58 protein-coding genes, 1 other RNA gene and 2 pseudogenes (1 of these 61 running past the window's edge) are annotated in these 57,671 nt (G+C 34.8%); 47 read left to right on the plus strand and 14 right to left on the minus strand.

Annotated elements, in window-relative coordinates; genetic code table 11:
• The 6 genes from D2K60_RS05040 to D2K60_RS05065 form a co-directional block, all read left to right on the plus strand.
• Positions 1 to 1,965: the 3' portion of a siphovirus ReqiPepy6 Gp37-like family protein gene (locus D2K60_RS05040; RefSeq protein WP_117168881.1), read on the plus strand. It extends 1,626 nt beyond the left edge of the window; only the last 1,965 of its 3,591 coding nucleotides appear in the window; its start codon lies off the left edge, out of view; its stop codon occupies positions 1,963 to 1,965.
• Between the two features lie 4 nt (positions 1,966 to 1,969).
• Positions 1,970 to 2,173 carry a hypothetical protein gene (locus D2K60_RS05045; RefSeq protein ID WP_162880705.1) on the plus strand — a complete coding sequence of 68 codons (204 nt, stop codon included), beginning with the start codon at positions 1,970 to 1,972 and terminating at the stop codon, positions 2,171 to 2,173.
• A 66-nt stretch (positions 2,174 to 2,239) separates the two neighbouring features.
• Complete coding sequence (locus tag D2K60_RS05050) at positions 2,240 to 2,524, plus strand: YjcQ family protein (protein WP_117168883.1); 285 nt, start codon at positions 2,240 to 2,242, stop codon at positions 2,522 to 2,524.
• Positions 2,525 to 2,580: 56 nt separating this feature from the next.
• Positions 2,581 to 2,883 carry a hypothetical protein gene (locus tag D2K60_RS05055; protein WP_117168884.1) on the plus strand — a complete coding sequence of 101 codons (303 nt, stop codon included), beginning with the start codon at positions 2,581 to 2,583 and terminating at the stop codon, positions 2,881 to 2,883.
• A gap of 99 nt (positions 2,884 to 2,982) precedes the next feature.
• Positions 2,983 to 3,252 carry a holin gene (locus D2K60_RS05060; RefSeq protein ID WP_117168885.1) on the plus strand — a complete coding sequence of 90 codons (270 nt, stop codon included), beginning with the start codon at positions 2,983 to 2,985 and terminating at the stop codon, positions 3,250 to 3,252.
• Positions 3,253 to 3,289: 37 nt separating this feature from the next.
• Positions 3,290 to 4,114: a M15 family metallopeptidase gene (locus tag D2K60_RS05065; protein WP_117168886.1), complete on the plus strand. Its 825-nt coding sequence runs from the start codon at positions 3,290 to 3,292 to the stop codon at positions 4,112 to 4,114.
• 70 nt (positions 4,115 to 4,184) lie between these two features.
• Here D2K60_RS05065 and D2K60_RS05070 read toward each other — a convergent pair whose 3' ends face one another.
• Positions 4,185 to 4,808, minus strand: a complete 624-nt coding sequence (locus D2K60_RS05070; RefSeq protein ID WP_117168887.1) for a hypothetical protein — start codon at positions 4,806 to 4,808, stop codon at positions 4,185 to 4,187.
• An 86-nt stretch (positions 4,809 to 4,894) separates the two neighbouring features.
• Here D2K60_RS05070 and D2K60_RS05075 point away from each other — a divergent pair, with 86 nt between their 5' ends.
• Positions 4,895 to 5,104 (plus strand): hypothetical protein, encoded by a 210-nt coding sequence (locus tag D2K60_RS05075; protein ID WP_117168888.1) that lies wholly within the window; start codon positions 4,895 to 4,897, stop codon positions 5,102 to 5,104.
• Between the two features lie 125 nt (positions 5,105 to 5,229).
• Here the strand turns inward: D2K60_RS05075 and D2K60_RS05080 are convergent, their stop codons facing one another.
• Positions 5,230 to 5,439, minus strand: coding sequence for a hypothetical protein (locus D2K60_RS05080; RefSeq protein WP_117168889.1), 210 nt, complete (start codon positions 5,437 to 5,439; stop codon positions 5,230 to 5,232).
• A 152-nt stretch (positions 5,440 to 5,591) separates the two neighbouring features.
• On the opposite strand from D2K60_RS05080, the gene D2K60_RS05085 reads away from it, so the two are divergent.
• The 3 genes from D2K60_RS05085 to D2K60_RS05095 all read left to right on the plus strand — a co-directional run bounded on the left by D2K60_RS05085 (position 5,592) and on the right by D2K60_RS05095 (position 8,418).
• Entirely contained in the window at positions 5,592 to 5,792 is a 201-nt protein-coding gene (locus D2K60_RS05085) for a hypothetical protein (protein WP_117168890.1), read from the plus strand.
• A gap of 118 nt (positions 5,793 to 5,910) precedes the next feature.
• The gene (locus D2K60_RS05090) at positions 5,911 to 6,954 is read left to right on the plus strand and encodes a nucleoid-associated protein (RefSeq protein WP_117168891.1); all 1,044 of its coding nucleotides are present in this window, start codon (positions 5,911 to 5,913) and stop codon (positions 6,952 to 6,954) included.
• A gap of 24 nt (positions 6,955 to 6,978) precedes the next feature.
• Positions 6,979 to 8,418 carry a hypothetical protein gene (locus D2K60_RS05095; protein ID WP_117168892.1) on the plus strand — a complete coding sequence of 480 codons (1,440 nt, stop codon included), beginning with the start codon at positions 6,979 to 6,981 and terminating at the stop codon, positions 8,416 to 8,418.
• Between the two features lie 63 nt (positions 8,419 to 8,481).
• Here the strand turns inward: D2K60_RS05095 and D2K60_RS05100 are convergent, their stop codons facing one another.
• On the minus strand, positions 8,482 to 8,823 hold the full coding sequence (locus tag D2K60_RS05100; RefSeq protein ID WP_117168893.1) for a YolD-like family protein: 342 nt from the start codon (positions 8,821 to 8,823) through the stop codon (positions 8,482 to 8,484).
• 483 nt (positions 8,824 to 9,306) lie between these two features.
• Between D2K60_RS05100 and D2K60_RS05105 the strand changes: the two genes are divergently transcribed.
• The 18 genes and pseudogenes from D2K60_RS05105 to eno all read left to right on the plus strand — a co-directional run bounded on the left by D2K60_RS05105 (position 9,307) and on the right by eno (position 27,940).
• Positions 9,307 to 11,679 (plus strand): S8 family peptidase, encoded by a 2,373-nt coding sequence (locus tag D2K60_RS05105; RefSeq protein ID WP_117168894.1) that lies wholly within the window; start codon positions 9,307 to 9,309, stop codon positions 11,677 to 11,679.
• A 199-nt stretch (positions 11,680 to 11,878) separates the two neighbouring features.
• On the plus strand, positions 11,879 to 12,046 hold the full coding sequence (locus D2K60_RS20595) for a hypothetical protein (protein WP_162880706.1): 168 nt from the start codon (positions 11,879 to 11,881) through the stop codon (positions 12,044 to 12,046).
• Between the two features lie 250 nt (positions 12,047 to 12,296).
• Positions 12,297 to 12,615, plus strand: a pseudogene (locus D2K60_RS05110) (NAD(P)H-dependent oxidoreductase); the annotation flags it as partial.
• 118 nt (positions 12,616 to 12,733) lie between these two features.
• Positions 12,734 to 13,243, plus strand: a complete 510-nt coding sequence (locus D2K60_RS05115) for a YehS family protein (protein WP_117168895.1) — start codon at positions 12,734 to 12,736, stop codon at positions 13,241 to 13,243.
• A 70-nt stretch (positions 13,244 to 13,313) separates the two neighbouring features.
• The gene (gene sspO, locus D2K60_RS05120) at positions 13,314 to 13,463 is read left to right on the plus strand and encodes a small acid-soluble spore protein O (RefSeq protein ID WP_117168896.1); all 150 of its coding nucleotides are present in this window, start codon (positions 13,314 to 13,316) and stop codon (positions 13,461 to 13,463) included.
• A gap of 153 nt (positions 13,464 to 13,616) precedes the next feature.
• Positions 13,617 to 14,306: a response regulator transcription factor gene (locus D2K60_RS05125; RefSeq protein ID WP_117168897.1), complete on the plus strand. Its 690-nt coding sequence runs from the start codon at positions 13,617 to 13,619 to the stop codon at positions 14,304 to 14,306.
• 1 nt (position 14,307) lies between these two features.
• Positions 14,308 to 15,312, plus strand: coding sequence for a sensor histidine kinase (locus D2K60_RS05130; RefSeq protein ID WP_117168898.1), 1,005 nt, complete (start codon positions 14,308 to 14,310; stop codon positions 15,310 to 15,312).
• Positions 15,313 to 15,419: 107 nt separating this feature from the next.
• Complete coding sequence (locus tag D2K60_RS05135) at positions 15,420 to 16,103, plus strand: ABC transporter ATP-binding protein (RefSeq protein WP_117168899.1); 684 nt, start codon at positions 15,420 to 15,422, stop codon at positions 16,101 to 16,103.
• Complete coding sequence (locus D2K60_RS05140) at positions 16,100 to 18,685, plus strand: ABC transporter permease (RefSeq protein WP_117168900.1); 2,586 nt, start codon at positions 16,100 to 16,102, stop codon at positions 18,683 to 18,685. The genes D2K60_RS05135 and D2K60_RS05140 overlap by 4 nt, the downstream gene beginning before the upstream one ends.
• Before the next feature lie 223 nt (positions 18,686 to 18,908).
• Complete coding sequence (locus D2K60_RS20600; RefSeq protein WP_162880707.1) at positions 18,909 to 19,073, plus strand: hypothetical protein; 165 nt, start codon at positions 18,909 to 18,911, stop codon at positions 19,071 to 19,073.
• A gap of 132 nt (positions 19,074 to 19,205) precedes the next feature.
• Positions 19,206 to 19,394 (plus strand): hypothetical protein, encoded by a 189-nt coding sequence (locus tag D2K60_RS05145; RefSeq protein ID WP_117168901.1) that lies wholly within the window; start codon positions 19,206 to 19,208, stop codon positions 19,392 to 19,394.
• A gap of 146 nt (positions 19,395 to 19,540) precedes the next feature.
• Positions 19,541 to 20,497: an L-lactate dehydrogenase gene (locus D2K60_RS05150; RefSeq protein ID WP_117168902.1), complete on the plus strand. Its 957-nt coding sequence runs from the start codon at positions 19,541 to 19,543 to the stop codon at positions 20,495 to 20,497.
• A gap of 348 nt (positions 20,498 to 20,845) precedes the next feature.
• A complete protein-coding gene (locus D2K60_RS05155; RefSeq protein WP_117168903.1) occupies positions 20,846 to 21,874 on the plus strand; it encodes a sugar-binding transcriptional regulator in 1,029 nt (342 codons plus the stop codon).
• Between the two features lie 30 nt (positions 21,875 to 21,904).
• The gene (gap, locus tag D2K60_RS05160) at positions 21,905 to 22,906 is read left to right on the plus strand and encodes a type I glyceraldehyde-3-phosphate dehydrogenase (RefSeq protein WP_117168904.1); all 1,002 of its coding nucleotides are present in this window, start codon (positions 21,905 to 21,907) and stop codon (positions 22,904 to 22,906) included.
• A gap of 187 nt (positions 22,907 to 23,093) precedes the next feature.
• Positions 23,094 to 24,284 (plus strand): phosphoglycerate kinase, encoded by a 1,191-nt coding sequence (locus D2K60_RS05165; protein ID WP_117168905.1) that lies wholly within the window; start codon positions 23,094 to 23,096, stop codon positions 24,282 to 24,284.
• 42 nt (positions 24,285 to 24,326) lie between these two features.
• Positions 24,327 to 25,085: a triose-phosphate isomerase gene (gene tpiA / locus D2K60_RS05170; RefSeq protein WP_117168906.1), complete on the plus strand. Its 759-nt coding sequence runs from the start codon at positions 24,327 to 24,329 to the stop codon at positions 25,083 to 25,085.
• Positions 25,082 to 26,620, plus strand: a complete 1,539-nt coding sequence (gene gpmI, locus D2K60_RS05175) for a 2,3-bisphosphoglycerate-independent phosphoglycerate mutase (RefSeq protein ID WP_117168907.1) — start codon at positions 25,082 to 25,084, stop codon at positions 26,618 to 26,620. Before tpiA ends, gpmI begins: the two co-directional genes overlap by 4 nt.
• Before the next feature lie 27 nt (positions 26,621 to 26,647).
• Positions 26,648 to 27,940, plus strand: coding sequence for a phosphopyruvate hydratase (gene eno, locus D2K60_RS05180; protein WP_117168908.1), 1,293 nt, complete (start codon positions 26,648 to 26,650; stop codon positions 27,938 to 27,940).
• Between the two features lie 970 nt (positions 27,941 to 28,910).
• Here eno and ptsP read toward each other — a convergent pair.
• From ptsP to D2K60_RS05205, 5 genes are all read right to left on the minus strand, one after another.
• The gene (gene ptsP / locus D2K60_RS05185; RefSeq protein ID WP_117168909.1) at positions 28,911 to 30,626 is read right to left on the minus strand and encodes a phosphoenolpyruvate--protein phosphotransferase; all 1,716 of its coding nucleotides are present in this window, start codon (positions 30,624 to 30,626) and stop codon (positions 28,911 to 28,913) included.
• Positions 30,627 to 30,632: 6 nt separating this feature from the next.
• On the minus strand, positions 30,633 to 30,902 hold the full coding sequence (locus D2K60_RS05190) for a phosphocarrier protein HPr (protein WP_117168910.1): 270 nt from the start codon (positions 30,900 to 30,902) through the stop codon (positions 30,633 to 30,635).
• A 219-nt stretch (positions 30,903 to 31,121) separates the two neighbouring features.
• Complete coding sequence (gene pfkB / locus D2K60_RS05195) at positions 31,122 to 32,033, minus strand: 1-phosphofructokinase (RefSeq protein WP_117168911.1); 912 nt, start codon at positions 32,031 to 32,033, stop codon at positions 31,122 to 31,124.
• Positions 32,033 to 32,779, minus strand: a complete 747-nt coding sequence (locus D2K60_RS05200; protein ID WP_117168912.1) for a DeoR/GlpR family DNA-binding transcription regulator — start codon at positions 32,777 to 32,779, stop codon at positions 32,033 to 32,035. The genes pfkB and D2K60_RS05200 overlap by 1 nt, the downstream gene beginning before the upstream one ends.
• A 111-nt stretch (positions 32,780 to 32,890) precedes the next feature.
• A complete protein-coding gene (locus D2K60_RS05205) occupies positions 32,891 to 33,811 on the minus strand; it encodes an alpha/beta hydrolase (RefSeq protein WP_117168913.1) in 921 nt (306 codons plus the stop codon).
• 167 nt (positions 33,812 to 33,978) lie between these two features.
• Here D2K60_RS05205 and secG point away from each other — a divergent pair, with 167 nt between their 5' ends.
• From secG to rnr, 3 genes are all read left to right on the plus strand, one after another.
• Positions 33,979 to 34,209, plus strand: a complete 231-nt coding sequence (gene secG, locus D2K60_RS05210) for a preprotein translocase subunit SecG (RefSeq protein ID WP_117168914.1) — start codon at positions 33,979 to 33,981, stop codon at positions 34,207 to 34,209.
• A gap of 164 nt (positions 34,210 to 34,373) precedes the next feature.
• Positions 34,374 to 35,117, plus strand: a complete 744-nt coding sequence (locus D2K60_RS05215) for an alpha/beta hydrolase (protein ID WP_117168915.1) — start codon at positions 34,374 to 34,376, stop codon at positions 35,115 to 35,117.
• Between the two features lie 44 nt (positions 35,118 to 35,161).
• Positions 35,162 to 37,462 carry a ribonuclease R gene (gene rnr, locus D2K60_RS05220; protein WP_117168916.1) on the plus strand — a complete coding sequence of 767 codons (2,301 nt, stop codon included), beginning with the start codon at positions 35,162 to 35,164 and terminating at the stop codon, positions 37,460 to 37,462.
• Positions 37,463 to 37,515: 53 nt separating this feature from the next.
• Here the strand turns inward: rnr and D2K60_RS05225 are convergent, their stop codons facing one another.
• Entirely contained in the window at positions 37,516 to 38,391 is an 876-nt protein-coding gene (locus D2K60_RS05225) for a GNAT family protein (RefSeq protein ID WP_117168917.1), read from the minus strand.
• Positions 38,392 to 38,527: 136 nt separating this feature from the next.
• Here D2K60_RS05225 and smpB point away from each other — a divergent pair, with 136 nt between their 5' ends.
• The 3 genes from smpB (at position 38,528) to D2K60_RS05240 (ending at position 40,752) form a co-directional block, all read left to right on the plus strand.
• Positions 38,528 to 38,995 (plus strand): SsrA-binding protein SmpB, encoded by a 468-nt coding sequence (gene smpB / locus D2K60_RS05230; RefSeq protein WP_117168918.1) that lies wholly within the window; start codon positions 38,528 to 38,530, stop codon positions 38,993 to 38,995.
• Between the two features lie 128 nt (positions 38,996 to 39,123).
• Positions 39,124 to 39,484: a transfer-messenger RNA gene (gene ssrA / locus D2K60_RS05235) on the plus strand.
• A 416-nt stretch (positions 39,485 to 39,900) separates the two neighbouring features.
• Positions 39,901 to 40,752 (plus strand): aldo/keto reductase, encoded by an 852-nt coding sequence (locus tag D2K60_RS05240; protein ID WP_117168919.1) that lies wholly within the window; start codon positions 39,901 to 39,903, stop codon positions 40,750 to 40,752.
• Positions 40,753 to 40,904: 152 nt separating this feature from the next.
• Here the strand turns inward: D2K60_RS05240 and D2K60_RS20605 are convergent, their stop codons facing one another.
• On the minus strand, positions 40,905 to 41,066 hold the full coding sequence (locus tag D2K60_RS20605; protein WP_162880647.1) for a hypothetical protein: 162 nt from the start codon (positions 41,064 to 41,066) through the stop codon (positions 40,905 to 40,907).
• 188 nt (positions 41,067 to 41,254) lie between these two features.
• Here D2K60_RS20605 and D2K60_RS05250 point away from each other — a divergent pair, with 188 nt between their 5' ends.
• The 11 genes from D2K60_RS05250 to isdG all read left to right on the plus strand — a co-directional run bounded on the left by D2K60_RS05250 (position 41,255) and on the right by isdG (position 51,963).
• The gene (locus D2K60_RS05250) at positions 41,255 to 41,506 is read left to right on the plus strand and encodes a sensor histidine kinase (RefSeq protein WP_338048355.1); all 252 of its coding nucleotides are present in this window, start codon (positions 41,255 to 41,257) and stop codon (positions 41,504 to 41,506) included.
• A gap of 404 nt (positions 41,507 to 41,910) precedes the next feature.
• Positions 41,911 to 42,600: an NEAT domain-containing protein gene (locus D2K60_RS05255; RefSeq protein ID WP_117168922.1), complete on the plus strand. Its 690-nt coding sequence runs from the start codon at positions 41,911 to 41,913 to the stop codon at positions 42,598 to 42,600.
• Positions 42,601 to 42,613: 13 nt separating this feature from the next.
• On the plus strand, positions 42,614 to 45,289 hold the full coding sequence (locus D2K60_RS05260; protein ID WP_117168923.1) for an NEAT domain-containing protein: 2,676 nt from the start codon (positions 42,614 to 42,616) through the stop codon (positions 45,287 to 45,289).
• Between the two features lie 104 nt (positions 45,290 to 45,393).
• On the plus strand, positions 45,394 to 46,344 hold the full coding sequence (isdE, locus tag D2K60_RS05265) for a heme ABC transporter substrate-binding protein IsdE (RefSeq protein ID WP_240335244.1): 951 nt from the start codon (positions 45,394 to 45,396) through the stop codon (positions 46,342 to 46,344).
• 27 nt (positions 46,345 to 46,371) lie between these two features.
• Entirely contained in the window at positions 46,372 to 47,355 is a 984-nt protein-coding gene (locus D2K60_RS05270; RefSeq protein ID WP_117168924.1) for a FecCD family ABC transporter permease, read from the plus strand.
• Positions 47,345 to 48,115: an ABC transporter ATP-binding protein gene (locus tag D2K60_RS05275; protein WP_117168925.1), complete on the plus strand. Its 771-nt coding sequence runs from the start codon at positions 47,345 to 47,347 to the stop codon at positions 48,113 to 48,115. The genes D2K60_RS05270 and D2K60_RS05275 overlap by 11 nt, the downstream gene beginning before the upstream one ends.
• Positions 48,116 to 48,137: 22 nt before the next feature.
• Positions 48,138 to 48,911: a class B sortase gene (gene srtB / locus D2K60_RS05280; RefSeq protein WP_117168926.1), complete on the plus strand. Its 774-nt coding sequence runs from the start codon at positions 48,138 to 48,140 to the stop codon at positions 48,909 to 48,911.
• Positions 48,908 to 49,852, plus strand: coding sequence for an ABC transporter substrate-binding protein (locus D2K60_RS05285; RefSeq protein ID WP_117168927.1), 945 nt, complete (start codon positions 48,908 to 48,910; stop codon positions 49,850 to 49,852). Before srtB ends, D2K60_RS05285 begins: the two co-directional genes overlap by 4 nt.
• 5 nt (positions 49,853 to 49,857) lie before the next feature.
• Positions 49,858 to 50,853, plus strand: coding sequence for a FecCD family ABC transporter permease (locus tag D2K60_RS05290; protein ID WP_117168928.1), 996 nt, complete (start codon positions 49,858 to 49,860; stop codon positions 50,851 to 50,853).
• Positions 50,854 to 51,627 (plus strand): ABC transporter ATP-binding protein, encoded by a 774-nt coding sequence (locus D2K60_RS05295; protein WP_117168929.1) that lies wholly within the window; start codon positions 50,854 to 50,856, stop codon positions 51,625 to 51,627.
• 15 nt (positions 51,628 to 51,642) lie between these two features.
• A complete protein-coding gene (gene isdG / locus D2K60_RS05300; protein WP_117168930.1) occupies positions 51,643 to 51,963 on the plus strand; it encodes a heme oxygenase in 321 nt (106 codons plus the stop codon).
• Between the two features lie 106 nt (positions 51,964 to 52,069).
• Here isdG and D2K60_RS05305 read toward each other — a convergent pair.
• From D2K60_RS05305 to D2K60_RS05315, 3 genes and pseudogenes are all read right to left on the minus strand, one after another.
• A pseudogene (locus D2K60_RS05305) lies at positions 52,070 to 53,519 on the minus strand (aldehyde dehydrogenase family protein).
• Between the two features lie 110 nt (positions 53,520 to 53,629).
• Positions 53,630 to 54,133: a peroxiredoxin family protein gene (locus D2K60_RS05310; protein ID WP_117168931.1), complete on the minus strand. Its 504-nt coding sequence runs from the start codon at positions 54,131 to 54,133 to the stop codon at positions 53,630 to 53,632.
• Positions 54,134 to 54,203: 70 nt separating this feature from the next.
• On the minus strand, positions 54,204 to 54,875 hold the full coding sequence (locus D2K60_RS05315) for a haloacid dehalogenase type II (RefSeq protein WP_117168932.1): 672 nt from the start codon (positions 54,873 to 54,875) through the stop codon (positions 54,204 to 54,206).
• A gap of 418 nt (positions 54,876 to 55,293) precedes the next feature.
• Here D2K60_RS05315 and D2K60_RS05320 point away from each other — a divergent pair, with 418 nt between their 5' ends.
• Positions 55,294 to 56,754 (plus strand): SulP family inorganic anion transporter, encoded by a 1,461-nt coding sequence (locus tag D2K60_RS05320; RefSeq protein WP_117168933.1) that lies wholly within the window; start codon positions 55,294 to 55,296, stop codon positions 56,752 to 56,754.
• Between the two features lie 29 nt (positions 56,755 to 56,783).
• Positions 56,784 to 57,209, plus strand: a complete 426-nt coding sequence (locus D2K60_RS05325; RefSeq protein WP_338048348.1) for a universal stress protein — start codon at positions 56,784 to 56,786, stop codon at positions 57,207 to 57,209.
• 116 nt (positions 57,210 to 57,325) lie between these two features.
• Here the strand turns inward: D2K60_RS05325 and D2K60_RS05330 are convergent, their stop codons facing one another.
• Positions 57,326 to 57,508, minus strand: a complete 183-nt coding sequence (locus tag D2K60_RS05330) for a helix-turn-helix domain-containing protein (RefSeq protein ID WP_117168935.1) — start codon at positions 57,506 to 57,508, stop codon at positions 57,326 to 57,328.
• Positions 57,509 to 57,671 lie beyond the last annotated feature (163 nt).

A 57,671-nucleotide genomic window follows, 5' to 3' on the forward strand; every position in this document is an offset into this window, starting at 1 on the left:
TTTTCATATAATAGATCCACAGCTGTCGAATCTACCGAACCTACTGATTACACATGGTCATTAATTAAGGGCGAAAAAGGAGATCAAGGCGATCAAGGACCACAAGGTGTAGAAGGTCCAGAAGGAGCAGATGGACAACCAACTTATACGTGGATTAGATATGCAGAGGATTCTAGTGGTACTAATATGAGTAATTTCTCAGATGGAATGACACATATAGGTATTGCAGCAAACAAGACAACAGCCACTGAATCAACCGAACCTACAGATTATAATTGGGCGCTTATTAAGGGAGATAAAGGAACGGACGGCCTATCCGCCTATACTCATATCGCTTATGCCAATAGCTCTACTGGTAATGGATTCTCAATCGATCCAACTAGTAAACAATATATTGGTATGTACACTAGTAATTCTGAGACGCAGAGTACAGATCCTTCTCTCTATAAATGGTCACTAATCAAGGGTGCTGATGGTAGCCAAGGTGTACAAGGTCCTTCAGGTGAGAATGGTCAGACACCATATTTCCATACAGCTTATGCCACTAATTCTACTGGTACTAGCGGGTTCAGTACAACAGTTTCTGCAGGTAAAACGTATATCGGCACATACACGGATTTTACGTCCGCAGATTCTACAGACCCAAGTAAATATAAATGGGTATTAATTAAAGGTGACAAGGGAGATGTTGGTTCCACTGGACCACAAGGACCTAATATCGTTGATAGCAATACATCCTACGGTAGTGGTTATGACCCAACAACAAAAGAAACGCCATCTGGAGCACAAAACAAAGCGAATGCAGCACAATCGAATGCAGAAGAGTATTCTAGGGCACGATTTGATCCATCAAAGGATCTCGTAGCCAATTGGCGTTATTCCAATACCGTGGAAATCGACGGCGGTAGTGTACGTGCACAGACACTAACCACAAATCACATAAGCACAGCATCCCTATCAGCAATACGGGCAGTGTTCAAATCGAGTATAGATAGCAACAATTACACGACAGTAGAAAATAACATGATACATTCTGAAGGGATTTATTATAGTGCGTGGGCAAAGAAAAACCAGAAAGGTGTATTTCATATAGATGATGGTCGTATCACAATGAAATCGGGTGAAACCAATCTTTCGGTATATGGTCAAACTGAGATAAGCAAGTTTGGTGTTGCTGTTGAGCATTATATGAATAGTGGTAGTACGAAGAGTGGCGGTACATTCATAGGCACGGGGGCAATTGGATTTGATGATTGGTATGATGGAGATGGTGTTACTGGTTCCATTTATAGTAGTGGAAATGACTTATCTTTAGATGCTAAAGGTGATGTAGTCGTGCATTCTACTGTATTTAGAAATAATAGTGGAGATTATAGAATTGAGGCTAGAAGTGGTTATGTTGCTTTAGCAAGTCAGAACCACTACGTATATCTACAAACAGGAAACACAGAAGTAAGGGTTACAGATTGGATGAGTGGTTCTAACTATAAAGATATACGTGCAAAAAATTATGTTAGTGGTAATAATGATACCTTATTTCAATCAGGAAAGAGTGCAATGCTAGAATCACTTACAAATCAAGTGTATGCACGTAGTAATGATGAGTTACGTGTGGTAGCACCAGGAACTTATAGTAGTTATAAACCAGTTCGTGCTAGTTCACACCCTACTTCATCATCAAGAGAATACAAGGACAATATTACTGGTTTTTCTCTTTATGATGCACATATGTTAATAGATAACACAGAAATATACAGATACCATATTAAAACAAACGTAGATGCTGGCATCTACGACAAACCAAAAATCGGTATGATGAATGAAGAAGTACCACAAGAATTACGTGATGAAGATGGTGTTGATACTTATTCAATCACTTCTGTTTTATGGAAGATCACACAGGAGCATCGTGCCGAAATAAAAGAATTAAAACAATTAGTTAATGATCTAGTAGAAGCTATATGAGTATATGCAGAGAGGAATTGAAAAAATGAATGAAGAAATACAAATTGACTTAAAAGACGTTATCGACAGCCTAACTAGAAATGTAGGGGAATTATCTAGAGAGAATGCTCTTTTACAAGCAGAAAATCTCGCATTACGAAAATTGATGAAGCAACCAACTGAAAAAGATAAGAGTACCGATCCAATGAAAGAAGTTAGCGCCGAATAGGCGTATTTTTTATGCAGGAATTTCCTTCCTTTTGTCGAATTAGGAATAAGAGGAGGCGGTAATCAAATGAGTAACAAAAAAATGAGATTAGCTGTCTTGAAAGAACTTGAAAAAGGAAACAAAAACTTTTCGCATGAGGATTTAGAGATTAGTGCTGATGAATTTGTAAAGATATTTGAAAGCTTGGAAAGCGAAGGATTAATAAGGGAAGTCGACTATTATATGGGCCCAAGCGTTGATGTTAATTCAGTCAAACTAACCATAAAAGGTGAAGAATACTTGACTGACAATTCAGCACTTATGAAGACGTATAAGGGACTAAAAGAAATAAGAGATTGGTTTAAAGTTTAGCATCTCAAGTGAGGTGCTTTTTATTTACCAAAAAATAAAAGAACAGAGGGGGGAGAATGACAGTGGAACTAGGTACCTTAATATCAATCGGATCTGCTCTTATAGCAATATTAAGTGTTATTATCGCTTATCTTACTTATCAATCAAAGAAAACAAATTTAACAAAAAGCGATACGAAAGAAAACGCTGAGGTTAAAGCGGGATTAGATTATATCCGAAAAGGTGTAGATGATATAAGAATTGATTTAAAAGCAAATGAAAAGCAAATTAACCATTTATCTGAGCGAGTAACTAGGGTAGAAGAATCGAGCAAACAAGCACATAAGAGAATTGACAAAATCAGTCCAGAGAAGGGCTGATTTTTTATTTGTGTGTGAAATTTCAGTTTGTCTAATAGTTTGTGAATCCAATCAGTCAAGCTACTTTTACAATACATATATTGAAAGGAGGTGAAGGAGTTGGAACAGGTATTAATTTTCGCTACAGTATTATTGCCAATCGTAACAGCGCTAGTTGAATTGGTTAAAAAAACAGTCAACTTACCAAAAAACATTGTACCTGCAGTAAGTTTCGTTGTAGGTATTGCAATTGGTGCAGTAGCTTATCCGTTTAGTGATCTTGATCTAATCATGCGCCTATGGGCAGGTGGTTTTGCAGGGCTAGCAGGAACAGGATTGTTTGAATTAGCAGTAAACAAAAGAGAAGGAAACACGAAGGATGCCGAATAGGTGTCCTTTTTAATTTAATTAAAGGGAGAGATTTATAATGAAAGTATCATTACAAACTTTGTTAGATCGATCGATTAAAAATATTGGTGATTCACACGCAGTTGTTACAGCTGCAGCACTAGAATTAATTAAACTTGCTTACAGAGAGGGTATTTATGTACAGATTTCAGAGGGATATCGCAGTAACGATAGTCAGACAGATTTATACAATCAAGGGCGTACAACTAGCGGTAACATCATAACTAATGCTAAAGCAGGTCAATCTAAGCATAATTACGGGTTGGCTGTTGATTATTTTCTTGTAAGCGATGATGGCGAAGATGCTATTTGGGATGTAAACTCTAAATGGAAACGTGCAGCTGCAATCGCCAAATCATTAGGTTTTGCGTGGGGTGGAGATTGGACAAGTTTCAGAGACTATCCGCATCTTGAAATGACTGGTGGTTTATCGTTATCACAATTACAAGCAGGAAAGAAACCGAACCTTAAATCTAAATCAAGTAATACTCCTGATAGCAATAAAAAAGCTAATTTAAAAGTTGATGGAGTACCAGGCAAGAATACGATTAAATCATTACAATTAGAGTTAGGCACGACAGCAGATAGCTATATTAGCGATCAAGTGCACAATCAAGCTACAGATGCATTTGTTAGTGGTATTAAGTTTGGTGCTGGTAAAAAAGGCAGCCTAGTTGTAAAAGCGTTGCAAGAGTTAATCGGAGCAAAACAAGATGGGTTGTTAGGACCTAATACAGTTGGTAAGCTACAAAAGTATTTAGGCACCACTTACGATAAAGTTATCAGCGATCCATCGGCTATGATTAAAGAATTACAACGTAGATTAAATAAAGGTAAACTATAATAAAATAAGTCCCCAAAATTGGGGACTTAAAATAAAAGATATAACTCTAGCAATCTATTATTTTATTAAATTAAAAACATTGTTTTTTAACAACGCCTAAACTAAATAATTCAACCCAATGTTTTACATACTCACCTGGAACTGCTCTTTTGGTTACGTTCATAGCCCTTTTAATAGCCTTTGCTCTTCCATAACCTAAATTCCTTTGGTGTTTATACGCATTTATAACAGTTTTTGCTACAACTTTAGTGCCACCCATTATTTTGACGGCCTTTTTAATTTTCAATATCTTACTCCAAGGTAGAGCGTTCATTGCAATTGCTTTTGCAATCCCCCATACACATCCACCAACACTTGCCATTTGTATAAGGTTTTTATTAGTAACGTCCTTTAATTCTAAGTATTCTCCATTAGCAACAAATTCCTGATTTGCAAAAGTCTCACCTTTATTATCATTTAACCAAATCACACTTTCATTAATACCATTTTCAGCGATCTCTTCAGGAAGATCTTCAATTAAAGTTAATATATCTAGACTTGCATCAATATCCTGAAGTTCGTTTTCTAAAATTTCTTCCTGCTCATTACTTTGAACAACACCACTTTTTGCTTCTGCTACTGATGGTCCGACAGATGCTACAATTAAAGTTGCGCAAATAAGACCTGTAAAAAATTTTAAAACTTTTTTCTTCAAAACGATTCCTCCTATGAAATTTATTTAGTATAATAAGTATATTACCATATAATTCTCAAAAATTGTATATTTAAGGAGATGTTTTTTTGGAAAATTTAACATTTAATATAGTAGTTTTTATAATCGCAATTCTGCTTATTGCATTTATTGCTTCACAAAAAAAATTACAGAGAAAAAGAGAATCAATAGTAATTATAATAGGGGTAACAGCAATGGTACTTGTTAGTAATCCTCTTATTTGGATTCCTATTTGGCTTGTTTTAGTTATATACTTACTAGTTAAAAAAACTACTTGAACAATTGTGATAAAAATAAAAGCCCTCACGCTTTGTGGGGGCTTAATTTATTAGTTTTTTATAATCGGCAAGTATATATGAAATTATATCATTCTAACTCATTCCATATAATTTTGATTTAATAATCATTCCAATTCCTTCAACGATTTTTCTCTTTCAATTATAAGCCTTTTTAATTCCTCTAAATCTTCTTGTTCTGCGTGATTTCTAATGAATGATCTTGCAGATCTTTTATAATTATCTATTGTGGTTTTTTTACGATTCTTTTGTTCCCAATTTCTTGATGCCTTCAATTGTGATGTAGATGTTCCTTTATTATCGTTTTGATCGCTCATTTTCTAATCGCTCCTTTTCTTTTAATAATTTTCTTTTTGTATTTAATAAGACTCTTTGGCTACACAAATATGAACATTACGTGTCAATATATGTATAAAACGATATTTTTCACCAAATTCATGCTAATCTTGAAAAAAGTGAGGTGATAATAATGAGATATGAATTACTAAGCACAGAATTTGACGAAGAAGTAGGCAAACGAATTATTAAAGTACATGACATCGAAGATGATTTTACATATATTTATTACGAAGATGAAGTTAAAGAGTTAGACATTCCTGGATTAAAAAGTTTTATTCAAGAAAAATTAGAAACAATTAACACTGGTGTTTATGATGTTCCGATGCCCTAAAGAAAAAAGCCTTACCAATTCGGGTAGGGCTTTTTTTGTCGAAAAAATGAAAAAATGCAGGTAAATAGTCTTGCAATATTGAATATGTTATATATAAGTAATTAGAGGAGGATTTTTTATGCCAACAGTAACAGATATGAGAATAAGGAGAATGGCTATTAATGTAATAGACTTAGATGCTCCTAATGCACAGTATTCCAAAGAACTATTCCCGCTAGGTGAAGGCAGTGAGGTTATAGATAGCTTCTTTAGAACTCATTATTCCGATACTAGACACGGAAAATATACAAAGGCTTGCCACTTTTTTGATAAAGATGCAACTGTTAAGACTAAAATTGAAAGGTTTGCTGAGACAGATACCAATGATGCTTTCTTACAGTTATCTAAGGAATTAACAATTAATTTATTTAAACTTATGGACGATTCATCTTCAACCAGTAGTGGAACATTTTTTGTGTTTGAAGTAAAGGTGGGTGATGATGAAGAATGCATTTTTCTTATAAAGTTAGATCCTAAACAGGGTGTTCAAATCGATACGACTACTCTAACTGTAAAAGTATTAGAAAACATGTTGCCCGATTCGAATGAACGGGTACATAAGTGTGCAATCATAAGGTATAATAAGAGTGAGAACTTAGAAGCTGATTTGTTTGTTATGGATAAGCAACAGAAAGAAGGAGAACCAGCTAGATTTTTCATTAATAAATTTTTGCAGGCAGAGGAAATTCTTAATGATAAGATCATGACTAGACACTTAATAATTGAAGCAAAGAATAAAATAGCAGAGGCCTTTCCCGAGGTAGATATTAACAAAATACATCAATCTATTGATAGAGAGTTTTCAAATGGTTCGCATATAGAAATGAATGTAGCTATAAAAAATATTATAAGTGATTATGTGCCAATTGAACAAGAAGATAGGGAATTATACATAAATAGTATGTCAAAAGATTTTGTGGAAAATTATTTAATAAAGTATCCAGACCATCAAACAGCATTTAAAATAGAGAGAAAAGACAATATCATAGTCTTCAAAAGTGATAAAAATCAATTGTATTTTAGATATAATAAAGGTATTAAAGCTAAAGTAGATGTAAATGTTGATGAAAAAGGAGATACGTTAATTAAAATTGATAAAGCTTTGAATTTCGAAAGGATCTAAAGTAAAAAAGGGGGATTGCCTTAAATGTCTATCGTAAAAATATTAGATGCTTATGAAGAATTTCAAGCAATCCTTTTTGAAGTGGGTAATGAAGGACAGGTTAATGATTCATTAACTGACGTTAATATTGAAATGAAAAAAGATATTAGCTTAGAACTTTTAAGAAAATTAAGCGGTTTAGTTAAAAATTTCGAGGTTTTGTGCAATCCATTCCCTGATGATTGCGATGTAATTATTGATGATTTAATAAATGGAGAACGAGAGATTAATGATATTGAAAGCATTTCAATTCTTCTTGAAAAAAATTTTTTTGTTGATGATATAGGTGAATTAGATTATTATTTCTTTGATTTCAGATCAGCTCTTAAATCCATTGAGACAATAGGTAAAAGTAAAAATGGTAATAAAATCAACATAGGAATACCTTCTAATGAATTTATTGAAACTGATACTTTAGTTTTTATTTCGTTGAATAAAGAAACCAATTTGTCAAAAATAAAGAAGATTTCTATAGATTCGATTATTGATGAAAATATTAATTTTTACTTATCTAATAACAAAAAATCTAATCATAGTTATTATTTTAATCCTTATTCATTTCTAATTAAAGAAGTAAGCTATGACGAAACCCCTTTTGTAAAGTCAGTAAAGATGTATTTTTACAATACGATGCTTGATTCTCTCTCCGACAAAAAAGAAGATAGTTTGTTTATATTAAGAGGAGAAAAAAGTATATCAATATTAATTGATAATGATTTCCAAACTGACAATTATCAAGACTTTATTAAAATATTTAGTTTCTTAGTATCAGTTCAGAAATATACGGAAAAGTATATTATTATAAAAAAGGTATTCTCATTGTATATATTGAATAAAGAGGATATAACGGCTTTAGATCAAAAATTACCTGACATAAGAAAGACTATAAATCATTATTACGATCATTATATTGAAGATAACATTAAAGATTTTTTTAGGACAAAAGACCAGCTTTTAAAAGAGGCAATGAATGTTTCAAAAGTTATATATGAGCAAACTGATAAAATAAATACTTCCATAGTTGCATCGCTACTTTCCATAATTATAATTTTTGTAACAACATTGTATAGAACTATGGCTGATATAACTTTAACCTACTTTGCATCAATTTTAATAATTTTTGTTGTTTTTTCTTTAGTGTACTATTACCTAATGAGTAATTCCTCTGAAAAAAGATACAAACTAACGAAAAAACAATTTGAACATTTTATAAATGAAGTTGCCTTGATACAAGGGAAAGAAATAAAAAAATTGAAGTTTACTTATTTAGATGCTCCTTACGAAGAATTAAAATCCACATTAAAAAAATTATTATATTTTTTAATAATAATTAACGTATTAATAATTGTAAGTTTTATTATTTTCTTATTTAATAAAGTTGATATGTTGATGTTACTTGTTAAAATTATTTACTGGCTTTATTAAAAATGAAAAACACTTTAATATTCCGTCATTAGCCTAAAAAGCCTTACCAATGTGGTATGGCTTTTACTGTAAGGAAATATCAACTATATCCTGAATGTTTAAGAACTCTAAACCGTCCGCAACATCAACTTCAATTCGATTACGATCAAGTAGCTTGATAATAAAACCTTCTATTGTATTAATCCGTTTTTTTTCATAATAGAGTATATCTACTTTTAGACTAAATTCCATGGCTTCCTGAATCACTCGTTGCATTTCTTCTAATTTATCTTCCCCTATAATAGGTTTCTCTACATCGTTCATTTCTTCTTGCCCAGCTCTCAAAACAGCAACGTGTTCAGGTAACATCATACGACTTGATTCCCACATAAGATTAGATCCAGGTGTTAGTTTATTTGGCTTCATTTTTACACTCCTTTATAAAGAACGTTCGTTCTTATTATATGTGTCTAGTATAAAGAAATGCAAACTAATTTATTGGATAGAATAGAAAATTAATCTAATGATAAATAAAAAAAGACAGTCGGTTGACTGTCCTCATAAATTGCAAACCAAATTGCAAACGCGAACGTAATAAAATTATGATAAATCATGATAAGCTTTATAGTGTTTTACCTTGATAACACTAAAGATTAGAAAACTCTGATATGCTTTAATATGTGCCATATTGGTTTCCGGTACCAAGGGTCGGGGGTTCAAATCCCTCCGAGCGCACTAACGTAAACACAGTAATAGCAAGGGTTCCGCTAGTTGGGAGTCCTTGCTATTTTTTTGTTTGTAATTATGATCAGACAATTTTAGTCATTCTACTACATTATTTAAATTGCAATCCGATTACTATAGTATATTCATAATATAAGGTTAATAACAGAGGGGAAGTTTCACGAGATGATAACACAATCTATTAAACTTATTCTTATTGCTACTGTATGTCTACTTTTTCCTATAGTGATAAGTGCTGAAGAAGAATCAGAAAAAGTAATCGTTTTATTTAAAGATGATATAAATGAAGAAGTAATAGAAAATGCTACGGGTGAGATTAGTAGAGAAATTGAAAATGTACCAGCAGTAGCTGCAACGGTTCCTACTAATGAAATGGGAGAAATAGAGAATAATCCTAATGTTATAGCTGTGGAGAAAGATATTACTTTTGAGATAAAAGGTCAAACAGTTGATTGGGGAATAGAACGTGTAAACTCTCCAAAAGCTTGGTTAACGAATCTCAATGGAAAAGGCGTTAAAATTGCTATATTAGATACTGGTATTTCTGTGCATGAGGACTTAACTATTGCTGGTGGGATATCTCTAACAAGCTATACATCTTCATATGCTGATGACAATGGTCACGGTACCTTTGTTGCTGGAATTATAGGGGCAAAGAATAATAATATTGGTACTGTTGGAGTAGCGCCTGAATCAAGTATATATGCTGTAAAGGTGGCGGATAAAGCGGGAGATGCTTATTTGTCTGATATACTAGCTGCTATTGATTGGTCAATGGAGAATCAGATGGATATTATAAACATGAGTTTAGGAGCTACTAGTGATTCCTTTATTTTAGAGGAAGCGGTAAATAATGCGTATCAAAATGATATTCTTGTTGTTGCTTCAGCTGGAAATGATGGTTTAGGTGATGGTTCTGGAGATGCGGTTACCTATCCTGCTAAATATGATTCTGTAATAGCTGTTGCAGCAACTGATAAAAACGATCAAAGAGCTAGTTTCTCTGCAACAGGCTCTACAGTTGAAATTGCAGCGCCTGGGGTTAGTATTATGAGTACAGGGTTAAAAAACGCTTATGGACTTATGGATGGAACATCGGCAGCTGTACCATTTGTTGCTGGAAATTTAGCGTTATTAAAACAACAGAATGAAACATTAGCTGCGCATCAATTACGTTCTAAACTTCAAGAAAATAGTATTGATTTAGGTGATAACGGAAGAGATAATGCCTATGGATATGGATTAACACAAGCACCTAATGAGCAAGTTGAATTACAGGAAAATCTTTCAGGGGTAACATTAAAAAGTCCAACGTATGTGTATGATAGTTATGGAAATCAGTTGAAAACTTATTCCAAAGGGAAATCAGTTAAATATAAGTCTTTTTCAAATGACTGGAATGAAGCTATTGTATATATAGATGGCAAAGCTACAACAGGATATTTTAAAACAAGTGATGTAGAAGATATTAATACAGGAACTATTTCACTAAAAGGTGTAGGATTAAAAAATAGAACCAATGTGTATGCTTCAGCATCTACAGGGTCAGAAGTGTTAAAGTCATATGCCCAAGGAAAAACATTATTGTATCAAACATTTTCTAGCGAATGGTATCAAGCTGTTGTATATATAAATGGAAAAGCAACTAGTGGATATATAAATAAAGCGGATGTAGAAGGAATAACAGATAATCCAGAATCACTTCGAGGTATAGGGCTTAAAAGTAAAACTAATGTTTATACGCTAGCTTCTACAGGCTCGAAAGTGTTAAAGTCTTATGCCCAAGGAAAAACATTGTTGTATCAAACATTTTCTGGCGACTGGTACCAAGCAACAGTGTTTATAAATGGGAAAGCAACTAGTGGATATATAAATAAATCGGATGTAGAAGGAATATCAGATAATCCGGAAGCGCTTCGTGGCATAGGAATGAAAAATAAAACCAATGTTTATACGCTAGCTTCTACAGGCTCGAAAGTATTAAAGTCTTATGCCCAAGGAAAAACATTGTTGTATCAAACATTCTCTAGTGACTGGTACCAAGCAATTGTATATATGAATGGTAAGGCAACTAGTGGATATATAAATAAAACGGATGTAGAAGGAATAACAGATAATCCGGAAGCGCTTCGTGGTATAGGAATGAAAAATAAAACCAATGTTTATACGCTAGCTTCTACAGGCTCGAAAGTATTAAAGTCTTATGCCCAAGGAAAAACATTGTTGTATCAAACATTCTCTAGTAACTGGTACCAAGCAATTGTATATATGAATGGTAAGGCAACTAGTGGATATATAAATAAAACGGATGTAGAAGGAATAACAGATAATCCGGAAGCGCTTCGTGGTATAGGATTAAAAAACAGAACCAACGTTTATACATTAGCAGCTACAGGTTCCAGTGTTTTGAAGTCCTATGCCCAAGGTAGTACGTTACTATATAATACGCATACTCCTAGTTGGTATCAAGCAATTGTATATGTGAATGGTAAGGCAAATACTGGTTATATAAATAAGTCCGATGTTCAAACAAATTAATTTTAAGCGTGATATATTAAAGGATTCCAATAAAAAAGGATTCCTTTTTTTGTATATGTGTTAAAATTTTAAATAGGTAGAGTTAGGAAAGATAAATGACTAGTATCACACTAAACGTAACCTATAAAATAACAGAAAAGAATAGATTTCATATTATAACAAAGCGGTTACCGTAAATCTGTAATAGGAAGGTGATGACGTGAATAAGCAAGAGAGGGAAGCTATCTGTCTTCTATTATCAAAACATACAGCAAAATCCTATTTTTATTATAGTAATTTATCAGATAAAAGGTTGTTAAAAGCGCTACAGGGATTTAAAGGACAGATGGTCAATAATAGCGCAGGAGAGGTGAATGAAACTGACTAGAATAAAATGAATAAGAAGAATTCGATATTTAAACGTACAACCATGTCTATCGACTAGTCTACTTTATGCCTATCCTTATCAATGTAACTTCCACTGATAGTGTTATCAGTAATATTAAAAAGACTTCGTATAACCTCACAAGCTAATGCAACAAAATTAGGTAGTATAAATACTCTCACATGTTTCTCCTTTTGATAATTGCTCACTCCTAACCCCAAATTCTACCAAATCTAATTAAATCCATGTAACTATTTTATTTTCCCCGCCTCCCGCAATGCTAATGGGTTATATAGACCAACTATTTGCATCAAATTTTGCTTATATAGATAAGATAGGGCCCCATCCCAAAAGGTCTTTTGAAAGGAAAGTCTGTTGTAAGTGTGTCGACTATGAAAGGTCCAGCTTATTATCCATTGTTATGGTTGAATAATGCACATAAGATTCTGATGAAAAAAGCTCTATTTAATTTTGTCGGAATTAAGAAAGTGAAATTCTTTGAATTCGGAAATAGGGAAAGTGAAAACGGAAATCAAAAGAAAAAGTTAGAAAAGACGTACCATCACTTTTAAAAAATAAACCATTGATGCAGCCTTTTTTGCAACAGAATAGAAATTAATGCATTATATAGTTGAAAGCATTATACTAATAATTAATCTGTGAAATAGGAAAAGCTATTGGAGGCTAACGATGAATAACAACGATATATTAATAAGACTAAGATATGCGCTAGATATAAAAGATACTGATATGGTTGAGATATTTGGATTGGGTGGATTTAACACAACAAAAGAAAACCTGCAAAAAATGTTGACCAAACTAAAAAGTACGGAGACAGAAACCGATGAGTTTGGAGAGAATAAATACGTTGAAGAATGTGATAACAATATGTTAGATTCCTTTTTAGATGGATTTATTATATTCAAGAGAGGAAGACAGAATTCAAAATCTGCTGAGCCTCAGAAACAGAATCTGAATGATCGAAGTGTTAACAATATCTTGCTTAAGAAAGTTAAAATTGCACTTTCACTTACAAGTGAAGACATACTTGATATTCTGGATGATGTAGATGTGAATTTATCAAAAAGTGAATTGAGCGCAGTTTTGCGAAAAGAGGGCCATCGGAATTATAAAGAATGTGGTGATAGATATGCCAGGAATTTTCTGAAAGGTTTGGCATTAAGATATCGTGCGTCATAGACTTTATCTATAAATTGGTAGTAATAATAAATCTTTTTGCTAGCAAAATAACCTATGGAGGTGATTTGCGATGGTAAAAAAGAATATAGAAAAAAAGGGCGTTAGTGATGAACAGGCAATTAGAGGTACAATGCCTACAGAATTCGATCATGAATTTGCTAATGAACCACTAACACCGATGGAAAAGCAAAATAATAAAAAGACTAAAAAACGACAATAACGGATCAGAAAAAGCATTCTTCTTAATGAGGAATGTTTTTTTATTGATATTTCATAATATAAAAATAAACTTTGACGAACTGCATGACTATCCATATGATTAAAGGACATGAACATGTCTGGAGAATTTATTGGAGAGGATATGGTGAGATAGGTGAAAATTTTAATGGTGGAAGATGATAAAACAATTGCTTCAGCTCTAGAATATACGTTACAACAAGATGGTTATCATACCATTCTTTGTCAGGATGTAGCGCGAGCTAAAAAAGTAATTGATAAACAATTAGGTGAGATAGATTTATGTTTGTTTGATTTATCTTTACCAGATGGTAGTGGATATGAATTATGTGAATTGGTCAAAAAGCGCTCTGATAAACCAGTTATCTTTCTGACGGCATTTGATGATGAGGTGAATGTTGTAATGGGACTTGATATGGGTGCGGATGATTATATTATAAAGCCATTCCGTATTAGAGAGTTATTATCACGTATTAAGTCAGTATTGCGTCGTCATCAGAAGCAAGCACAAACTAAATCCAATCCGGTTATCATGGTCGAGAACATTCAGATAAACACGTTAGAAGGTAAAGTGTTTAAGAATGGGGAGGAAGTATTTGTAACCGCATTAGAATATCGACTATTTTTAATCTTTGCAAATCATATTGGACAGGTATTAACGAGAAGCCAACTGCTAGAGCGGATTTGGGATGTTGCTGGAGATTTTGTTAATGACAATACCTTAACAGTCTATATTAAACGACTTAGAGAAAAACTAGAAGATGATCCACAAAGGCCCTCACTCATTAAAACCATTCGTGGTATGGGCTATAAGGTCGGTGATTAATATGTTGCGAAATAAAGAGATACGCTATTTTTTAATTGCCATCTCTGCAATAAGTATCCTAGCTATAGGATTAGCAACAGTCATGTTATCTTTTGAAGGTGTCCTATTTATTGTTATAGTGTCTGTTTTATTTATAAGTTGCAGTCTATTTTTCACTAAATGGCGTTATCAAGAAATTGAGAAGCTTTCCAGTTATTTAAGACGTATTACAAATGGAGAATATAGTCTGGATGTGCGAGATAATTATGAAGGTGAACTAAGTATATTAAAAAGCGATATTTACAAGGTAACCTTAATGCTGTCTGAACAAGGTTCCCTTTTGAAAGAAGATAAAATTAAATTAACCAATGCGATTTCTGATATTTCGCATCAACTTAAAACACCACTAACATCAATGATGTTGATGGCTGATTTATTAAGTGATCAGGAACTTAATGGATTAAAAAGAGTGGAGTTCACACGGAATATTCGTGTCCAATTAGAAAGAATGGACTGGCTTGTGTCTACCTTGTTAAAGCTATCAAAAATTGATGCAGGAACGGTCGTGTTTAAACAAGAAACATTCCCAGTATTTCAATTAATTCAAAAGGCTTTGGAACCTGTGCTGATTCCAATGGACATAAAGCAACAAACGATCAAGTTAGATAAAGATGAATCGGTATTATTAATTGGTGACTTTAACTGGACCTCAGAAGCACTTATAAATATTTTAAAGAACTGTGTTGAGCATAGTGGAAGTGGTGGGACGATTAAAATTAATTATTTAGAGAATCCACTATACACAGAAATAATGATAGAAGATGACGGAAAGGGTATTGCAAAAGAAGATCTTCCATACATTTTTAAACGATTTTATAAAGGTAAAAACGCTAGTGAGGATAGTGTCGGCATTGGTCTTGCAATGGCTTATAGTATAATCACCAAGCAACACGGTGATATTCAGGTTTTTAGTGATACAGGAAAAGGAACGCGTTTTCAAATTAAATTTTATAAACAAGTAATCTGATCTGCATTAATTAACGTTAGGTGACTAAACTGTCACTTTTTAAGTCACTTTAGCGTCACTTTAGTTAGATATTCTATATGTAGGATAAAAATTATGGAGGTTAAATAATGAATAGCTTACAAATAAAAAATCTTTCTAAAGTATATGGTAAAGGTGATACAGCTGTTAAAGCACTGGATGACGTTACTTTTTCTGTTGAAAAAGGTGAATTCGTCGTGATCATTGGCCCGTCTGGTTCTGGAAAGTCAACGTTATTACATCTGTTGGGTGGTGTTGATAGACCATCAAGTGGCAAAATATTTGTTGATAACACGGATATTTATGATTTAGATGAAACGCAGTTAGCAATTTTTAGACGGCGTCAAATTGGCTTAATCTATCAATTTTATAATCTAATTCCTATTTTAACTGTACAAGAGAATATTACCTTACCACTTCTATTAGATGGGCAAAAGGTAGACGATAAGCAACTCAATAATATCGTCACTAGTTTAGGGTTAAACGATCGGTTAGACCATTTGCCAAATCAACTTTCAGGTGGACAGCAACAACGGGTATCAATTGGACGCGCTCTAATTAACAACCCCGCGATTATTCTGGCTGATGAACCTACAGGGAATTTAGATAGTAAGAATAGTAACGAAATAATGGAACTCTTGAAGATGTTTAATAAAACATATAATCAAACACTGATTGTGATTACCCATGATGAACGAATTGCCGCTCAGGCTGATCGAGTTATATCAATAGAAGATGGCAGGATCGCTAAGGACGAGGTGGTTCGTTTATGAACATCATCAACAAACTGACACTAAGACATTTAAAGCAGAATAAGCGTAGAACACTTGTGACGATTTTTGGTGTAATTATCTCAGTAGCAATGCTGACTGCTGTTGCCACGCTGGGTGTGTCTTTTATGGACTTAATGAAAAGACAAGCAATTGTAACAGAGGGCGAATGGCATGTTCAATATAAAGATGTAAACCTAGCACAAATAGAGGCAATTAAAGAAGATGACGCAACAAAAGAACTAATTATTTCAGATGATCGTGGCTATGCAAAATTAGAAGGTTCAGAAAATAAAAACAAACCGTATCTATTTATTAAACAATATAATGAAAAGGGTTTGACTAATTTTCCGATCGAATTAAGTGAAGGGCGTCTACCGAAAGCGAAGAATGAAATTGTTTTATCAGAAGAAATTCTCAACAATACTTCTGTCTCTTATGAGATAGGTGAACAGCTAACACTTGAGGTTGGCGATCGATATTATGGTGATGAAGAAAAAAAACTGACGCAAATTGATCCCCTTCAAGATGGATTAGAAGAGGGTGTAAGGGAGACAATAGAGAATAAGACTAGTGAAACGTATACGATTGTTGGTTTGATCGAACGGCCAACATGGGAGTCAACTTGGTCGCCAGGTTATACGATGATTAGCTATCTAGAAGAAAGTGAATTAACAAGTTCATCTGCAGTTAATGGTGTTGTCGTTTTAAATAAGGTCAATCGATCTATTTATGACCATGCCCAAGAGGTAGCAGATCAAAATAATATTAAAAATATTAACTATAATACTGAATTGCTCCGGTACTATGGTTTATCAAATGATGATAATTTACAACTCACATTATATTCTTTAGTGGGGATTATCATGGCAGTTATTATCGTTGGTTCTGTTTCCTTAATTTATAATGCATTCGCTATAAGTGTTTCAGAACGATCAAGACACCTAGGAATGTTATCAAGTGTAGGAGCTACAAAAAAACAAAAGAGAAACTCGGTATTTTTTGAAGGTGCGGTAATCGGATTAATTAGTATTCCACTTGGTATTTTTGCCGGTCTTGTTGGAATGATGGTTACGTTCGCTTTCATAAATACATTTCTTGAAGGTGCATTGAATGTTTCTGGAAAACTCCAGGTTGTTGTGACTCCAAGTTCGTTATTAGTCGCGGTGGGTGTATCGATCCTAACCATCTTCATTTCAACTTATCTACCAGCTAGAAAAGCGTCGAAAATTTCAGCAATTGATGCAATTAGACAAGCGCAAGATGTCAAATTGTCTAAAAAGGCTGTCAAAACACCAAAAATTGTCCGTAAAATATTTGGTGTTGAAGCGGAAATAGGATTAAAAAACTTAAAAAGAAACAAAAGAAGATATCAAGCTACCGTGTTTTCATTAGTGATAAGTATTGTACTATTTTTATCTGTTTCTTTTTTCACAACAAATTTAGAAAAATCAGTTGAACTATCACAAGATTCTATCAATTACGATATTACAGTGGGTGGTGGGAATCTCGATGAAGAGAAGATAGCTTTATTAACTGGTCTTGATTATGTAACAGAATCTAGTTCAATTAAAGAATTATATCTAAATGCTTGGATTGATCAGTCAGCCCTCCCTGAAATATTGCAAAAAGAAGTGGATGAGAATAACAGTATCCTTAAGGACGGGAAATACCCTTATAATATTGAGTTAAAAGGACTTGATGAAAAGACCTTTCAATCCTATCTAGAAAAAATAGGTGGTGAGATAGAAGAGTTCACAGATACGGCTAACCCAACAGCGATTGTCGTTAATAAAATTATCTATCAGGAAATTAACACAGGTAAAATCATAGAAGCGGATGCAATAAATACAGAAATAGGAGAAACAATCGATCTACATCAGATGGACTATGAAACAGAAGAAGAAGAATTTATTAAGGGCGTTAAGATTGGCGCGATAACGGAAGAGCTGCCGATGGGAGTCAGTTTAGTTGGGAATGGTGTCTTATCTATGATTGTTCCAAAGGACATGATAGATTATCTAATTGGGGAACAAATAGAAAATGATGCAGTATCACAATCGGTCTTTATCAATAGCTCTGATCCAATAGCGACACAAGCAGCAATAGAGGAAGTTGGATCAGATTTGTATGTGTATAATGTTTACCAGTCCCAGCAACAAAACAAACAGATGATTTTACTGCTGTCTGTTTTCATCTATGGCTTTATTAGTTTGATTTCTTTAATCTCAATTGCGAATATCTTTAATACGATCTCAACAAGCATTTCACTTCGTAAGCGTGAATTCGCTATGATGAAATCAGTTGGTATGACGCCAAAGGGTTTTAATAAGATGATTCATTTTGAAAGTATATTTTATGGGATCAAGGCTTTGTTATATGGATTACCTATTAGCGTAGCAATAATGTTCTTGATTCATAGGTCAACACAACAATCATTCGAGTACGAATTTACGCTACCATGGCTGGATATTGTAATTGTAACAGTGGCGATTTTTATTATCGTAGGGTCAGCGATGTTATATGCCATAAGTAAAGTAAAGAAAGAAAATATTATAGATGGTTTAAAACAAGAGAATATATAATTGTTGTAAAAGATGAGCGTCTACTATTATTTAGCGCTCATTTTTTAAATTTACCCGAAATTCATTTTTGATAGATGATGAATAGCTTCTTTACAGAAAACACCACATTATAAATCATAAACCTGCTATTTAAATGTTTTACAATGTGGCGTTTTGGCTATTTGCTTTCTTCAAAAAAAGAAAGTATAAATAAAGCAATATCCTTGAAAGGAGCCTACTAACCATGCAAATTGATAAGCTTGCTTATAACGAATTAGCAGTAAAATTAAGGCAACAAGAACAAACAATTGCACAATTGGTTACGATTGTTGCTGCAACAAATCGTAGGTTAGAAGAAATGGAACGACAAATAAAAAGTTTTGACCAATTAACAGCTACATCATGCTAAATTTCGTGTGCGGATAAAAGTATTTAAACTTTTCATTTTTATTTTGATCAATATCGTATATAATAATGTAGTTACAATATAAAGTTTATGTAAATTTTTATTTATTTGAACAACTAACATGGGGGTGTGTGGATGAAGTACATGTATTGGGTATTAATTTCACTACTTATTTTTTGGGAAACAGATGCCTTACAGGATATCTATGCATTTTCGGTTATATGGCAGTATGCTGCAAATATTTTACTTGTAGGATATTTTGCTTACCTTTTAAATATATCGATACCATACCGAAAAGCGACGCAACTGTTAAGATTGCAATAAATAGTAAAGTTCTGTCTATAAACACGCACATATATATATAATATGTGTGTTTTTTTGTATACAAAAAGACAACATAACTTATAACCGTAAAGGATAAGGTAATATATAGAAAGAAATGATAGAATAGGTAGTAAGGAGGGATGAAAATGACAATAGGTCAATCAAAAACTAGGAAAGTCGTTATTATCGGAACTGGATTTGTAGGGGCGAGTTATGCATTTGCATTGTTAAATCAAGGTATTGTAAATGAACTTGTCTTAATTGATTTAAACATGGAACGTGCTGAAGGGGAAGCGCGTGACTTAAATCATGGTATGCCATTTGGTTCACCGATGAAAATTCGTGCAGGAAATTATTCAGAATGTAAAAATGCAGATATGGTGGTTATCACGGCTGGTGCAAATCAGGGACCAGGTGAAACCCGTTTGGACTTAGCAACAAAGAATGCAAAGATTATGAAAGGCATTGTTACGAATATCATGGACAGTGGATTTACAGGAATTATGTTAGTTGCTACAAATCCAGTGGATATTTTAAGTCATGTTGCACTTGAGGTATCTGGATTGCCGAAAGAAAGAGTAATTGGTTCAGGAACTATATTAGATACAGCACGCTTTCGCTATTTGCTAAGTGAGTATTATCAAGTTGATTCACGCAATGTGCACGCTTATATTATGGGTGAACATGGCGATTCAGAATTACCAGTTTGGAGTCATGTCCAAATTGGAGGTGTGCCACTTATGAGATATGGTAAAATAGCATCTATTGAAGAAGATAAAGATATGCAAAGAATCTTCGAAAATGTTAGAGATGCAGCTTATCATATAATCGAAAGAAAAGGTGCTACCTATTATGGGATTGGTTTAGGCTTGGCTCGTTTAACGAAGGCAATACTTTATAATGAGAACTCGATTGTGACGGTCTCTACATTATTCCAAGGTGAATATGGGATTGAAGACGTCTATCTGGGTGTGCCTGCAGTTGTAAACGAATATGGTGTTAGAGAAATGCTTGAGTTAAACTTAAATGAAACGGAGTTAAAGCAACTACATGATTCCGCAAACATTCTAAAAGATATGACGAAAAAAGTTATGCCTCATTAGTATTTAGTTCCTCTTCTTAAGGAGAGGAACTTTTTCTGTGAAAGATAGTTCCTACTGCAAAGTGGGACATAATATAAACGAAGTTATGAAATTGAGCTACATTTTGATTGCCACGTACCTAATACTAAAGTCAAACAATTGCGAAGTGTCGCATTTCAATAAAGATCTTCGCATCACGTGAAAGAAAAAAGATATGAATTAATTGTAAAATAGCTATAAATTAGTTGAGTAAAGAAAAGATATCTGCTACAATAATGGTTGTAAAGGAATTTTTTTGCTGTATGCGGGACGCGATATGGCTAGCAGGGACGTTTTTATCCCTAACCATATCAGAAAAGGAGTTAAATCATGAGAGCATTACTTGATCTTCAAAAGAAATTATTTCCTGATTTACTCGATGTTATGCAGCGAAGATATAAAATTCTACACTACATTCAATTGATGGAGCCGATTGGGCGTCGCAGTTTGGCTGAACATATTGAGATGAAAGAAAGATTTGTGCGAAGCGAAATTGATTTTTTGAACAAACATGTTCTTATTGACGTAACACCAAAAGGTATGTGTATTACGAAAGTCGGTAAAGATGTTCTACACCAATTAGCAAACTTTATGAGTGAGCTTTCAGGATTTAGTGTAATAGAACAACAGATTAAGGATACATTACACTTAGACCATGTTATAATTACACCTGGTGATAGTGATGAACATGAGTGGGTCAAGCAAGAATTAAGCAAGACAGCAGTCGATTACTTGCAATCAATCATACAAGTTAATCAAACCATTGCCGTAACAGGCGGGACATCAATGGCTGCAGTGTCAGAAATGATGAGCCCATCTACATACGCCAAAAACTGCATGTTTGTGCCAGCACGTGGTGGACTTGGTGAGAGAGTAGAGAACCAAGCAAATACAATTTGTGCAGAGATGGCTAAAAAGGCAAAAGGTGAATATCGATTGTTGTATGTGCCGGATCCATTAAGTGAAGAATCTTATCAGTCAATCATTGAAGAGCCTTCTGTAAAAGAAATTTTGCGAATTATTCGCCAAGCTGACGTTGTCATGCATGGTATAGGCGATGCTTTAACGATGGCGAAGAGACGTAAAGCCTCAGAAGATGTTTTACATAAGATTGAAGCGGGTAAAGCAGTAAGTGAGGCTTTTGGTTACTATTTTAACGATGTGGGTGAAGTAATCCATAAAGTTCGAACAGTTGGTATGCAATTAGAAGATTTGTCTAAAATAAATTGTGTAATAGCTGTTGCAGGTGGTAAATCAAAAGCGAAAGCAATTTATTCGTATTTTAAACAAGGTAAAAGCAATGTATTAATTACGGATGAAGCTGCTGCAATGGAGTTGATAAAGGGATTTTCCCTTTAAATATATAAGCAATCACAAGGAGGAAACAAGATGACAGTAAAAGTAGGTATTAATGGTTTTGGTCGTATTGGCCGTTTAGCATTTCGTCGTATCCAAGAAGTAGAAGGTATTGAAGTGGTGGCTATCAACGATTTAACAGATGTTGATATGTTAGCTCATTTATTGAAATATGATACAACACAAGGACCTTTTAAAGGTGAAGTAGCTGTAAAAGGTGATCACTTCACTGTTAATGGTAATGATGTTAAGATCCTATCAAATCGTAACCCAGAAGAATTACCATGGGGAGATTTAGGCGTAGAAATCGTATTAGAATGTACAGGCTTCTTTGCTACTAAAGAAAAAGCTGAATTACACCTTAAAGGTGGAGCGAAGAAAGTTGTAATCTCAGCTCCAGGTGGTAATGACGTTCCAACTGTTGTATTTAACGTAAACCACGATATTCTTAAAGGTGACGAAACAGTTATCTCAGCAGCTTCATGTACTACAAACTGTTTAGCTCCTATGGCTAAAACATTAAATGATGAATATGGTGTTGTCCAAGGTTTAATGACAACTATTCACGCATACACTGGTGATCAAAACACATTAGACGCACCACACCCTAAAGCCGATTACCGTCGTGCACGTGCAGCGGCTGCTAACATTATACCAAACACAACTGGTGCTGCAAAAGCAATCGGCCTAGTTATTCCTGAATTACAAGGTAAATTAGACGGTGCTGCTCAACGTGTTCCTGTTGCAACAGGTTCACTTACTGAATTAGTAACTGTTTTAAACAAAAATGTAACAGTTGATGAAGTTAATGCAGCAATGAAAAAAGCAGCTGACGAGTCATATAGTTACAATGAAGATATGATCGTTTCTTCTGATATTGTTGGAAGCACATATGGTTCTATCTTTGATGCTACACAAACAAAAGTTATGGATATTGATGGTAAACAACTAGTGAAAACTGTTGCTTGGTATGACAACGAAATGTCTTACACTTCACAGTTAGTTCGTACACTAGAATACTTCGCAAAATTATAATTTTTAAAAAAGTTTAGCTCGAATCCTATTATCATTATGTAGGTCAGAAAGCGGGAAGCCACACGCGCTTCCCGCTTTCTATTTTTATAAATGTTAATTGGAGCAATCTTTCGATAAATAACACAGAAATGAATTATTGTATAGCTAGCTATACTCGTTTGTTTTTTGAAAAATGGAGGATTATAAAATGGTTAAAAAAATTGTTACTGACTTAGACGTTAAAGGCAAAAAGGTATTAGTACGTGCTGACTTTAATGTACCAATGAAAAATAATAATATTACAAATGATAATCGTATTGTTGAAGCATTACCAACAATAAAATACTTAGTTGAACAAGGTGCGAAAGTAATTGTCTTCTCTCACTTAGGTAAAGTAGCTGAAGAAGCAGATAAAGACGGTAAGTCATTGAAACCTGTTGCAACTCGCTTAGGTGAATTGTTAGGTAATGATGTAACATTTGTACCTGAAACACGTGGAGAAAAATTAGAAAAAGCTATCGATGCATTATCTGATGGTAATGTTTTAGTTTTCGAAAATACACGTTTTGAAGATATTGATGGTAAAAAAGAGAGTAAAAACGATCCGGAATTAGGAAAATATTGGGCTAGTTTAGGCGACCTATTTGTCAATGACGCTTTTGGTACTGCTCATCGTTCACACGCATCAAATGTAGGGATTGCATCTAACATTGAAACAGCAGCTGGATTCTTAATGGAGAAAGAAATTAAGTTTATTGGTGAAGCTGTTGACAATCCAGTTCGTCCTTTTGTTGCTATTCTAGGTGGCGCAAAAGTTAGTGATAAAATTGGTGTGATTGAAAACTTACTTAAAAAGGCTGATAAAGTTCTTATTGGTGGTGGTATGGCTTATACGTTCTTTAAAGCACAAGGTAAAGAAATTGGTAAATCATTATTAGAAGCAGATAAAGTTGATTTAGCAAAAGACTTACTTGAGCGTGCTAACGGTAAAATTGTATTACCAGTAGATAACTTAGTTGCAGATGATTTTTCAAATGATGCTAATATCTCAGTGGCATCATCAGGCGAAATTCCTGCTGAATTAGAAGGTTTAGATATTGGACCTGCAACAATTGAGCTATTTAAAAAAGAATTAGCTGGAGCAAAAACGGTTGTTTGGAATGGCCCAATGGGTGTGTTTGAACTTTCGAAATTCGCTGGTGGAACAATCGGTGTTTGTGAATCAATCGCAGCTTTAGAAGACGCTACAACAATTATTGGTGGAGGAGACTCAGCAGCTGCTGCAATGGATTTAGGTTATGCTGATCAGTTCTCACATATCTCTACTGGTGGCGGAGCTTCATTAGAGTATCTTGAAGGAAAAGAATTACCAGGATTAGCATCAATTAACGATAAATAATTTTTATCTAATCTGGATTAAATGACAGAGAGGGAGCATATTATGCGTAAAAATGTAATCGCAGGTAACTGGAAAATGAATAAAGTAGCAGCTGAAGCAGAGAAATTTGTTGCTGATACGAAAGACAAAGTACCAAGCACAGCTAAAGTTGAATCTGTTGTATGTGCACCTTTTCTATATCTACAATCACTTGTAAAACAAAGTGAAGGAACTGATTTGAAAATCGCTGCTCAAAACATGCATTATGAAGAAAATGGCGCGTTCACAGGAGAAGTAAGTCCGTCTATGCTTAAAGACATTGGTGTAACTTACGTTGTATTAGGACACTCTGAACGCCGTGAACTTTTTGCTGAAACAGATGAAACGGTTAATAAGAAAGCACATGCTGCTTTTAAACATGATTTAACTCCAATTGTTTGTGTTGGTGAAACATTAGAGCAACGTGAAAGCAATCAAACGATGGATGTTGTTTCAGAACAAGTGAAAAAAGGATTAGCTGGACTAACAGACAATCAAGTGAAAGCTACAATTCTTGCTTATGAGCCTATCTGGGCTATCGGAACTGGTAAAACAGCGTCTTCTGAGCAGGCAAACGAAGTATGTACACACATACGTAAAGTAGTAGCAGAAACATTCTCAACTGATGCAGCAGAAGCTGTTCGTATTCAGTATGGTGGTAGTGTTAAACCAGCAAATGTTGATGAATTATTAGCACAATCTGATATTGATGGCGCATTGGTTGGAGGAGCTAGCTTAGAAGCCGATTCCTTCTTGCAATTAGTGGAGGCTGGTGCAAAATGAGTCAAGACAAATTAGCTGCTCTCATTATTCTTGACGGATATGGACTTCGTGATGAAGAAAAAGGGAATGCAGTAAAACAAGCAAAAACACCTAACTTTGATCGATTTTATAATAAGTACCCACATAGTCAATTGATTGCTAGTGGAGAAGAAGTGGGTCTACCTCCTGGTCAAATGGGTAACTCAGAAGTTGGACACTTAAACATTGGTGCTGGTCGTGTTGTATATCAAAGTTTAACACGTGTTAACTTATCGATTCGTGAAGGTGACTTTTTTGAAAATAAAGTGCTCTTAAAAGTAGTTGAACGTGCCAAAGCAGCTGACAAACCATTACATGTATTTGGTTTATTGTCTGATGGTGGCGTACACAGTCATATTGAACACTTATATGCCGTACTTGAGCTTGCAGCTAAAAAAGGTGTTAAAAAAGTTTATGTACATGGATTTTTAGATGGACGCGATGTCGGTCAAAAATCTTCAAAAAAATACATTCAAGCAGCTGAGGAAAAAATGGCTGAACTTGGTGTAGGTGAATTTGCAACGATATCTGGTCGTTATTATTCAATGGATAGAGACAAACGCTGGGATCGTGTAAAAAAATCATATGATGCAATGGTTTATGGTGATGGCCCTACGTATCAAAATGCATTAGATGTTGTTGAAGATTCTTATGCAAATGAGATTTATGACGAGTTCGTTTTACCTTCAGTTATAACAGATGAAAATGGTGAAGCGAAAGGGAAAATACAAGATGATGATTCAATTATCTTTTATAACTTCCGTCCAGATCGCGCGATTCAAATTTCTCGTACATTTGCTAATGAAGATTTCAGAGATTTTGATCGTGGAGAGAAAGCGCCGAAGAACGTTCACTTTGTATGTTTAACAAACTTTAGTGAAACTGTTAACGGTTTTGTTGCTTATGAACCGGTTAATTTGGATAATACTGTTGGTGAAGTTTTAGCTCAAAATAACTTAAATCAATTACGTATTGCTGAAACAGAAAAATTTCCACACGTTACATTCTTTATGAGTGGTGGACGTGAACAAGAATTTCCAGGTGAAAAGCGTATACTTATTGATTCGCCAAAAGTTGCAACATATGACCTTCAACCAGAAATGAGTGCATATGAAGTGACGGATGCTTTGCTTAAAGAACTTGATGAAGGCAATCAAAATGCGATCATTTTGAACTTTGCAAATCCAGATATGGTTGGTCACTCAGGTATGCTGGAACCAACAATTAAGGCCATCGAAACTGTTGATGCGTGTCTTGGTAAAATTGTTGATAAGATTATTGAAAAAGGTGGTCAAGCGATCATTACTGCTGATCATGGTAACTCAGATGAAGTTGTTTCAATGGATGGAACGCCAATGACAGCACACACAACTAATCCAGTACCTGTAATCGTTACTAAAGAAGGGGCGACGTTGCGTGATGGAGGTATCCTTGCTGATTTGTCACCAACATTGTTAGACTTACTTCAGGTTGAAAAATCAAAAGAAATGACAGGTACTTCTTTAATTAAAAAATAAACGCTAGAAGAAAAAGGAGAAAAAAATATGCCATTTATTACAGATGTTTATGCACGCGAAGTTTTAGATTCACGAGGTAACCCAACAGTTGAGGTTGAAATTTATACAGAATCAGGCGCATTTGGTTCTGCATTAGTACCAAGTGGTGCTTCTACTGGTGAGCACGAAGCAGTAGAATTACGTGACGGTGACAAAGATCGTTATTTAGGTAAAGGTGTTTTAAAAGCTGTACAAAACGTAAATGAAGTACTTGCACCAGAATTACTTGGTCTAGATGTAACACGTCAAGTTGTTATTGATGCATTATTACTTGAACTTGATGGTACTGACAACAAAGGTAAATTAGGAGCAAACGCTATTCTTGGTGTATCAATGGCTGCTGCACGTGCAGCTGCTGACCACTTAGGTGTTCCTCTTTACACTTACTTAGGTGGATTCAATGCTAAAACACTTCCAACACCAATGATGAACATCTTAAATGGTGGGGAACATGCGGATAATAACGTTGATATTCAAGAATTTATGATTATGCCAGTAGGAGCTCCTACTTTCCGTGAAGCATTACGTATGGGTGCTGAAATTTTCCACACTTTGAAAAAAGTATTAACTGCTAAAGGGTATAATACGAGTGTTGGTGATGAAGGTGGATTCGCTCCTAACCTTAAGTCAAATGAAGAAGCACTTTCTACAATCATTGAAGCAATCGAAGCTGCTGGTTACAAGCCAGGAGAAGAAGTTCAACTTGCAATGGACACTGCATCTTCTGAGTTTTATGAAGATGGTAAATATAACCTTAAAGGTGAAGGTGTTGTCCGTACTTCTAAAGAAATGTGTGATTGGTATGAAGAAATGGTTAACAAATACCCAATCATCTCTATTGAAGATGGTTTAGATGAAAACGACTGGGAAGGTCACAAAATGCTTCAGGAACGTATTGGTGACCGCGTTCAATTAGTAGGTGATGACTTATTTGTTACAAATACAGTTCGTCTTGCTAGAGGAATCGAAGAAGGAGTAGGAAACTCTATTCTTGTTAAAGTGAACCAAATTGGTACACTTACAGAAACATTTGAAGCAATCGAAATGGCTAAACGCGCTGGTTACACAGCTGTTATTTCACACCGTTCTGGTGAAACAGAAGATTCTACAATTGCTGACATAGCTGTTGCAACAAACGCGGGTCAAATCAAAACAGGTGCACCGTCTCGTACAGACCGTGTAGCTAAATATAACCAACTTCTTCGCATTGAAGATGAACTAGTTGGAACAGCAATTTATGCTGGTAAAAATGCTTTCTATAACCTTAATAACAACAAATAAGGAATAGTAAAGTGAAAACAAAAAGCTTGCCTATATAGGCAAGCTTTTTTGTTTGGATAGAAGTTAGATGACTATGTCCAAAATTTAATTTGAACAACGAAATTTTCGCACAGTGAAACAAGCATGTAAGTCTTGGCATAATCGGAAGTCTTGCAATCAAAGTTGAGAGAAACTGTGACATAGATTCCTATTCCTATCCGCTCCACAATTGAAATGGGCTCGCTTTCTGGTGGGCACGACTTCAGCTAACTTATTAAAGCGAAAATCGCTTTAATAAGTGGATCTTCAGTCCGTGCTGTTCCCACTGGAGTCTCGCCCATTTCAATTGCTCCACTGGTGGCTAATTACAAATAATAAATTAAACTGATTAAAAATAATAATTTACCTGCTAATTTTCATAATAGTTGGTGGCTATGAGAAGCTTAGCCTTGGACGTTTCGTGCGATGTGTCTGTTGACACATTCTATGTCCTGCAGTCTACGTATATACAGATGCCTTCTTTTATGAACTAAAATTATAATTATGAAAGAAAGACAAGCTCTTTATCGTTATTATGTTTTGCAAAGATGTTTATTTATATGAGAAAATAGCCTGTGGAAATGGAGTCATTTTCATATATTACGCTAACTTGCATTAAACGTACTGTATAATGCTTGAGTATATAAATTAATTACATTTTAACTACAGACAAGCTCATCAATTGTTTATATACTACATTAAAATTTTTCTTCAAACTATTTGCTGACGTAGCGAGTAAGACCAGAATGTTACGTCACAGTTGATGAAATTCTGACTTAAGCGATGATATTGTGCAGTCTATGTTTATTTAGTAATAAAGAATCCAATAAATAGTGCCAAGCTATATAAAACATATTCCAAACTCAGAACAATCAACGATTATCTCTAATATTTTGTTGAGAAAGTTGAGTAAATAAAAAAGCAAACTCCATAAGGAGATTGCTTTTTTGTTTTATTGGTTTGTTTTTTCGCGAATAAATGCTTCAACTTCATCTGCAGTACCCATGCTAAGTAATTCATCTTTAAAAGTAGCAAGCTCTTTCTTAGATAAACCTTTAATTTGTGTACGTGCTGGAAGAATTGAAGTTGCACTCATACTGTACTCATCTAATCCAAGCCCCAAGAGAATTGGAATCGCAATGGAGTCACCAGCCATTTCCCCACACATGCCAGCCCATTTGCCTTCTGCATGTGCTGCTTCAATAACATTGTTAACAAGGTTTAAGATAGCTGGGTGGTACGGTTGGTATAAATATGAGACATGTTCATTCATACGATCGGCAGCCATTGTATATTGAATCAAATCGTTTGTTCCAATACTGAAGAAATCAACTTCTTTAGCGAATTGGCGTGCAATTACAGCAGTTGAAGGGATTTCGACCATAATACCGACTTCAATCTTATCGGATACTTTGACACCCTCATTTAATAAGTTTGTTTTTTCTTCTTCTAATAAAGCTTTTGCTTGACGGAACTCATCTAGAGTTGCAATCATAGGAAACATAATTTTCAGGTTCCCATATGTACTAGCACGTAGAAGTGCACGTAATTGTACACGGAAAATATCATCACGCTCTAAACATAAACGAATAGCGCGGAATCCTAGAAATGGATTCATTTCCTTTGGTAAGTCTAAGTAGCTAAGCTCTTTATCTCCACCAATATCTAGTGTACGAACTACAACTGGTTTGTCACCCATCTGTTCTAAAACAGACGAATAGGCTTCAAACTGTTCATCTTCTGTTGGAAGTTGAGTTTTACCCATATAAAGAAACTCAGTACGATATAAACCAACACCTTCTCCGCCATTATTAATAATACCAATAACGTCTTCTGGTGTACCAATGTTTGCAACAAGTTCAACATGTTCTCCATCAGAAGAAACAGTTGGTTCATCTTTTAATTTAGCCCAGACTTCTTTTTGCTTTTCGAAATCTGCTTGTTTTTTCTCATACTTAGCTATTTCTTCTTTAGTAGGGTTAATAATAACCTCACCATCAATCCCATCCACAATTGCAATTTCATCTTCTATTGCATCTGAAGTTATCGTTCTTGTACCAACAACAGCAGGAATTTCTAATGAACGAGCCATAATTGCAGAGTGAGATGTGCGCCCACCAATATTAGTAGTAAAACCTTTAACAAACTGCTTATTTAATTGTGCGGTGTCAGAAGGAGTAAGATCTTCTGCAACAACAATAACTTCTTTATCAATTAATGCTGGATCTGGAAATGATACATTCAAGAGATGAGCCATTACACGTTTCGTTACGTCTTGTATGTCGGCAGCACGCTCACGCATGTATTCGTTTTCCATTGCTTTAAACATGTCAATGAACATAGTAGCTGTTTCGTTTAAAGCGAATTCAGCATTAACCTGATCTGTTTTGATTTTATCTTCAATTGGATTAATCAATTCTGGATCACTTAGTACGAGTAAGTGCGCAGAGAAAATCTCAGCGTGTTCGTCGCCAAGTGTTTTGCGAGCATTTTCTTTAATTATCTCTAATTCTGATTTTGAAATTTCAAGTGCTTGACTTAAACGTTTCACTTCAGCTTCCACATCTTCTACTTTCTTTTTGTCAAAAGAAAGATCCGGAGCAGCCAATTTATAAACTTTAGCTATAGCAATTCCGTTTGATGCTGCTATCCCTTTGATATTACTCATTAATAATTACTCCCCTAGTCCTTCTTTTTTGATCACTTCGAAGATTGCATCTACTGCTTCTTGTTCATCAGAACCTTCTGCAATAATTTTAATTTCAGCGTCTTTTGGAATTCCTAATGACATAACACCCATAATGGATTTTAAGTTTACTGATTTACCGTTATATTCTACTGTTACGTCTGAAGCAAAACTTCCTGCTTTATTCACAAGTACTGTTGCTGGACGTGCGTGTACACCTGTTGAATCTGTAATTTTAACTGTTTTTTCTGCTGACATGAAAAAAACCTCCTGATTATTTATAAATTTTTATAGGTACATTACAATTTTACTCTGTTTTCAGTTGCTATTTCAAGGACTTCTTCAAAAACGTCGTATAATTGTAAGATTTCCTAAAAAGAAGGGATTTATTATCCCAATCTTTTCATGCTATACCTTCACTACAATACCATTATATTAGGTTGAAGTCCAATAACAATGCTTAATCTACATCGTCTATTAAGTACTTTTTATTTCAATTTTATCTAATAAAGCTTCTACATCACTTTTTGTACATAAATCAGCGTTAAATGCTGTTGCACTTCCTGTTGCTACAGCATACCGGAACGTATCTTCTGCAGATTGCGCTGTCGTGTGAGCAGCTAAAAAGCCTGCTACCATAGAATCACCTGCACCAACTGTATTTTGTACGGTTCCTTTAGGCGCGTTTGCAATGAAACTTCCTTGATCAGAGATATAAACAGCGCCATCGCCGCCCATGGAAACAAGTACATGTTCAGCTCCTTGATCGTGTAGTTTTTTACCATATGTTACGGCATCTTTTATTGTTGCTATATTTACATCAAATAATTCACCAAGTTCATGTTGATTGGGTTTAACTAATAATAGTTTTGTTCCAAGTAGTTCTTTTAATCCTTGGCTAGATGTATCAGCGACCATTTGTACGCCATTAGCCTCACAAATACCAGCAACTTTTACATAAAAGTCAGAAGGGACTGTATGCGGGATACTTCCGGCTGCAACCAAAATATCACCTGATTGCAACTTACTGATTTGCGTATATAGTTCATCTAACTTATCTGATGAAATTGAAGGGCCTGGTCCATTTATTTCTGTTTCTTTATTCGATTTCATTTTCATATTAATTCTGGTAGTTCCTTGTACAGCTATGAAATCTGTTTTTACAGATTCTGCTTGTAACTTATTTATAATGAAGTCACCAGTAAAGTCACCAAGAAATCCAAGCGCTGTATTAGTTATATCGAGTCTTTTTAGCACACGTGAAACATTAATGCCTTTACCACCTGGATAATAGGAAGTCTTTTCACCACGATTTAATGCACCAAATTGAAATTCTGAAACATGAATAATGTAATCAATTGATGGATTTAATGTACATGTGTAAATCATTATGTCACAACCTTTACGTTAGTTTTTTTCTGAAACAAATCGAGTGAAGTTTCTGTTAAATTTATAATAATTGTTGCTGCTTGCAGGTCATCAATTTTAGCAAAAGAAACCTGGTTTAGTTTTGAATCGTCTGCTAACACATAGCCATCCTGTGCTAATTTTAGAGCGGTCTTTTTTAGTATTGCTTCTTCTGGATCTGGTGTTGTGTAAGCATAATCACTATGAATACCATTTACGCCAAGGAAACATTTATCCAACCGATATTGCAGAAGACTTGCTTGTGCACCTTGTCCTATTAATGCTCTTGTCGTATTTTTCACAAAACCACCAAGCAAATAAGTTGTAATATTAAGTTGACTGAGTAATTCTACATGTGTTAAGCCGTTTGTTACTACTGTGATATTGCGATCTACTAAGAATGGAATCATCTCATATGTTGTCGTTCCAGCATCAAGGTAGATACAATCATCATCTTCTATTAACGCAGCAGCATAATGAGCAATTCTTTTTTTAACATCTATATGTTGTTTGGATTTCTCGGGATAACTTAATTCCTGGCTTTTTGACTGTTTCAATGTTGCGCCACCATGTATTCGAACAAGAACTTGTTGTTTTTCGAGTTCACTCAGGTCTCGGCGTATAGTAGATTCGGATGCATCTGTTAAGTCTACTAATTCTTGAATGGTTACTACGTGTTTTTTTTGAATTACTTCATTAATTAAGTTGTGTCTTTTCGGTGTTAACATTTTAATCCCACCTTATTATTGTAAGGGCTTTATCTTTATAATAAAACAACCTACATTTAATTTCAATCAAAAACAGTCAAAATAAATCATAATCAAGCATTTAAGTGGATTTTATATATTTTTAACAAGCCAATTGTGTATATCCGCCATTACCTCATGACGATTTAATTCATGGAGTAGTTCATGTCTAGCATCTTGATAAAACGTATAATCAACCTTGTTAATGCCTTGGCTTTGATACTGTTTGATTGTTTTAGTTACACCCTTAGTAAACTTACCAACAGGATCGTGGGTTCCGCTAATAAAAAGGAATGGAAGGTCTTTAGCTATAGTAGCTATTTTATCTTGATCTTGAATGGCTTCAATGCCACTAAATAGATCATAGAAAAAGGAAGCACTAGGAATAAAGCCTGTATCTGGATCATTTATATAAGCCTGTACGATTGGTTTATCTCGACTTAACCAATCGAATTCAGTTTCCCGTTGTTTAAATTGACGTGCATACTTACCAAAAACTATTTTATTTAAGAAGACGGAAGGTTCATTCCAGCCATGATAACGGATTTGTGATTTTGCTATAGCTTTCCCTATTTTCGTAATGTATGTTGGTTCAGAACCTGTTCCGGAAAGAATGACGCCAGCCAGTTTATTTGATTCTTTTAATAAGTAATTTCGAACTAAAAAAGATCCCATACTATGTCCAAATAGAAAAATTGGTAGAGTAGGGTGTGTCGTTTTAATCTTTTTAGTTAGTGTTAGTAAGTCGTTTGTTACTTTGTAAAATCCGTCTATTTGGTCAAAATAGCCTGTTCCATGTTTTTTTCCTGTTTGACCATGTCCACGGTGATCATTTCCATAAACAAGTATGCCACGATCTGTTAAAAAATTTGCGAATGCATCATAGCGATCGATGTGCTCAGCCATTCCATGTGCAATTTGCACGATTGCTTTTGGTGTAATAGAAGGATTCTCCCATTGTTGATAATAGAAAGAATAGTTATCATCTGTAGTGATCCAATTTGTCTTTTTCATCAGAAATCTACCTCACTTTGATTGTCTCTTTTACACTATTGTATCGTAGATTGGAATAGATTGTCAGTACAATCTATCCTTACTAGCAAAAATTAACTTGCGAAGTAGCTACTATTTATGCTACATTTAGTTTATGTATTAGTGTGTCTTAGGAGGTGTACGCAACCATGCAAGGAGTTGCGATTACGTTATTAATTATTGTTGCCATAGCACTTATCGTTTTAGTCTTACTTCAGTCAGGGAAGAGTGCTGGATTATCAGGTGCAATTTCTGGTGGTGCAGAGCAATTATTCGGTAAACAAAAAGCGCGTGGTATTGATGCTGTATTGCATCGTGCTACTGTTGTAGTAGCTGTTTTATTGTTTGTATTAACATTTGCAGTTGCTTACATTTTATAAGCAAAACAATGGTTAACCCCCTTACTAATTAGACAGTGAGGGGGTTTTGATTTAATTTATAATTCCTAGTGTAAGCAGTATTTGTGAAAGTTATGTTTTTTTTTGGTAAGATTAACCCATCATACATAGTAGATACAAATCAATTTGAAAGGGAGAAAAGAATAATGCAGATAAAAAAACCTCAACCTTTTACGTTTGAAGAAGGCGATCGCGCGGTATTACTATTACATGGCTTCACTGGCCACACTGCAGATGTTCGTATGTTAGGACGATTTTTACAAAAGAAAGGCTATACAACACATGCTCCGATATATCGTGGACATGGAAAGGCCCCAGAAGACCTCATTGGCGTAAGTGCTATAGAGTGGTGGGAGGATGTTCAAGTTGCTTTTCGGGAACTGAAAGATATGGGCTATCAAAAAATTGCTGTAGCAGGATTATCATTAGGTGGCGTACTTGGCTTAAAATTAGCATATTCTGAGGCGATAAAAGGTATTATTCCTATGTGTACTCCGATGTTTTTTGATAATGAAACGCAGTTGACAAAGGGATTTGAAATCTTTTCAAAACAATATAAAGAAGTAGAAGGTAAAGATCAGGAAACAATAAATCAAGAAGTAAAAGAACTTGTCGATCATTCGCCAGAATTATTTAATCAATTAGGTGACCTAATAACAGATGTAAAAAATAATATAGATACGATTTACACGCCAACATTTGTTGTGCAAGCAAAAGATGATCAAATGATTAATATGGATAGTGCAAACTATATTTATGACAATGTTGAATCCGAAATAAAAGATATTAAATGGTACAAAGATGCAGGACATGCCATTACATTAGGACCGAAAAAAGAAGAAGTTCATGAAGATATTTATCAATTTTTAGAATCATTGGATTGGTCTTAAACCATAATAAGAATAGACCGTTTCAATAGAAAGAGGGTGAAAGAATGAACCAAGAAAAAATGCAAGAAACAATCATGCATTATTTTGAAGATGAAGCATCGAAACCTTTAACAGTAAAAGAGATTGAAGAGGTGTTAGAACTTCAAGAAGTTGATCAATTTAAAATGTTAGTAAAAATGCTGAATCAATTAGAAGAAAAAGGAAGTCTGGTTAAGACTCGAAAAAACCGTTATGGTTTACCAGAGAAAATGAATTTAATTAAAGGGCGCATTCAAATGCATGCGAAAGGTTTTGCCTTTTTAATCCCAGAAGAAGAAGAACAAGATGATGTTTATATAAACCATGCTGATCTACAATCTGCGATGAATAATGATATCGTACTTGTGCGAATTGATGGTAGAGATGAGTTTGGAAAGCGCCCTGAAGGTGTTGTTATTCGAATAGTAGAACGTGCTACAACACGTGTAATCGGCACATATGATGATAATGGAAACTTTGGTTTTGTTATTGCAGATGATAAACGAATACCAAATGATATTTTTATTCCAAAAAGTGCTGCAGGTGGAGCGGTTAGCGGACATAAGGTAATTGTAAATATCACGAAATTTCCAGAAGATCGCATGAGTGCTGAAGGCGAAGTAATTGAGATATTGGGACACAAAAATGATCCAGGTATGGACATAATCTCAATCATTTACAAGCATGGCATTACGGTTGATTTTCCAGATGAGGTATTGGAACATGCAAGTCAGATACCAGAAGAAATAGATGAATCTGAAATAGAAAATAGACGTGATTTACGTGACGAGATGATTGTTACAATAGATGGTGCAGATGCAAAAGATTTAGATGATGCTGTAACTGTTAAGAAGTTAGATAACGGAAACTTTAAGTTAGGTGTTTATATTGCAGACGTTTCTTACTATGTCGAAGAAAATTCACCAATTGATCAAGAGGCATTCGAACGAGCAACAAGCGTTTATTTAGTGGATCGTGTTATCCCGATGATTCCTCACCGTTTATCTAACGGAATTTGTTCATTGAATCCACAAGTAGATCGACTTACTCTTGGTTGTGAAATGGAAATTAATAGCCAAGGTGAAGTAGTCAAACACGATATTTTCCAGAGTGTTATACGGACAAATGAAAGAATGACTTACTCCGATGTTAATAAGATTTTAACTGAAAAAGATGAAGCTGTGCGTGAACGATATCAAGAGCTTGTTCCAATGTTTGAAGATATGGAAAAGTTAGCTGAGACTCTACGTGGAAAACGTTTTGGACGTGGCGCGATTGACTTTGATTTTAAAGAAGCAAAAGTAATCGTTGATACAGAAGGTAAGGCAATTGACGTAGCAATTCGTGAACGTTCTGTTGCAGAGCGATTGATCGAAGAATTCATGTTAGCGGCGAATGAAACCATTGCTGAACACTTTCACTGGCTGGATGTCCCGTTCATTCATCGTATTCACGAAGATCCAGATGAATCTAAATTACAAAAATTCTTTGAGTTTGTAGGTACACTAGGTTATGCAGTAAAAGGTACTGCTAATGAAATTCACCCTCAAGCATTGCAAAAAGTATTAAAAAGAGTAGAGGGCGAACAAGAGGAAATGATTATTTCTAAATTAATGTTGCGCTCAATGAAACAAGCAAAATATGATCCACAGAGTGTTGGTCATTTTGGTTTAGCAACAGAATTTTACACGCATTTCACGTCACCAATTAGACGCTATCCAGATTTAATTGTCCATCGTTTAATTCGAACATATTTAGTGAACAAACAATTGGATTCTAAAACGCAACATCATTGGAAAGATAGAATGCCTGAGATCGCTAAACATGCCTCGGAGAAGGAACGCGCATCTGTGGACGCAGAGCGTGAGACAGATGATTTAAAGAAAGCAGAATTCATGCAAGATAAAATTGGCGAAGAATTTGATGGCGTAATAAGTTCAGTTACAAACTTTGGATTGTTTGTTGAATTAGAAAACACGGTAGAAGGTCTTGTTCATGTTAGTTATCTTACAGATGACTACTATCATTTTGATGAAAAAGCGTACGCAATGATTGGGGAAAGAACAGGAACCATTTTCCGAATAGGGGACGAAATCACCATTAAAGTAGCAGCAGTTAATTTGGATGAACGTGCTGTGGACTTTGAAGTTGTAGGTATGAAGCCAAGAAAATTACGTATATCTAATGGAACTGGGAGTCAACCAAATCGCAATGATCGTCGTAAAAAAGATAAGCCAAATGGGAATGGTGGAAAAGGTAACGGTAACGGTAAAGGAAAAATAAAACCACCAAAAGCATCAAAAAAGAAAAAAGGTAAAAAGAAATAAGAAAAAAGAGGCTGTTGGAGATGTCAACAGCCTCTTGTCATGTGTAGATTCAGTTAGTTACGATTCAAAGCATTTATCCAATTACCGTAAAGGACCCAACCGTCTTCCGTATCAAATGCTTCAAAATTCGGAATGGAGTTAAATCCATCTTGTGAAAAATCTAACCATGGTCGTAAATTCCTGGTTTCTTTCTCTACATAATGATAGACAGTTTCCCAAAAACCAGGTTGCTCAAAAGCATCATCCCAAAAATACTTCACCTGTGCAAACCATTCTTGTTTTTGATCGTTACGGATAATGACAAAACGATCTTTCATTTGATTTAGAAAAAAGGTTGATTCTGATAGGTGCTTATCGGTTACAAGTGCTTCTGAATATGGGAAAGGATTGTAACATTCATACGGAAACACAAGTTGTTTACTATATGCAACAGAGGTTAGTAAAGCGCGTTTCTCTTTTATGCTTCCAACCTCTGACCATCTATCGCCTGACACACCATTAAGAAGTGTAGCATCTCGGACTGGTAAGGAATGAAGCGTTGTGATTTGCTTTAACTCTAGTTTAGCTAACACGCGTCTCGCAGCATGATTCTCTATATTTGTATTGGCTCCAATCCATTTGATAGTAGGATCTTTCTTTAAGTCTTCTATAATAAAGGCTAAAATTTTCGTGGCATATCCTTTAGCCGTATAACGAATATCGCTACGTAACCGACCAAGCATTGCATAGCCACCAGGAAATAGTGAATATCCAGCTATTGTTATCAATGTCTCACTTTCAAATAAACCATAAACAGTATGTGTTTGGGATTGAATGAGATCGGGAAAAATACGAATGACATAATCATCTACTAGTTTTGTTTGTAAGTTCTGAACGTTCGTATGATCATTAAGTGTTAATCTGCGAATGTGTGTCATGTGTTCTAACAAAGTTTCTGACTCCCTTCATCCTATTATCTTTTTACATAATCGCACAAAAAAACAAACCTTGTCCATTGATAAGCGTTGTCATGGTTTGATTTACCTGTTAAAATATATGTCACGTAGTTAGAGGAGGAAAACCGCCATGCCAAAAGGGACTAGCGGCAAGGTTATTGCCCAAAATAAAAAAGCAAATCATGAATTTCTGATTGAAGAAACGTTTGAAGCAGGATTAGTATTAAAAGGAACTGAAATCAAGTCTATTCGTGCAGGTCGTGTAAATATGAAAGATAGCTTTGCTAGAATAGAACGTGGGGAAGCGTTATTATATAATTTGCATATTGCTACTTATGAACAAGGAAATATTCATAATCATGAACCAACACGAACAAGAAAGCTATTATTGCATCGTAAACAAATAGATAAATTATTTGGGGAATCACAACAAGCAGGTTATGCGATTGTGCCATTAAAAATGTATATTAAAAATGGTGTAGCGAAAGTATTAATTGGTCTAGGTAAAGGTAAGCGCAAATTTGATAAACGAGAAGACCTTAAACAGAAACAGGCAAAACGTGATATGGATCGTGCGTTAAAAGATAATTTTAATTAGGTGTTAGAAGTTACCAAGGAGATATGCTTGTAATTTCACAGTTATTTGTTATACTAGTAATTGTCTTAATTAAACAAACAAATATGATATAGGCTTCTTCTAGCCATTTCGTTTTGTTCCTCTTACATGGGGACGTTACGGATTCGACAGGGGTAGATTGAGCTCAGGTTGCGTGTCGAGGTTACGGCTCGTAAAACGTTACAAGCCAATATAACTGGCGAAAACAAAAATTACTCTTTAGCAGCTGCGTAAGTAGCACTAAAGGATCCTTCCTACCATCTCCCGTGTGGTAGATCGAAGGGTCTCAAATGAAGCGGGATACGCTGATGTCCACCATCTGAGGACGGTCAGAAGAGACTAATCAGATTAGCTTCTAGGAAGCCTGTTGATAGGCTGAATAGCGAGCGAATTATAATATATCAACTATGCACGTAGATGCCTGAGTGCCAATATCTCTGGACGTGGGTTCGATTCCCACCGTCTCCACCAATACATAATTGGTGGTTTTTTTGTGTTTTTTTATCTCAAAATGAATTGAAGAGTCAAACCTGGAAAAATAAATCCGAAGTTTCTCTCGGAGCAAGAAATTGAACATATACGTGATTCTAGCCAAACAATGATTGGAGAAGCGATATTTTGAATAGATGTATTCTTCTGGCTACCAGCGGTATGTTCAGAAAATTTATGTTGAAATGATGATGAAAATCGTAAACTTTTGTCTGGTATTTTTACTCATATATATCAATTTGATTGATATATATTGACTGCTTACTGCTAGTCTTTATGAGTGGCTAGAAGAATATGTTCAGCGTATGGTAAAAATGAAACAAATCATTTGCTTTTAAGTGCACTTCAAGGTCTATACTAGAACTAGACTTAAATAAATTAGAAAGAAGGTAATATAGATGCAATATGCAACTTTAAACAATGGTGTCAAAATGCCACTTAATGGTTATGGCGTTTTTCAAATCCCTGATCTTCAAGAGGCCGAAGAGAGTGTTCTTACAGCTATCAAAGCTGGTTATCGATTGATTGACACAGCAGCGGTTTACATGAACGAAGCAGCTGTAGGTAACGCAATCAAAAAAAGCGATGTACCTCGTGAAGAATTATTTATTACTTCAAAGTTTTGGGTAAATGATACTGGCTATAAAGCAACAAAAGCAGCATACGAAAGAACGCTTGAACGGATGCAGCTTGATTATCTTGATTTGTACTTAATTCATCAACCATATGGAGATGTTTATGGTTCATGGCGCGCACTTCAAGAACTCTATAAAGAAGGGGAAATTCGAGCAATTGGTGTAAGTAACTTCCATTCAGACCGTTTGGTTGATTTAGCGATGCATAATGAAATCACGCCACACGTAAACCAAATTGAAGTGAACCCTTTCTTACAACGAGAAGAATCTTTAAAAGTTCATCAAGAATACGATGTTACGGTTCAAGCTTGGGCTCCTTTTGCACAAGGGAAAAATGGTCTCTTCACAAATGAATTGTTAGCTGAAATCGCTAAAAAGTATAACAAGTCAGTCGGTCAAGTTGTTCTTCGTTGGTTAACTCAACGTGGAATTTCAGCTCTTGCTAAATCTGTTAACGAAGATCGTATCGCTCAAAACTTCGATATATGGGATTTTGAATTAAGCGCAGATGATATGAGTGCAATTGCAACGCTTGATACAGATACAAGTAGCTTCTTTTCACATAGGGATCCAGAAATCGTAAAAAAGTTTGGTTCAAATAAAATTCAAGGTTAGATATTAGTAATGGAGAACCTAATGGATACTGCAATAATCAACTAACCTTTTCCATTAGATAAAATTTACTTTCGATAATTTCATACTAAAACGAAGGAGCAAAAGTGATAACTGTATCACTTTTGCTCCTTCGTAATCTTTGTAAATTCAAGCTATTTTTGTTGGTCTTTATGATAGTGTTTTAATGCTAATTTAGTCGCAAAGTATACAACCAAGCCGATAACTATAAGGCCGATTAAACAACCTAGTAATCCAAAACCCATCATTCCAAAACCATAGCCATTCATCATTCTGCCGTAGTAGCCACCCATCATGGTTAGTCCCTCCTATTCGTATCCATTCATCATACTTTGATTGTTAACGTTTTGCATATCCCCATCTTGGCCGTGGCAGCTATGGAACATTTTTTTCTGCTCTTGTGTTGATATGCCAAGATGCATTTCTGCTATATAAGGTTTCATTTGACCAAAGTTTAAAAGTCTATTAGCCTCTTCACTTGCTTGTGCAAATACATAGGTTCCCTTATCTTGGATTTGTCATTAAGGACCAAGGGATAGGCATTAATGAAGCAGATATCCCCTATCTATATGAGCGGTTTTATCGTGGTGACAAATCTCGAGATAGAAAAACAGGTGGAATTGGAATTGGCCTGTCAATCGTAAAAGCATTAGTTGATGCCCATGATGGTGAAATTAAGATAGAAAGTGAAATAAACATCGGGACAACTGTAACGATATGGTTTCCAAAAGTTTAAGAGGTAGGTCCCATAAGTTAGTTTTTATAACTTATGGGACCTACCTTTTTATCGCCTTTTATTTAAAATGGCTTTATATCCACTTTCTCCTTCGATTTAAGTTGTAATTAAATCGTTATTAGCCAATTTCCATACTTTTAAAACAAATAATTCCAAAAACTAATTGACATTGATAATCATTATCGATTATTATGGTATTAAATACATAATGACTATGGAGATAAAAGATTAAGACAACATGAATTCCAAGGTCTTTAATAAAGGAGGACAATGTTATAGTAAATATTTTTCAAAAAAGAAACAAAGTATTTTATTAAATGAGTTATTGTAACTCATTATTTTTTTACTTAGTAATTGATAATGATTATCGTTATCAAAATATCAAATAGGAGTTGACGTATAATTTGAAAAAAATAATAACAATGGCAACTGTGTTATTCGCTATCTTATTTTTGCTTTTACCAAATGTATTTGCAGCAACTACTTTAGAAGATGGCACCTATCAAATTAATTACTCTGTTATAAAAGCGGACAGTAATTCAGCTTCCATGTCGGATGGTTACTTTGCTAAGCCGGCAAAGTTAGATGTGGTCGATGGTGAAATTTCTGTACAGATAAATCTAACTACTAGCATGATTAAAGAATTACAAGTTGAATCCAAAGATGTGACTGAAGTAAGTTCAAATGGTGAAATAAGAACGGTTAAATTCCCAGTTAGTAGCATTTCTAATCCGATTCTGGCAGAAATGCATGTAATAGCTAATGAGTCATATGACCATTGGTACACAGTTAGATTTTCTTTTGATGAAAGTACTCTAGAAGTTATCCAATTAGCTGAATCGAATACAGATGAGGCGAATTCGACTGAAACAACTGAATCAACTGGATCAAATTCAACCTCTTCTAATAATGATCAATCATCTAGTACAGGTGAAGAAGAGAAAGTTATTAATGAATCAAATAAAAATAATGTAAGTAATGAACAAGTAAGTAATCCTGAAACGGGTGAACCGATGTCAATAACATTATTATCATTGCTTCTTATTTCATCTGTAGTATTTTTATTTTCCAGAAAAATTAAGTTAAATAGATAAGGGGAGAGCAATATTGAAAAGAACTTTTAAAATATTAGTTGCTTTATTTGTGATAATATTTACGGTCTTACCTCAAGTTCAACCGGCTGTGCGTGTTATTGCAGCTGAACAACAATTGACTGATGGAGATTATACGATAGATTATGAAGTTTATTATCAGGGAGAAGAATCTAGTTTTGGTAGTTATTTCTCAACTCCAGCAGAATTAACAGTGGAGAACGGTAAGCAATATGTTAGTTTTACTACATCTAGGAGTGATGTAATTGTATCATTCGAAACAGAATTAGCAGGTAATTATAGTGAAGCAGAGGTTGTAAGTGAAGACATAGAAAATCAAAAACGCGTCGTGAAATTTGAAGTAGAAGATTTAACGGAAACAAACGTGAAGTTAGTAATGTCTTATGGCATGACGCATGACATTCAACTGAAATATGATCAAGAATCAATTACAGAAATAGAAGTAGAAACGCCAGAAGAAGCAGAAACACCGGTAGAAGTAGAAACGCCAGAAGAAGTAGAAACACCGGTAGAAGTAGAAACGTCAGAAGAAGCAGAAACACCGGTAGAAGTAGAAACGCCAGAAGAAGCAGAAACACCGATAGAAGTAGAAACGCCAGAGGAAACAGAAGCGCCAGTAGAAGAAACCCCCGTTCTAGATGAAGGTAACGAAATTACAGATGGAGACTATACGATAGATTTTGATGTTTTCTATCAAGGAGAAGAATCAAGTTTTGGCAGTTACTTTTCAACTCCAGCAGAATTAACCATTGAGAATGGCAAGCAATACATTAGCTTTACGGCATCTAGAAGTGATGTAATTGTATCATTCGAAACAGAATTCGCAGGTAATTATAGTGAAGCAGAGGTTGTAAGTGAAGACATAGAAAATCAAAAACGTGTCGTGAAATTTGAAGTAGAAGATTTAACGGAAACAAACGTGAAGTTAGTAATGTCTTATGGTATGTCGCATGATATTCAACTGAAATATGATCAAGAATCGGTGACAGAAGTAGTGGAAACACCAGAAGAATCGGAGACTCCAGAGGAAGAAGAAACACCAGCCCCGAATGAGGGCGATGAAATTGCAGATGGAGACTATACGATAGATTATGATGTTTTCTATCAAGGAGAAGAATCTAGTTTTGGCAGTTACTTCTCAACTCCAGCAACATTAACTGTTGAGAATGGCAAGCAATACATTAGCTTTACGGCATCTAGAAGTGATGTCATTGTATCGTTTGAAACAGAATTCGCAGGTAATTATAGTGAAGCAGAGGTTGTAAGTGAAGACATAGAAAATCAAAAACGTGTCGTGAAATTTGAAGTAGAAGATTTAACGGAAACAAACGTGAAGTTAGTAATGTCTTATGGTATGTCGCATGATATTCAACTGGTCTATAATCAAGAATCAATCACAGAAGTAGTGGAAACACCTGAAACTCCCGAACTGGAAGAAAGTGTTACAGCTAATCCGGTCGTGAATAATGGAATGGCTACGATTGAAACAGAAGCAGTAGACAAAGTAAAACAAGATGGTGAATTAATTGTTAATGTTGATCAAGAATTAACAATTGAATTATCTCTTTCTAGCGAACAAGTACAGCAATTAAAAACTAAAAACGCAAAATTAATTATCGTTAATAAAGAAACTACTGTTTCTATTTTAGCTAGTGAACTACCAAATGGAGAGTTTACATTTAATGTAGATGTAGTAGAAGAAATAGCAGGTTCGGACCAGGCATTAAGTAAGATCTTTGACTTCATGATTAGTAACAAAGATACATTTGAGCAGCCTGTGACATTGGAGTTTAATGTGGATTCGAATTCTGTAGGTAATAAAAATTTAGAAGTGCGTTACTACAATGAAGAAACACAAGAGTGGGATTCAATCGGTGGTAAGTATCAAGATGGAATCATAACTGTTGAAACAAATCACTTTAGTATTTTTGGGGTCTTTGAAATAGCTGAAGAATCGCCTGAAACACCACAAGAAGAGACTACAGAAGATCAGGAATTAGCTGATGGTGAATATGATCTTCCTTTAAGCGTCTTATCTGTTGATTCAGATTCAAGTTCAGCATTTGAAAAGTACTTTACTGATACAGCTATATTAAAAGTAGTCGATGGTAAGTACACGATCGTTATAACTCAAAATGATTATAATCTAGCGGCATTAGGTGCGATAACATTTGAAATCAATGGAGTTGAACACACATTGGTTGAACAGAGCAAAGATGATGAAACTAGAGTGTTAACGCTTGATATCGATGAAATAAAATCAAACTATACAGCTACAATTGAAGCAATTGGAGCACCACATCTTTACCCTGTAAGATTTGTCTTAGATCTTTCTGAATTAGAACTAGACATTATTTATGAGGAAGAGGACCAAACTGATTCGAATGATGAGGAAAGCCCAACATCTAATACTGGTAACACAGATAATACAGTAGATGACGTTGTAGATTTAAATAATGAAGAAAATAGCTTAAACGGCCCAGAATTCGATCGCGATGCAGACACAGACAATACTTCTGGATCCGTAGCATCTACTGATAGTGAAGAGGAAAATAATGCGAAAACTGGGGATGCAGTACAGATCGGTATGTATCTATTATTTTTACTAGGTTCACTAAGTTATTTAATTGTAAGATACCGCAGTAATAAATTTAGGATAACGGCTAAATAATTCGTATTTAGATTTTAATAGGTATATAGAATAGTAAGTTGCAAATTAATGCAGCTTACTATTCATATCTATAAAAGTATTCCCCAAAGAAAGGAGAGTGGAAATTGAGGAACTTAAAGATTATCTTAGCAATATTGCTACTGTTACTAGTTAGTGCGTGTTCATCAAATTCGGGTGAAGGTCAAGAGAATACAACAACTGCTAATGCAGAATCTGGTCAAGATACGGAAGAAGTGAGCACAAATCAAGAGGTTGAACAGGATGAGAATGTAAGAATTGTGGCAACAACATTCGCAATTACGCAGATAATGGATAAGCTTGAACTTGATTTAATTGGCATCCCTACAACATCTTATTCGGTACCAGAACGTTATCAAGAGGTTACAGAGGTTGGAAATCCAATGTCTCCTGATATGGAGCTTGTTAGTTCTTTAAAGCCAACAGATGTTTTATCTGTTACAACTCTAAGATACGACTTGGAACCGCAGTTTGAACAAGCAGGAGTTGAAACTAGTTTTTTAAATCTACAAAGTGTTACTGGTATGAATGATGCGATTATGTCATTAGGAACTAAATATAATCGCTTAGATCAAGCAAATACGTTAATCGGAACTATTGAAGATAAAATTGCTGAAATTGAAATTGAAATTGAAATTGAAACAGAAACAAAGGATGAAATCTCACCTAAAGTATTAATCTTACTTGGTGTTCCTGGTAGTTATCTTGTTGCAACTGAACACTCCTATGTTGGAGACTTAGTAAATGTTGCTGGAGGGGAAAATGCTATCACAGGACATAATGAAGAATATATATCAGCTAATATGGAATACCTCCAACAGGCGAATCCAGATGTTATTTTACGATTATCTCATGGCATGCCAGATGAAGTGGTTGAAATGTTTAATGAAGAATTTGTTACCAATGATATTTGGAAACATTTTAATGCTGTTAAAACTGACCGTGTATATGACTTGAAGGAACCTGTATTTGCTACAACCGCAAATATCCAAGTAATAGAGGCGTTAGATGAACTAGCAGCGATCTTATATGAATAAGTCATTTTTAAATAAAGGAAGATTAAGATGAATAAAAAAATAATAAGTTTTTTAGTTGTCAGTCTATTGCTAATTATTATGTTTGGTTATTCAGCGATTTCTGGAAGTATTTCTGTTTCATTTGATCAATTAATAACTGGACTTTTACATGGGGGTGTGGAAGAAGTAGAGGTAATAAAGGATCTACGCTTTCCAAGGATTTTTGTAGCGATGTTTGCAGGTGCTGCTTTATCTGTCTCCGGGGTTTTGCTTCAATCAGTCATGCGAAATCCACTTGCTGATGCTGGAGTAATAGGAATCTCAGCTGGTGCAAGTTTCTTCACATTATTTGGCATCTTGTTTTTACCTACATTGTATATAAGCAGTCCTTTATTTGCTTTTATAGGTGGTGCTCTAGCCTGCTTCTTGGTTTACTGGCTTTCATGGAAATCAGGGTTACATCCATTACGACTTATTCTTACCGGTATCGCAATCAGTGCAATGTTTACCGGGTTTAGAGAAGCTATGATGATGATTTGTAGTTATTTTAATATTACGGTGGGAGCATCAAATACTTCAAATTTATTAATGAAAACGTGGGACGATGTTGATATTATTATCGTTTATGGTCTGATCGGGTTAGTACTAGCGCTCTTTGCAAGTTCCTGGTGTAATTTACTTTCTCTACAAGATAAAAAGGCGAAAAATCTAGGTTTAAACGTTACGGCTGCACGCTTATTAATTTCAGCTGTTGCTGTATTACTAGCAGCGGTAGCTACTTCAGTCGCTGGCGTAATACTATTTGTAGGACTTCTTATTCCAAATATAGCCCGTCAACTTGTAGGAACGGATCACCGAATTTTAATTCCCTTTTCAGCAATTGCGGGTGCTTTACTGATTTTAACAGCTGACACACTAGGAAGAACAATCATTTCACCATTAGAGATTCCTGCCTCTACTTTAATGGCAGTGATTGGTGGACCGTTCTTAATCTACTTATTGAGAAAGAGTGAGCGAATAAATGGAATTTAAATCTATTTCTTTTTCATATAATCAAAAAAGCAACCAGTTAAAATCTATATCGGGACTTATTGAAAAGGGTAAAATTACGACTATTATTGGTCCAAATGGTTGTGGGAAATCTACATTATTGTCAGTTCTCTCAAAAGACAATAAACCTTTATCTGGTCAGATAGTAGTAAATGATCAAGATATTAATAGTTATAAACCAAAGGAGTTAGCCAGAACAATTGCAATGGTCTATCAACAAAATGACGGACCGCAAGATTTGACTGTTGAACAATTAATTGCTTTTGGAAGAGTACCATATAAAAATTTATTTCATCCGAATTTAAAGAAAGATCAAGAAATCATAGATTGGGCAATTGCCTCTACACGTTTAGAAGAAAAGCGAAATAAAACATTGGATCAATTATCTGGTGGAGAAAGACAACGTGTGTGGATTGCATTATCTTTAGCTCAAAAAACAGAATTTTTATTTTTAGATGAACCTACAACATTTTTAGATATCTATTATCAAATGGAAATACTTGAGCTAGTACGCTCATTAAATGAGAAATATGGATTAACAATTGTGATGGTACTTCATGATATTAATCAGGCAATTCGTTACAGTGATTCAATTATTGTGATGAAAGATGGCAAAATTTATGCGAATGGTGTTCCAGATAAGATCGTGACAGATGTAATGATGAAAGAAATATATGGCGTAGATGTTGCTGTATACAATAATAAGTTAGCGGGATTATATCTCGTTCCTATCGGAATATAAGCTTTAAATGAGGAAGATATCTATGAATCGAAAAAAAACAGTTAAAAGTTTGCAAAGAATCTTAACGATAATAGCAATTTGCGTGTTTTTATATTCGGGTTATACACTCTCGATTATTCTCTATGGTTACTATGATAATAGACAGGTGTTAGCTGAAGCGCATGAGATCTATCATTCGGAAGTGACTCGTACAGAAACAATTGAAAATACAGGACAGATTCGCGAGCAGTTTGATTCTTTAAGAGAAATTAATACCGATATCATTGGTTGGATAACCGTTGAGGGAACACAGATAGATTACCCAATTCTTCAAGAGGAGAACAATGACCATTATTTATATCGAAACTATAAAGAAGAGGATTCTCGAGCTGGTAGTATATTCATGGATTATCGAAATGATATCACGTCAGAAACAAACAAAAATATTATCCTCTATGGCCACCGAATGAAAGATGGATCTATGTTTGGACAATTAAAAAAATATTTAAATGAGGATTTTTTTAAAAGTGCTAATGCAGTTTATCTCGACACGTTATACGAAGGATTCAGTTTAGAAGTTTTTTCTGTCTACCAAACGACGAGTGATTTTTATTACATACAAACGGATTTCAATGAGGAAACAGATTTTATGCCATTTATTGAAGGATTAAGAGATAAGTCACTCTATCAATCGAATGTATCTATTTCAGAGGAGGATACAATTGTGACGTTATCAACCTGTGATTATAGTTTGGATAATAATAATGGAAGGTTAGTAGTTCATGCTAAGTTAGTGCAAAGAGGGGCGAGTGAATGAAGAATTTTAAAGTAGTGAAATATACTATCGGAGTACTTTTTTTAATAAACTTAAGTGCTTGTGGACAAACAAATAATGTCACTGAAGCCGTTAATCAAGAGGGTTCTGTGACAGTTACAGATTTTACGGATCGCTCGATAACTTTCTATGAAACTCCTAAAAAAATAGTCGCACTTGGAAATGGTGATCTCGACATAATTTACGCATTAGATGAAGTAGTTATAGGAAGACCAAATGAGACAGATGAACCAATTATCGAGGATGCTGTTGAAGCTGAAGAAGTAGGAACGACACATGAAATTAATTATGAAAAGATTGCTCTCCTAGCAGCTGATGTCGTACTTGCTAACAGCGGATTGAATGAAAAAGATGTCCCAACAATTGAAGCAATTGGTACAAAAGTTATCTTAACGCATGCTAACTCGATTGAAGATATTAAGAATCAAATAACTTTATATGGAGACCTATTAGATCAAAAAGAAAAAGCGATTAATCTGAATACTAAGTTAGATAATGAGCTTGAAGGTCTTCAAAAAAGTGTTAATAGTCCCAGAGTCCTTTTAGTTTATGGTGCTCCAGGTACATATATGGCAGCACTCGATAATTCTTTAAGTGGTGATATTCTTAAAGAGGCAGGTGGAATGAATATTGCTTCTGAATATCCCACTCTTAAAGAATTTCCACAGTATGCGCAAATAAATACAGAACATGTAGTAGACTCGGATCCTGATTTAGTTTTGTTAATCACGCATGGAAACACAGAAGAAGTAAAAAAAGGATTTATAAAGGAAATGGAACAAAATGCAGCATGGAACAATATTTCTGCAGTAGAACAAGGGAATATTAATGTTTTACCTTCAGATTTGTTTGGTACAAATCCAGGAACAAGGGTGGTTGAAGCTGTTTCTTATATGGTTGATATATTGAATGATCTGGAGTGAATGGTATGAGTCTGATAGGAAGAAAAGTGAAAAAGAAGTATATATTTTTAGTTACCTTTTGTTTATTAATTTTCACTGTTTATCTAGGTTTGACGTTTGGAGCGGTACCTATCAGTTTGCAAGATATATGGCAAGTATTAATTTCCACAGCTGATGATAGATATGAAAGTATTATTATTGATTTAAGATTGCCTCGTATTATTATTGGATTGTTGGTGGGGGCATGCTTGGCTACATCTGGTGCTCTATTACAAGGGGTCATGAAAAACCCATTAGCTGATCCAGGAATAATTGGAGTTTCAGCAGGTGGTGGTCTAATGGCAATCATTACGATGTTGATATTTCCACAATATAGTTACTTATTACCTATAATGGCGTTTATAGGAGCCTTCGCTACTACGATTGTGATCTACTTATTAGCATGGGAAAATGGAACTTCTACTATCAAAATTATTCTAGCCGGGGTTGCTATGAATGCATTACTGGGAGCTGTTATGAATGGTGTGATGGTTATTTATAGTGATCGTGTTCAATCTGTTATTTCGTGGCTTTCAGGTGGTTTGAATGGAAGGAGTTGGTATCATTTAGAATTTATGTACCCTTATGCAATTGTTGGCCTTTTGATTAGCTTTTTTGCTATAAAGCCAATAAACATAATCTTACTAGGAGATGAGTCTGCTAAACTACTTGGTCAAAATGTAGAATTAATGCGATTACTATTAATTCTATTAGCTTCTTTCTTAGCGGGTATAGCAGTGAGTGTATCTGGGTTAATTGGCTTTGTAGGTTTGGTTGTTCCACACTTTATCCGTTTATTAATAGGTGAAGATTATCGGATGTTACTACCTTTATCAATGCTAGGAGGAGCGATACTTGTCGTATTTGCTGATACGATAGCTCGGACAATGTTTGAACCTATTGAGTTACCTGTGGGCATTTTACTAGCATGTATCGGTGCGCCATTCTTTCTATTTTTATTACGTCGAAAGCGGGTGATGTAATTGAAGTCGTTGGAAACAAAACAAATACGATTTAAGCAGGGCAGTTTTGTTTTAAATGATATTAACGTTACCTTTCCAGAAGGTGAAATGACAGCAATTGTTGGTCCAAATGGGTCAGGTAAATCAACTTTATTAAAGATACTAGCAAAACTCCATTATGCTGATAAGGGTCAGGTTCTACTTGATCAACTATCGATTACTACTTATAAGAGAAAAATGTATGCAAAAAATGTAGCTATGTTATTACAAGTAAAAGAGCCTTTACCAAATTTAACGGTTCATGAATTGGTAGCCTACGGTCGCTCTCCTTATCAAGGTTACAGACCTGAAAAAACAGATGATCTGTCTATTATAAAATGGGCACTGGAAGAAACGGGATTAACTAAACTGGAAGACAGACTATTTCATACGTTATCCGGGGGAGAACAGCAGCGAGCACGTATCGCTATGGCGCTAGCACAAAAAACGGATATTCTCTTGTTAGATGAACCGACAACATATCTTGATATTGCACATCAATTAGAATTGATGGAACTACTTGTCCGCATTAACACGACGCATAAAATCACCATCATAATGGTACTTCATGAAATACAATATGCAGCAGCATACTGTGGCCATATCATTGCGATGAAAGAAGGCGAAGTAGTTCGAGTTGGTTCACCTAAAAATGTGATAGATGAGAAATTTTTTCGAGATATTTATCATATACATGCAAAAATAAGATTTGAGGATAATTATCCTATTATAGTACCACTATCAAAAATAGAATAGAGGAGGATGTTTAATATGTTTATTGCAACGAATACTGTTCAGTTAAAAAATGGTCACGCAGAGGCATTTATAGAACGTTTTAATAAAGTAGGTAAGGTCGAAACAATGAAAGGATTTGCTGGATTAGAGGTGTTATTAACAGAAAATACGAAAGAATATGAAGAGATCACGATTTTCACAAGGTGGGATAATAAAGAAGGATTTCAAGGGTGGATGAAGAGCGATGCTTTTAGAGAATCACATGCACACCGTGGTGGGGTTCCTGACTTCATTATAAAGAATAAGACCGCGTTTTATGAGGTCAAGGTTACGAGACAACCTATAAATATTGGGTAAAAGGGTTTAAAGTTCACTATTAATTCCGGGTACATTTTAACACAAATAAAAACGCCTCTCGCGAAGTGAATCGATCGAGAGGCGTTTTATATTTGTCAATTATTGTTTAGAATTTTCTATATTCACTTTGAACACTGATCCATTTCTCTGTTGTAAACTTATCTAATGCCCAGCTTCCGCCAAACCTTCCTAGTCCAGAGTGCTTTTCACCACCAAATGCTACATGTGGTTCATCATTAACGGATTGATCATTTACGTGGATCATGCCTGTATGAACACTTTTTGCTACTTCAAGACCGCGCCAGCGATCACTAGTAAACACAGAACCACTTAAGCCATAAGGTGTATCGTTAGCGACCTGAATTGCTGCTTTTTCATTTTCTACTTTAATGATGACAGCAACTGGGCCAAAGATTTCATTTTTCGCCATTGTCATATCATTTGTTACGTTTGATAGAACAATTGGTTCCATTAAGTTACCATTCACTTCACCAGAAGTCATCACTGTTGCGCCTTCTTCTTTTGTTTTTGCAACATCTTCCAAAATACGACTTACTTGTTCATTATTTATTAGTGGTCCGATAAATGTATCTTCTTCATTCGGATCACCTGTTTTTAGTTGTTTGACTGCTGCGGTGAATTTTTCAACAAATTCATCGTGAACATTTTCATCAACAATGATTCGATTGATTGCCATACAAATCTGACCTTGATGGAGAAACTTACCAAAGACAGCAGCTTTTACAGCTTCGTCAATATTCGCATCATCTAATACCAACATGGCGTTATTACCACCGAGCTCTAGAGCTGTATCTTTCAGGTCCTTACCAGCTAATTGAGCTAAATGACTACCGACCTCAGTAGAACCTGTAAAGGAAATACTTGATGGGATTGGGTTTGTTACAACTGAATCACCAATCACGGAACCTCTTCCAACAACTACATTAATAACACCTTTAGGAAATCCAGCTTCTTCAAACAAGGAAGCAATTAGAAGACCTGATGTGATTGGTGTATCAGATGCTGGCTTGATTACTGCAGAGTTACCTGCCGCAATTGCTGGTGCAACAGAGCGCATCGTTAAATATAACGGGAAATTCCATGGCCCAATAATACCAATTACGCCTTTGGGATTCCGATAAACGAAATTCTCCTTTCCCGGTGTATTAGATGGTAGTATCGTACCTGTCATTCGCGTTGGAAAAGAGAGAGCTTCTTTAATCACTTCGTAACAAATACCATATTCCACGTTTGCTTTAATTCGAGTGCTACCTGATTCTTCAACTAACCAGTCTATAATTTCATTTTTACGCTCTTCAACTAATTGCAATAGCTTAAAAAAAGTATGCTTGTTTTTCAGCAGGTGCAACTTTTTGCCAATTTTTTTGTGCGCTTTCTGCCGCTTGATACGCTTTATTTACGTCGGACTCATCTGCTGAAGAGATCGTTGTGATTTCCTCTTCTGAATATGGATTATAATCTTCAACAACCGCCTCACTTGAACCCTTGATCCATTGTCCATTGATAAATTGTTTTGTGAATTTTTCGTTAACCAATTATAAGCCTCCTAGTTTAATAGATTATATAGTAGTATTTCACTGTAATTGCTATTATTAAACATTTTAATATCTAAAAAAGGCTAGAGGCTATAGCCTCTAGCTCTTTCTTATTTCATGTTTTTGTGGATATAAGTGGTGATCTTTCTTAGTTCTGTTACAGATGGTCTTCCAAATGGACTTGTCTGTCTTTGTTGATAAAGTAAACATCCATTTTCATCAACTAAAAAGTAAGCAGGTTCTCCGTGTGCACCGTGATCTTCATATGGTGCATTTTCCTTGTGATAGTGCACCTGATAATCGTTGATAGCTTGATGATTTTCATCTGAAAGTACTGTAAAGCTGAATTTATGTTCTTTTGTCATGTCTGTTAAAGCATTTAAATTGTCAGTTGATATTGTAACGATATGAATGTCTTTTTTGTTAAAGTAATCTTTTCCATCCTCTAATGCATCCAACTCACTCATGCACGCTGGACACCATGAACCACGGAAAAAGATAATTAAATACCAACCTTCTTTTTGTTTGCGCTGTTCCTCAAAGTTATATTCGTCACCTGGCGCAGCAGGAAGAATGAAATTAGGAACGGTTTTTCCAAGTTCAAATTCAGACATCAAATACTCCTCCTTTATTAAACGCTTTCCCTAGAAATGAGAAATCTAAAAGTTTATCTAGAAATTTTAATTAATCCATCCATTCTAGAATGCCTTTTAAGTCTTGATAAATACTATTTGGTTCAAGATTTAATTCCTCTAAAGGTAAGTTACTACGATTTATCCAAGCAGTCTGGAAACCATAGTTTTTCGCTCCGGAAATGTCCCAACCATTAGAAGACATAAATAATACTTCTTCACGTTGTACACCAAGCTGTTTTAAGGCGTAATCATAGGACGCAACCGTTGGCTTAAATTGCTTTATCTCATCGACACTAATGAGTTGATGAATAAGACTGGAGATTTCCGATTCCTTAATCAACGGATCTAACATATCGTGCGATCCATTTGAGAAAACAGCAATTTGTTTATCTTGTATTTGTGCCAGTACTTCTTTGACTTCTGGATATGCTACAAGATGTAAGTAGCTAGTAATTAATTCTTTTTCTGAGTCCTGATCAAGTTCTTCACCATGCTGTTTTACTGCATAACGTAACGCTTCTTTCGTAACAGTGAAGAAAGTTTGATAATTCCCCATTAGCTGACGTAAGTTTGAATATTGCAACTGTTTTCCTCTCCAAGTTTTACTGATTTCAGTACCTTTTCCAGGATACATTTTTTCGCATTTATCACGAACTGAATGAACATCAAACAATGTCCCATAGACGTCGAAGACAAACGCTTTAATAGATTGTTGTTGCATATATACCCTCTCCTTAACTAACTTTTCCTTTAGTATCAGAGGTATTCCCTAAATCATTCCCTTTTTAACTTATAATATATAATGCAATTAAAATAAGGAGTAGTCAGTTTAATATGGCTGCTCTTTATTATAGTCTTTCCCCTTAACTAACATAAGGAAATCGAATCTTTGATCAGTATCTTTTTATGAAAACAGGTTATAACAAAATATACTCAATAATACTCAGTTATAATTAAATATATTTAAATATAATTAAGTATATATATAAAGCATAAGAGAGAATAAAGGTGTATATTATCAATGTATACGTTTTATTGCGGTTTTGATCATTTAAAAGAATATGATATGATTCATTTTGTTCAAAAGGAATCGGTTTTTTCAAATCGGACAAAATCTAACTACTAAAAGAGGTGTTAAATTGAACATTCAAAAAATAAAACAAAATTGGTTTGGCAATGTAAGAGGTGATGTGTTAGCGGGTATCGTAGTTGCACTAGCACTTATACCAGAAGCTATTGCCTTTTCTATTATTGCTGGTGTAGATCCAATGGTCGGACTCTATGCATCATTTTGTATAGCAGTTGTGATTGCATTTATTGGTGGACGTCCGGGGATGATATCCGGTGCTACTGGTGCAATGGCTTTGTTAATGGTCACTTTAGTTGCAGATCACGGTTTGCGATATTTACTGGTTGCTACCATATTAACAGGAGTACTGCAGATTTTGTTCGGTGTTTTTAAACTAGCACGTTTTATAAAATTTGTACCACGATCTGTTATGGTTGGGTTTGTTAATGCACTTGCTATCATGATTTTCACCGCACAGTTTCAACATTTTGAAGGTAAGACTTGGGTTATGTACGCGCTTGTTGCAGTTACCTTAGCTATTATTTATTTATTTCCACGAATTACACAGGCAGTACCATCAACACTCGTGGCGATTATAGCTGTTACAGCATTTGTTGTCTTTATGAATGTCGATATTAGAGCAGTAGGTGATTTAGGAAATCTAACACGTCAGTTACCAGTTTTCTTAATTCCATCTATCCCGCTTAATTTTGAAACATTAATGATTGTATTCCCTTATTCATTATCACTTGCAATTGTCGGGTTACTCGAGTCATTATTAACTGCTAATATCGTAGATGACATGACAGATACACCTAGTGATAAAAACAAAGAAAGTCGTGGTCAAGGAATTGCAAACGTAGTTACTGGATTCTTTGGTGGCATGGCAGGTTGTGCGATGCTTGGACAGTCTGTTATCAATGTCAAATCAGGCGGGAATGGAAGGTTATCCTCCCTTGTTGCTGGTGTGTTCTTAATGTTCTTGATTATTGTCTTAGGTGGTGTCGTTGTTCAAATACCTATGGCAGCATTAGCGGGTGTCATGATTATGGTGGCGATTGGGACATTTGATTGGTCTTCTTTACAAAGTATTCATAAAATACCACGAACAGATGCATTAGTGATGATCGTAACGGTTGTTACTGTAGTCGTTACACATGATTTATCAATTGGTGTTATGGCTGGTGTACTACTGAGTGCCATTTTCTTTGCTGCAAAAATATCTAAAGTGAATGTGAAGAAGATAGTAGAAGTAGAAAGATCAAAACATGTGTATAAAATTTATGGACAAATCTTTTTTGCTTCTGTAAATGATCTAATTGAGAAGTTTGATTATACGGATGATGTAGAAGAGGTTGAAATCGATTTATCTAATTCACATCTTTGGGATGATTCAGCGATAGGGGCCTTAGATAAGATTGAGACGAAATTTGAACAAAATCACGTTAAAGTGATTTATTCAGGTTTGAACGAAGAAAGTCAATCGTTGAAAAAGAAAATTGGTGGTTTGTCAAAAGCTTCCGGACATTAAAAGATTATCTAACTAAAAAACGTAAAGAGGTGGCTATATTGTTTTCAAAACTATTACTTGCTACAGATGGTTCAGAGCATTCTGTTCGTTCGGCTAATTATGCGGTTGAACTTGCACAACAGTTTCATGCAAAAGTAGATGTTGTCTACGTAATTGATGACAAAAAATCAAAATCAGATGTTCTTCATCATGTTGATAAGTATGATTTAAAAATAGAAAGACAAGAGAAAATAAAGCCTGTATTAGCACTTTTGGATAAAGCAAATATCACGTATGAAGTTCATTTTACACACGGAGAACCAGCGCCATGTATCATTGATTTTGCTGAAAAAAATGAGTCAGATTGTGTCATCGTTGGAAGTAGAGGGCGTAATAAAGTACAAACAATGATTCTAGGAAGTGTTAGTCACAAAGTCGCGAAACATGCAGCTTGCCCAGTGTTGATAATTAAATAAAAACAGGATGTTTGCTCATATAAAAGCGGACATCTTGTCTTTTTGTGGTCAAATTCACTTATGAAATATAATAAAATCAAAATAAGGAGTAGCCAGTTCAATTTGGCCTCTCCTTATTATAATCTCTCACCTTTTTTTAGTTTTTCAATAAATTCGTCTAAATCATCCCTTTTAATTCGCCAATGTCTACCGATCTTAAAGCCAGGCAGTTTTCCTTCTTGTACGAGTTTATATGTAGTCATTTCACTTAGTTGCAAGTATTCCGCAACTTGTGCAATTGTCATAATTGCTTGCTCCATATGGCCACCCCCATTAATCAACATAAGGATATCATATCATAATAACGTTCCTTTATGAAAATAATGATATTTAAGTTTACTCAGTTATACTCAAGTATATTTAAACGTAATTTTTAAAAAGTATATAAGCAAAGAATAAGAAAGAATAAAGCCGTATATTATC

This window comes from Paraliobacillus sediminis (assembly GCF_003426055.1).

What these genes read in the sequence shown, in the direction of transcription:
- D2K60_RS05045 (WP_162880705.1), top strand. Translation starts at nt 1,970, where the DNA reads ATGCAGAGAGGAATTGAAAAAATGAATGAAGAAATACAAATTGACTTA.
- D2K60_RS05050 (WP_117168883.1), top strand. Translation starts at nt 2,240, where the DNA reads ATGAGTAACAAAAAAATGAGATTAGCTGTCTTGAAAGAACTTGAAAAA.
- D2K60_RS05055 (WP_117168884.1), top strand. Translation starts at nt 2,581, where the DNA reads ATGACAGTGGAACTAGGTACCTTAATATCAATCGGATCTGCTCTTATA.
- D2K60_RS05065 (WP_117168886.1), top strand. Translation starts at nt 3,290, where the DNA reads ATGAAAGTATCATTACAAACTTTGTTAGATCGATCGATTAAAAATATT.
- D2K60_RS05080 (WP_117168889.1), bottom strand. Translation starts at nt 5,439, where the DNA reads ATGAGCGATCAAAACGATAATAAAGGAACATCTACATCACAATTGAAG.
- D2K60_RS05085 (WP_117168890.1), top strand. Translation starts at nt 5,592, where the DNA reads ATGAGATATGAATTACTAAGCACAGAATTTGACGAAGAAGTAGGCAAA.
- D2K60_RS05090 (WP_117168891.1), top strand. Translation starts at nt 5,911, where the DNA reads ATGCCAACAGTAACAGATATGAGAATAAGGAGAATGGCTATTAATGTA.
- D2K60_RS05095 (WP_117168892.1), top strand. Translation starts at nt 6,979, where the DNA reads ATGTCTATCGTAAAAATATTAGATGCTTATGAAGAATTTCAAGCAATC.
- D2K60_RS05100 (WP_117168893.1), bottom strand. Translation starts at nt 8,823, where the DNA reads ATGAAGCCAAATAAACTAACACCTGGATCTAATCTTATGTGGGAATCA.
- D2K60_RS05105 (WP_117168894.1), top strand. Translation starts at nt 9,307, where the DNA reads ATGATAACACAATCTATTAAACTTATTCTTATTGCTACTGTATGTCTA.
- D2K60_RS05115 (WP_117168895.1), top strand. Translation starts at nt 12,734, where the DNA reads ATGAATAACAACGATATATTAATAAGACTAAGATATGCGCTAGATATA.
- sspO (WP_117168896.1), top strand. Translation starts at nt 13,314, where the DNA reads ATGGTAAAAAAGAATATAGAAAAAAAGGGCGTTAGTGATGAACAGGCA.
- D2K60_RS05130 (WP_117168898.1), top strand. Translation starts at nt 14,308, where the DNA reads ATGTTGCGAAATAAAGAGATACGCTATTTTTTAATTGCCATCTCTGCA.
- D2K60_RS05135 (WP_117168899.1), top strand. Translation starts at nt 15,420, where the DNA reads ATGAATAGCTTACAAATAAAAAATCTTTCTAAAGTATATGGTAAAGGT.
- D2K60_RS05140 (WP_117168900.1), top strand. Translation starts at nt 16,100, where the DNA reads ATGAACATCATCAACAAACTGACACTAAGACATTTAAAGCAGAATAAG.
- D2K60_RS20600 (WP_162880707.1), top strand. Translation starts at nt 18,909, where the DNA reads ATGCAAATTGATAAGCTTGCTTATAACGAATTAGCAGTAAAATTAAGG.
- D2K60_RS05145 (WP_117168901.1), top strand. Translation starts at nt 19,206, where the DNA reads ATGAAGTACATGTATTGGGTATTAATTTCACTACTTATTTTTTGGGAA.
- D2K60_RS05150 (WP_117168902.1), top strand. Translation starts at nt 19,541, where the DNA reads ATGACAATAGGTCAATCAAAAACTAGGAAAGTCGTTATTATCGGAACT.
- D2K60_RS05155 (WP_117168903.1), top strand. Translation starts at nt 20,846, where the DNA reads ATGAGAGCATTACTTGATCTTCAAAAGAAATTATTTCCTGATTTACTC.
- gap (WP_117168904.1), top strand. Translation starts at nt 21,905, where the DNA reads ATGACAGTAAAAGTAGGTATTAATGGTTTTGGTCGTATTGGCCGTTTA.
- D2K60_RS05165 (WP_117168905.1), top strand. Translation starts at nt 23,094, where the DNA reads ATGGTTAAAAAAATTGTTACTGACTTAGACGTTAAAGGCAAAAAGGTA.
- tpiA (WP_117168906.1), top strand. Translation starts at nt 24,327, where the DNA reads ATGCGTAAAAATGTAATCGCAGGTAACTGGAAAATGAATAAAGTAGCA.
- gpmI (WP_117168907.1), top strand. Translation starts at nt 25,082, where the DNA reads ATGAGTCAAGACAAATTAGCTGCTCTCATTATTCTTGACGGATATGGA.
- eno (WP_117168908.1), top strand. Translation starts at nt 26,648, where the DNA reads ATGCCATTTATTACAGATGTTTATGCACGCGAAGTTTTAGATTCACGA.
- ptsP (WP_117168909.1), bottom strand. Translation starts at nt 30,626, where the DNA reads ATGAGTAATATCAAAGGGATAGCAGCATCAAACGGAATTGCTATAGCT.
- D2K60_RS05190 (WP_117168910.1), bottom strand. Translation starts at nt 30,902, where the DNA reads ATGTCAGCAGAAAAAACAGTTAAAATTACAGATTCAACAGGTGTACAC.
- pfkB (WP_117168911.1), bottom strand. Translation starts at nt 32,033, where the DNA reads ATGATTTACACATGTACATTAAATCCATCAATTGATTACATTATTCAT.
- D2K60_RS05200 (WP_117168912.1), bottom strand. Translation starts at nt 32,779, where the DNA reads ATGTTAACACCGAAAAGACACAACTTAATTAATGAAGTAATTCAAAAA.
- D2K60_RS05205 (WP_117168913.1), bottom strand. Translation starts at nt 33,811, where the DNA reads ATGAAAAAGACAAATTGGATCACTACAGATGATAACTATTCTTTCTAT.
- secG (WP_117168914.1), top strand. Translation starts at nt 33,979, where the DNA reads ATGCAAGGAGTTGCGATTACGTTATTAATTATTGTTGCCATAGCACTT.
- D2K60_RS05215 (WP_117168915.1), top strand. Translation starts at nt 34,374, where the DNA reads ATGCAGATAAAAAAACCTCAACCTTTTACGTTTGAAGAAGGCGATCGC.
- rnr (WP_117168916.1), top strand. Translation starts at nt 35,162, where the DNA reads ATGAACCAAGAAAAAATGCAAGAAACAATCATGCATTATTTTGAAGAT.
- smpB (WP_117168918.1), top strand. Translation starts at nt 38,528, where the DNA reads ATGCCAAAAGGGACTAGCGGCAAGGTTATTGCCCAAAATAAAAAAGCA.
- D2K60_RS05240 (WP_117168919.1), top strand. Translation starts at nt 39,901, where the DNA reads ATGCAATATGCAACTTTAAACAATGGTGTCAAAATGCCACTTAATGGT.
- D2K60_RS20605 (WP_162880647.1), bottom strand. Translation starts at nt 41,066, where the DNA reads ATGATGGGTGGCTACTACGGCAGAATGATGAATGGCTATGGTTTTGGA.
- D2K60_RS05270 (WP_117168924.1), top strand. Translation starts at nt 46,372, where the DNA reads ATGAATAAAAAAATAATAAGTTTTTTAGTTGTCAGTCTATTGCTAATT.
- D2K60_RS05275 (WP_117168925.1), top strand. Translation starts at nt 47,345, where the DNA reads ATGGAATTTAAATCTATTTCTTTTTCATATAATCAAAAAAGCAACCAG.
- srtB (WP_117168926.1), top strand. Translation starts at nt 48,138, where the DNA reads ATGAATCGAAAAAAAACAGTTAAAAGTTTGCAAAGAATCTTAACGATA.
- D2K60_RS05285 (WP_117168927.1), top strand. Translation starts at nt 48,908, where the DNA reads ATGAAGAATTTTAAAGTAGTGAAATATACTATCGGAGTACTTTTTTTA.
- D2K60_RS05290 (WP_117168928.1), top strand. Translation starts at nt 49,858, where the DNA reads ATGAGTCTGATAGGAAGAAAAGTGAAAAAGAAGTATATATTTTTAGTT.
- isdG (WP_117168930.1), top strand. Translation starts at nt 51,643, where the DNA reads ATGTTTATTGCAACGAATACTGTTCAGTTAAAAAATGGTCACGCAGAG.
- D2K60_RS05310 (WP_117168931.1), bottom strand. Translation starts at nt 54,133, where the DNA reads ATGTCTGAATTTGAACTTGGAAAAACCGTTCCTAATTTCATTCTTCCT.
- D2K60_RS05315 (WP_117168932.1), bottom strand. Translation starts at nt 54,875, where the DNA reads ATGCAACAACAATCTATTAAAGCGTTTGTCTTCGACGTCTATGGGACA.
- D2K60_RS05330 (WP_117168935.1), bottom strand. Translation starts at nt 57,508, where the DNA reads ATGGAGCAAGCAATTATGACAATTGCACAAGTTGCGGAATACTTGCAA.